The sequence below is a fragment of the Burkholderia sp. 10_S31 genome, from assembly GCF_056930375.1.
Map to the genome: position 1 here is coordinate 2,881,996 of NZ_JBXOWK010000003.1, position 56,893 is coordinate 2,938,888.

Here is a 56,893-nt window from a genome sequence, read left to right on the forward strand (position 1 = left end):
GGCGACGGCGAAGCCGCCTTGCCGGTCGATCGACGGAAGGCGCAGCGACCACCTAGTGGTCGCGTAGTTCGTCTGCGATTAACCCTGCACTCCGGTCGAACCGCATTGTTGGTAGAAAAACAGGAGAACCAACAATATGTCTACCGAAATGACTAGTCAAAATCAGACAGCTGCCGCGCGTGCGGTACTTGCCGAGCGATTGGCCGGCAAAAGTCCTCGCGCTCGTGGTCAGGAAAAAATGCATGCGGCACTCATCTGGGTTTATCGATGGGGCTGGTCAACGATCGCCATCGTCGACCAGCTCAGTGGCAATTTGTCAAATGGGCTCGCGTCACGCCTCGTCAAACGCGGGCTGCTGGCCCGCACCCGTACGGAATCGGCAGGAAACATAAAAGGCGTACCGCAATGGATGCTTACACTCACCCACCTAGGCCAACAGGAGGTCGAGCGCGTTGTCGATGAACTACTACCGTATGAGCTCGATCCTTACAGAATTAGGCAAGACCTTCTGCGCCACGACGCGATCGCACAAACAGCTACCGCACGCAATTTGAAGGCGGGGGTCATCACAGGCTATTTGACCGAACGTCAGATGGCACAGCAATCCCAAGCGGGAATCAAACAGCCGGACGTCCTCTGGCTGCTGTCCGGCGGCACGCGCATGGCGGTTGAAATTGAGTTAACCGGCAAATGGGACCGCCATCTCGACCAGTTCGTCTCATCATCTCTCCGGGGTCTCCACGAACGTACCCGATTCGATCAGTTGGCAATTGTTAGCGACAGCCCGGCCATTATTCGCCGGTACACTGCCGCATTCGCTCCCGGGGCGGAATTCGCTGTCTGGAAAAAGGACGAGCAGCGTCGGTGGCACCGGAGCGGCGTCAGCAACGTTCCTCAATGGATTGAGGGGAGACTCACATGTCAGCTCATCGACTAGCCGCCCCACTGCTGATCGTCATCGCGCTCGTCCTGTCCGGCTGTGACGATTCCGAACGGTTGATTGCTGAAAATAAACAACTCAAGGCCGAGCTAAATGCTCGACAAAGCGAACTTGCCGAACTCGAAGTCCGCCTTCAGACGGACATCGCGACGCGCCGGACAGACGCGGCCGTGGCCGCTGGCTGCGATTTTCTTGTCCCGATGTGCCCATCAGGCATCACAGCGGCAGGGCGAAATGCGCTCGCCCAGGGCTACTCGCCGGGTTCAAAGGGGCTCTTTTGGACCATCGTATTTGTGAAGACCTTGCTCGTCGGCTGCGCCTTTGGTGCGGCACTTGGTGCACTCAGGTGCACGCTCCACAAAAATCGCCTCAAGGTCATTCGCGCCGAGACCGAGCGGCTGCGCAACGAAATTACAACTGCTAGAGAGCAGGCCAAGGGTGCAACCAAGCCTCTGACTGACATTAACTCGGCCGTCAGCAAAGCAGAAGCCCGCTTGACGCGCTACGAAGAGCTACAATTTGAGGCGCAGGCTGATCTCAAAGACCTCTGCGAGGAAATCGAACAAGCGCGAGCCGAGCTGGGTCAAGTGCTTGCCGAGATCGAACGAATCAAGGCGGTCAAGGCTGCTCTGGGAGCGTTCTAAAACCTGCTGAATGGAGTTCCGGAAATTCCCTGATGTTCTGCCGTCGGCAGACGTAGGGGATCTTTTTGCCGGAGAAATCATCCATGAGCCTTTCAAACCGTACGCTGCAGAAGCTCCTCAGACGCCTGTGGAGAAGCGATGGGCGGTTTACCGCCTACCGACTCAAATTGAAGCGGCTAGATCGACGCCTCGCGGCTAAACAAGCCCGCTTTCCCAAGCGCCAACTGCGCCCATCCTTTCCTCGTCAGCCCCTTATGCTGAAAGTGCGGAACGGCACTCACCGCCCACATCTGCAATAACGAGCGTCGTCCGGACGAACTTCGTCCGGACCGATTGCCTCGTCACCAGCCCACCCTCGCTCCGACTTGCCTATTGCAATAGGCAATTTGCAATATGCCGTTTTCAAATTGAATGAAGCACCTTGAACATTACACGCTGGAAATTCACCAAATTCAACACATTCACGAGACAATCAGACGAAGTGCATTGGCATTCATGTCAGCATATTTATCTTTCATTGTGTATTGCTTGATGCAATTGCACAATTGACAACATCAAACGCACATATGCCAATTGACATATGCAATTGTCAAATTGTGCATTGCAGGAGGATTTGGACAGTCCGGGAGATGACCAACAACGTCTGGATGGATTCCGAATGATCTGTCACAGACCAAGCAAGACGATGTCTTTCGTATGGTAGACCGCGTCTCCGCGCCGTTACGGACGCTTATCCTGATTCCCAGCGTCCAGGGAGGGGGGCAGTCCGATCCGCCCTTTATTTGTTTCAGGACGAAGCGTTCAGAGTTCGCAAGGGGTTGCGGGACGGAGCGGCCGCCCCGCAACCCCTTGCTTGATTATTTGCCTCGATGGCCGTCAAGACCAAGCCCTGCGGGCGCGCGCTGCGCGGTCTTGACGGAATAACCATGGAAGCTCTGCATCCGCCATTTGAACGCGAGGAGGCAAACCTGTCGCGGGAGAGTCGCGACTATGTACTACCCTGTCGTCATTCAAACTTTGGCGAAACGCGACGTCGACGCACGTCCTTGTGCATGTTGACCGGTGTCGCGCCGAGAACTCGTATGGTCATTGCAGCAAGGAAGCAGCTAGGCGAGAGTTGCTCTGGAATCTGCTCTTTGAGGACCGTCATCAACCGCAAAGACAGGTGGCCACGCTGCGGTCGAAAATCAGCACGCCCATGCGTGCCGTGCCCGGACCGAAGCGCTCGGCAAACTCCGGTGCAAAGGGACGTTCGTCATTACGAAGCCACAGCCGCAGCAGATGGCGCTTTCGGTCATTCTCTTCGTAATCCTTGAAGTAAATGCGCGAATGGACGATGGTGTGATTATTCAGGAGTTGCGTATCGCGCGGCTCGAACTGCACTTCGAAGCTGAGTTCGGCGGAGTCGGCCAGTTGATCGAAAAGGTTCAGCGCCTCTTCCTGCTGTTCGGTCTTCGGCTCACTGGATCAGATATTGCGCGTCGTATCTGGCCAGGCTTGCGTGCCCGACCAGATATCAATAGCTTGGCAAATTAGAACTTGTGTCGAATGCCTGCCACAACCGCTGTTTGTGACGTGCCGCTGGCTATGCCGCCGGCGGCATCGATGTTGGCGCTGAGATTCTTCGACGTCTTCTGATAGAAGGCATTCAGATAAAGGTCAGTGCGTTTCGACAGGAAATAATCCACTCCACCACTGGTCTGCAGATAGTGGCCCGACACGCCTGATTGATGTACGTTCGTGTATGTCTCGCCCAGCGCCAACATCAACGCCGGCGTCAACTTATAGCGAATGCTGCCTTCGTAGTTCTGAAAGCGGATGGTACCGTTCGACGCAGTCAACGCGCTGGTCGAGTTGGTGTACAGCGAGCCGGTGTACAGCAGGCCCACCGTAACCGCCCCGATCGCGTATGTGCCGCCCGCGCCCCACTGATCCACTCGGGAGGCACCCAGCAACGGATTCGACGCTATGGTCGACGATGGATTTCCGACGATGGCGCCACCGATAGTGCCGGGGCTCTGCGAACGCGCGTAACCCGCACCGAGATTCAACGGTCCGTTGCTGTAAGCGGCACCGACGCTGTACGCGCGATTATTTGCAAAGTTGGTTGCGTTCGAAAATGCGTACATCGCTTCGCCCCGGATACCGGCAACGGTCGGTGTCACATATTTGACCGCATTGTCCGTCCGGTATGTATTGTTCAGGTTGTCGTTGTCGACCGGGTGGGTGGCAAGCTGGGCGAGAACCGATGCAACGTCGAGTGGCGCCAGGAAATCCTGCATCGCATTGTATTGACGTCCCATCGTGAGCGTCCCGTACGCGTCGCTGGCCAGGCCGACGTAGGCCTGTCGACCAAACTCCCGACCGCCCTGGCCTAACGTGCCGTTATTGATGTTGAAACCGTTTTCGAGGCGGAAGATGGCCTTCAGACCGCCCCCCAGATCCTCCGAACCCAGCAGGCCCCAACGTGAACCCGATTCGTTGCCACTCGCCATCTGCCAGGCCGCCTTGCCACCGCTTGCGGTCTTGACGTTGCTCGTATAGAGGATACCAACATCGGCAATACCATACAGCGTTACGCTGCTCTGCGCATGAGCCAGGCCAAAGAACGAGCTTGCAATGACGAATGCCGCAATCTTCATTTTCATCTTACTTAGATCTCCAAATAATATTGAGTGTTGCTCGACCAACCAGCATCGGCGAGTCAATGCCGCTGCTTTACCAGCTCCGACCGAAATTTAGAGACCGCACGGCCCAGCGCCGTCCGTGCGCTCCGGAAAAAAAATCAGCAAGGCCGCTACGCGCATGCAACTGACCCGCCATCATGGATCAATCGATGCTCGATGAGCCGGAGCGTGTCAACCCAATCGAAGCTTCGACGAGTTAGCCGTCCTTCGTTTACGCCTCATTGAGGCTCACCGATTTTCAGAATTTTTCGCGGGTTCCCCGATTCGGTAAACGCGTCGCGCGCTAGAATTGAAGAGCGCGTTCTTCTCTTCCCATGACCCCGACGCAGCGAGTCGTTTGAAAGCATTCCATAGCACCTTGTAGCTGAACATCCCTTTGTCGACAGGAAAATTGCTTTCAAACATGCAGCGATCTACGCCAAACAGCTCGACACAAGTATCGAAGTACGGACGCCATACGTCCGCAAGTTGAAGCGATGCCGGAGGCATCGCATGCTCCGCAAAGTGATAGCCGAAAACCGGCATGCCGGCACCGCCGAGCTTGACATGGACGTTCGGCAGTGCGGCAAGACGAGCCATGCTTCGACGCCAATCCCGGTATACTTCGGTCGTGCATCCCACGTACGGACCGACGCCTACTGGACCACCGAAGTGGTCGATCACGATCGACACACCCGGAACCGTGGCCGCGAGCTCGTATAGCTCATCGAGTTGCGAATGGTAGGCCCATACATCGAGCGACAAGCCATAACGTCCCAGCTCCGCTACGCCTCTCCGGAATGTCGGATCGCACATCAAGCCGGCCGGTGGCGTCGCAGGACTGGATCGAACCGCGTCGCTTTCATGCCAGGCGACCGGATTCCGGATCCCACGCAGTCGCCCGCCCGACACCTCGATCATGGCCTCGAGTATGGGCGCCACGTTCGCGCCCATCGATAGATCCGCTCCCCCGACAATCGCGTCGCAAAGCAGTGTTGCTCCGTATATGCCGCTTGCCGCCATCGCCGCCACGCCGTTGGCGAACTCGACCTCGCCAACGGTGCGCATCGCCTCCGGCCCCGACGAGCGCAACATGGAACGGCACTGTACATAGACGGTCGAGACGATACGGTGCCCCATCTTCGTGTCCTCGAGCATCTCGTGCGCGAGATACTGACTACCGTGCCGGTCCCACAAATGATGATGCGCATCGACTATCGAAATGTCGGGCTCGAGAACCGGCTCATCGTGCAGGGCGAGCCATTCGGGCCGAACCGGAAGATGGGGGGCGTGAACAACGTTCATCCGTATGGTCCTGGCATTACGCCTATTAGATGCTCTCTCCGTCAGCGAGCATGCCGACGGCGCGAAGCTCCTTCTCGAGCCACGGTGCCCGAACATCCCCGCCACGAATGGCGGCCACTCGCCGGGTTTCAGCGTCGACTTTCTGTTGCGCGAGCTCGAGGAGATTCGCAACATCCTCTCGCGGGATAACCACGACACCGTCTGCATCCCCCACCACGAGATCACCGGGGGTGATCGTTACACCACCGGCCGAGATCGGAAAATTGACGCGACCGGCGATGCTCTTCGTCGGCCCACAGGGATTCAATCCCGCCGAAAAAACCGGAAAGTCACCTCCGGCCAGTTCGTGAGAATCTCTCACCGCACCGTCGATGACGATGCCTGCGATGCCTGTCGCCTTCGCCTGCGTCGACATGATTTCACCGATCAGGGCGCACGAGAGATCCCCTTTTCCGTCGACGACGATGACGTCACCGGGCTTCGCAACCGCGAGCGCGGCATGGATCGCGAGATTGTCACCCGGACGGACCTCGACCGTCACCGCGGGACCTGCGACCTTCATCGTTCGCGACAGCCCTTTGATACGACCGTGCAAGGCACCGCGGCGCCCGGCGACGTCGGCGAGTACCGCGGCCTGGAACCCGGAGGCTTGCTGTACCAGATCCGCCGCGACTCGTTCAATGTCGCGTCTGATCGATGAAGTTGCCACTGAGGTTTGACTCATTTTCTGCTCCTTTACTGTTAAGCTGAACGCGCTTCATTGCGCGCTTGACCGTTTGCCGAATCTGCTTGGATCGCTCGAAGTGGGCATCGCGTCGCGCTACGTCGACCGAATGTCCGCGACGAATTTCTTTGCACGGGGATGCTGGGGACACGAGAAGAATTCAGTCGGATCGGCTTGCTCGAGCAGGCATCCGGCGTCCATGAACCACACCCGATCCGCAACCTCGCGGGCGAAACCCATTTCGTGCGTGACACAGATCATCGTCATGCCATCCTTCGCAAGCCCCTTCATGACCTGGAGAACCTCACCGACCATTTCAGGATCGAGCGCACTTGTCGGTTCGTCGAACAACATGACAGGCGGATCGAGCGCGAGTGCACGCGCGATGGCGACGCGTTGCTGCTGGCCGCCCGACAGCTGACTCGGATAGGCATCCGCCTTGTGTTCGAGCCCGACCCTGGCGAGCAGCTGACGTGCTTTCACGCGCGCGTCGGAACGATTTGCCTTGAGCACATGAACCGGCGCCAGCACGATGTTGTCGATCACCGACAAATGCGGAAACAGGTTGAACTGCTGGAATACAAAACCGATGCGGCTTCGCAGGCGATTCACGTCGATCGAACGCGCCGAAATATCTTGTCCGTTGACGCAGATAGCGCCGCCTTCGATCGGCTCCAGTCGGTTGACGGTACGGATCAGCGTCGACTTGCCGGAACCGGAAGGCCCGCAGATAACCACAACCTGCCCTTCGGCAACGTCGCCGCTGACAGAATCCAGCGCATGATATGCGCCATACCACTTGCTGACGTTCTCGAACTTGATCACGAGGAACTCCCGGTAACTGAACAATTCACCTGATCGGCCTTGCCGGTCGGTGCGATCGCCGGCCCGCCGGATCGGCGCTTCTTGATGGTCTTTTCGAGGATGGACGCGCCGTAAGACAGCGACGCGCAGAGAACGAAGTAGATCCCCGCGAGAATCACGTAGACTTGGAACGGTTCGGTCAGTAACTGCGCGTTGATCTGATTCGCGGAGAAGGTCACTTCCTGCGTTCCGATCAAATAGGCCAGCGCCGTGTTCTTCACGATCAGCACGAACTGGTTCACGATGCTCGGAATCGCATTGATCAGCGCCTGCGGCAGAATCACCAGGTATTGCGTCTTCCAGTATCCGAGGCCAAGCGCACGCGATGCCTCAGTCTGTCCTTTCGGCAAGGACGCGATCGCTCCGCGAATTGCCTCGGCCAGATACGCGCCTTCGTAAATCACCAGCGCGCACACCACCGTGACCGGACCAGAAACGCGAAACCCGGTAAGTAGCGGCAGGACGAAATACGCCCAGAAGATGATCAGCATCACCGGTATGCCGCGCACACAGAACACGTAGGCTGCAGCAAGACGACCGATGACGCGAATCGGCGATTGACGTCCGAGCGCAACGAGGATTGCAACGGGGAAGGAAATAACCAGTGCGGAAATCGCCATGATCAATGTCATGGCGATGCCGCCGATCGGTCCCGACGGATACTGCCCGATGAGCAGCATCACTCCATAGTCACGAAAAATTTCCAACATGATGGTTCACCGCTGTGCGGAACGTTGAAGGCTGCGTTGAAGCAGTCCGCCTGATGCGGCGATAAGACTGGTCCCCCCAAGATAGATCAGCGTCGCAATCAGGTAACAATCGAACGTCGCGTAGGTTTCCCCGTCGATCTGTCGCGCGATGTACATGAGTTCGGCGACACCAATCGCCATCGCAAGACTTGTCGACTTGAACAAGCTTAGCGTCTGGCCAACGAGGCTCGGCAACGCCGCCCGAATGGCTTGCGGAACAATGACGAGCCGCATCGATTGCAGATAAGTCAAACCCAACGCACGTGCGGCCTCCTGTTGCGTGTACGGGAGTGAGCGAAAGCCGCTGCGAAGATCCTCGGAGATATACGCGGCGGAATTCAGCGATAGCGCCAGCGCAGCGAACAGGAACTGCGCGTTGTGTGCATTGACGAATTCCTGCCACGACATCGGCAGCAGTTGCGGCACCCCGAAGTACCACACCATGATCTGCACGATGGTGGGTACCGAGCGGTGATAGGTCACGAATGCGGACACGATCCACGTTCCGATCGTGACGCTCGCCGCTCGGAGCACGGTCAATACGATGCCGAGCGCAATCGCGGCGATCCAGGCCGACACGAACAGTTCCACCGAGACCGCGAGACCAGCCAGGATCTGATGGAGATAGCTGCCCGTCAGCAGTTGATGGACGGTAGAAAACATGACAATGATCTCGTCGAGTCGGAAGGCAATGCGCAGTTACTGGAAGTCCGCGATCGGCGTCACTTTCCTCTCTCGGACCATCTTGTACTCGGTGCTCGGGCCATACCACTTGTCCCAGATCGCCTGCATCTGGCCCGAGCGCTCCATCGAATCGAGTGACTTGTTGACGGCTGCCAGCAGTCCGGCCTCCCCCTTCTTCACGCCGACGCAGTTGGGTTCGTAGTGCAACGATTCATCCAGGAACCGGGTCTTTCCGGCCGCGCGGTTGCGAAAGCGAACTGCGGCAGGCTCCGACATCGCCAGCCCCTGCACTTTGCTTTGCATCAGCGCCATGAACGCGGAGGGGGCATCGTCGAACGTGATCACGTTTGCGCCGGTGAGTTGCTGGCGCGCATAGAGCTCGGGCGTCGAACCTCTCAGCGCACTGACCTGCTTGCCCGCCAGTTGCGCGAACTTCGTAATGCCCGACGTGTTTTGCACCAGGATCTTGATCGGTGTCTGGTAATACGCGGAGGAGAAATCGATCTGCTTGGCACGCTCCTTCGTGTAGCCGAGCGCGGCGGCCACGATGTCGACGCGACCTGTCTGAAGTGACGCAATACGCGAGTCCACCGAAATCGGACGAACCTCGGCGGTCACGCCGATATCCTTCGCAATCTGGTTGCAGATATCGACGTCGAGACCGACCGTCTGGCGCGTCGCCGGATCCTGGAAGCCCAAAGGAACGCTGTCCCCGAGAACACCGCAGATCAACTTCTTCCGCGCCTGGATGTCGTGCAACTGATCAGCATGCGCAGCGGACGACAAACAGGTTCCCAGCAGACAGGCAACAAGAAATGCAGCGTATTTCATTGACGTGATCTCCGGCGACGTCAGTCGCATGGATGTTTAGTTGAGTGCTGCCAGCGCCGCCGCGATGCGGCGGCATCCCTCTTCAATTCGATCGATTGAAGTCGCGAACGACAGCCGCAGGTGCGGAGACAGGCCATATGCGCCGCCGTCCAGTACGGCCACCTTTGCCGTTTCGAGCAGATACAGCTGGATGTCCTTGTCGCTTTCCATCCGACGACCGTTGGGGGCCTTCTTGCCGATGAACGCGCCGCAATCCGGATACACGTAGAAGGCACCGTTCGGCGTGAGACAGCGCACGCCGTCAACACGATTGAGACGTTCAACGATCAGATTGCGCCGTGCTTCGAATGCGGTCCGCGACGACGCAACGAAATCCTGCGAACCTTCCAGCGCGGCCTTGGCCGCTGCCTGACTGATAGCACTTGCACCGCCGGTGCTCTGCGACATCAGCTTGTCCATCGCGGCGATCAGTGGCCGCGGGCCACCCGCGTATCCAATTCGCCATCCCGTCATGGCATAAGCTTTCGAGACTCCGTTGATAGTCAGCGTGCGATCGAGCAACGCCGGAACCGCGGCGGCGAAAGACACGTACTTGGCCCCGTCATAGACGAGGTGTTCGTAGATGTCATCGGTCATCACCCAGACGTGCGGATAACGCACGAGGACCTCGCCGAGCGCCACCAGCTCGGCATGCGAATACACCGCACCGGTCGGGTTGCTCGGGCTGTTCAGGATCACCCACTTGGTCCGATCAGTAATCGCGGCCTCGAGTGCGGCGGGCGTCAGCTTGAATCCGTGGTCCTGCGTACACGGGACCACGACGGGCGTGCCCCCGTTCAGCACCACGATGTCGGGATAGGAAACCCAGTACGGCGCCGGGACGATGACTTCGTCCCCATCCTCGACGGTTGCGGTCAGCGCGGAAAAGATCACATGTTTCGCGCCACTGCCGACGATGATCTGGTTGCGTTCGTACCGCAGACCGTTCTCGCGCTCGAACTTCTCGCGGATGGCATCACGAAGCGCGACCGTACCGCTCGTCGCCGTGTACCGGGTCTCGCCGCGTCGGGCTGCAGCATAGGCCGCCGCGCTGACATGCTCCGGCGTATCGAAATCCGGCTCACCTGCAGTGAAATCGACTATGTCGTGTCCGGCCGCCACCAGCTCGTTGGCAATGGCTTTCGCGGCAACGCTTGGCGATGGCTTGATTCGGGTGATCCGTGCTGCTTCGATGCTCAACTTCACTACTCCCTCCTATGGTGTACTATGTACACTACATGTGCGCTATGTGGATATGAGACTAAGTTAGTCAAAAACCCCGTGCAATAGAATCAGCAATTTCCCGAACTATACGTGTACAATGTACACATTCACCGGAGACAAAACATGAGTAACGAAGGGGTAGCAGCCGTTGAAAAAGCACTCTCGCTGTTGGACTGCTTCACGCTGGGAAACGAGAGCTGGACGCTCTCCGCGCTGACAAAGGCTTCAGGCATGCACCGCACAACGGTGTACCGGCTGATGAACTCGCTCGAGCGAATGAGCTACATCATCCGGTCCGACGACGGCGAGTATTCGCTCGGGCCTCGGGTGCTTTACCTCGGCAAGCTTTATGAGAGGTCCTTTCACCTGGCGAAGGTTGTGGAACCGATCCTGCGGTCACTATCTGCCGATACGGGGGAAAGCGCCTCCTACTATGTGCTCGAGGGCGGGCGCAGGCTGTGCTTGTTTCGTATCGAACCCGCCGTCGGCCTGCGGGAAACCCGTCTTCCCGGTACCTCACTTCCGCTCGACAACACCAGTGGAAGCAAGGTCATCCGTTTTTGGGGCATGTCGGAGCCGCTATTCGATTCGACGCCTCCGTTGCCTCTGTATACGACTCGAGAACGTGACGAATACACATCTGCGTTCTCTTTACCCGTGTTCGGCGAGAACGACAAATTCATGGCGGCGCTGACCTTGTCGGGCCCCGTTACGCGAATCGAAGCAGCACGCGCAGAGAATCGATTCGATTCCTTGCTGCTGCAAGCCGCCTCGACCTTGTCGCGAAACCTCGGCGCGTCGAGTAGCTTTTGCGAGCACCTCTACCGACAGAGAACCCTGCCCTGAGCACACCCGCATAGCGTCCCGCAGGGCAGCCTGCCAGCTGGCTGCCCTTGCCACACCTGCTGCCCACCACCCTGCGAGCCGCCGTCGTCAGACACTTGCCCCGACGAAAATCGGAACACCCATACGCGCAGTCCCCGGCCCGAAGCGCTCGGCAAACTCGTGCGCGAGCGGACGTGTATCGTTGCGAAGCCACAAACGCAGCAGATGTCGCTTACGGTCTTCCTCTTCGAAGTCGTCGAACTCGGTGCGGGAATGAACAATGACGTGGTTGTTCAGCAACTGCATGTCGCCCGGCTCGAATTGCATTTCAAAACACAGCTCCTTCGAATCGGCGAGACGGTCGAACAGATCGAGCGCTTCTTCCTGCAATTCCGTTTTTACTTCGCCGCTCTTGGCAAACGCCGGCTCAATCGCGTTACGCACGTAACGGCAGCTGAGATGGCCTTCGTGATCGCTGAAGACCGGAATCTTGTGGTCGCTCAACTCGCCGGCCCCCGGACGCTGCTCACCTTTCAGGTCGTAGTAGAAGCCGTCGAACAGCGGCTGCAGCAATTCCGGCCGCGTCTCGAGAATGTAGTTGAAAATCGTGGTCGAGCTGGCGAATCGACTCAGGCCACCCGACCTTGGGGTACGCAGGCACAGCAACCCGACGATGTCGCAGTTGTCGGTGTGGAAATTCAGCTTGGCCTTGGTGTTGTAGCCGCGCGTCTTCTGGCTGTACTTCACGCCCTCGTCCTTCACATGGCCGAGCAAATGCGCGCGTGAGTTCTGGGTAACCGGCGTGCCAAGATGCAAACCGACACCCCAGTAGATGCGCGACGCGTCGTCCTTCGAATACTTCTCGACCGGAAGCCCGCGCAGCACGACCAGACCGCGACCGTGATGAATTTCGTTGGAGGCCTCGTCCAGCGTCGCAAGCGTGCGCTCGAGCGGGAAGTCTTCCTTGGTGATCTTCGTGATGGGGATGTTCCGTACACGCTCCAGTGCGGCGTCGAGTTCATCCAGTTCAGCCGCAGTGAAGTGCCGGATCCATCGCATGTCGGCGCCCAGGGTGCTGACCGTCCACGCGCTCTGATCGGTCACCGGTACATTTCGCTTGCTCACCTCGTTCTCCTTACAAAACAATCGTTTACCGGGCCAATCTGCCCGCCTTGATGACGCCAACAGTGCCCCGTCGTCTCGCCCTCCAAAAAATCATAACGGCGTTATATTTTTCTTGCAACAATTTCATAACGCCGTTATAAAAACAACTGGCGCACCGACACCACTGCAAGAAAATAAGGGCCGGTACGCATCTACAAACACAGAGACTTTCATCTGGAGGAGTCATGGCAACCCCGGCAATTCCGTCCGACGTCATTCAGTCGGCCATTCGCAAGATGAGGTGGCACGTGATGCCTCTCCTGATGGCCGCGTACCTTGCGTGCTACGTCGATCGGGCAAACCTGTCGATCGCCGCGCTCAGCATGAATTCCGCGATCGGTATCAGCAAATCGACGTACGGCCTTGCCGCCGGCATCTTTTTTCTCGGGTATCTGTTGTTCGAGGTGCCGTCGAGCCTCGCCTGTCACCGGTACGGTGCGCGCCGCTGGATTGCACGCATCATGGTGTCGTGGGGGCTTCTGTCAGCGCTGACGGCATTCGTCTGGGACGGCACAAGCTTCGTGTCGTTGCGATTCTTGCTGGGGGTAGCACAGGCGGGATTTGTCCCCGCAGCCATCCTATATGTCGCCAAGGCATTTCCTGACGAATACCGTGGCCGGGTCACCGGCATGTTTCTGATGATGGTGCCCCTGTCGAGCGTGATCAGTTCTCCCGTTTCGTCGTGGCTTGTCGGCATGCACGAAGTTGCAGGGCTGCAGGGATGGCAGCTCATGTTCATCGTCGAGGCGGTGCCCTCGGTCGTGCTTGGGCTGATTGTCGCGAAACTCCTGCACGACACGCCCGCCAACGCCGCCTGGCTGACGCACGAAGAGCAGACTTACCTCGGCAACGTGATTGCCGCAGAAAATCGCCACATCCGCGAGCATCGCCTGCGAGAAGCGTTGTTCGACAAAAAGGTCCTGGCGCTGGGTATGGTCAACTTCGGCGTGCTCATCACGCATCAAACCGTCGGACTCTGGCTTCCGCAAATCATGTCGGAGTTCGGGTGGCCGAAATCGGAGATCGGATTCTCGATGGCCGGGATTTATGCGCTCTCGGCGGCGGCCATGGCTTTCTGGGGGCGACATTCCGACAAGAAACGCGAGCGCAAGCACCATCTGCTCGCCGCGTTGCTTTGCGCGTCGATTGCACTCGCCATTTCGACGATCGCGCCGAATGCCGTCGGCAAACTCATCGCGTTGACAGTCGCGCTCGTCGCAAGCTTTGCATCGATGGCCGTCATCCTCGCCATTCCCGCCCAGTTCCTGAAAGAGCGTGCTGCCGCAGGCGGGGTCGCGATGGTTGTGGCCATCGGCAGCTTGTCTGGCTTTCTCGGGAGCGCGCTCGTTGGCGCCCTTCGCGACCTGACCGGCAGTTTCATCGTGCCAATCCTCATGATCGCAGCGTTCGGTGGTCTAGCTTGCCTCATCCTGTCGCGACTCGACATCAGCCGCCCGGTTCCGGCGGACGCACAACCGAACGGTGATCCGCTTCCCACCGGAACCATGGTCGCGCATCCCAAGGACTGAGCGGCTTCATCCGAGACGCCAGGGAGCAACACGCACGCATTCAACGCGATGAGCAGCCCTCGCTGGGCTGCGCCACGACTTGAGTACAAGGAGGACACGTGATCATTGATGTACACGGGCACTATACGACTGCGCCAGAAGCGCTGCGTGACTATCGGTGCCGACAGTTGAGTGCGATACCGAGCCGACTCGCTCCGGATCTCAACATTAGCGATGACGAGATTCGCGAGTCGATCGAAACCAACCAATTGCGGATTCAGCGAGCACGCGGCATCGACGTTACCCTTTTTTCGCCGACCGCCGGGGGCATGGCGCATCATGAAGGTGACGCTCAGACGAGTCTTGATTGGGCACGTGCTTCCAACGACATGATCCACCGTGTGTGCACCCTGTTTCCCCGTCACTTCGCAGGTGTGTGTCAGCTTCCGCAATCTCCGGGCGTCAACCCAGCGAACTGCGTTTCGGAACTTCGTCGCTGTGTCGAAGAACTCGGATTCGTCGGCTGCAACATCAACCCCGATCCGTCCGATGGATATTGGAGCGGACCGGCATTCACCGATCGATTCTGGTACCCGCTCTTTGAAGCGATGGTCGAACTGAATGTTCCGGGCATGGTCCATGTCAGTCAATCCTGCAATCCTAACTTCCATCACACGGGCGCTCATTACCTGAACGCGGATACGTCCGTATTCATGCAGCTTGTTCTCAAGAACATCTTCGACGATTTTCCGGATCTCCGGCTAATAATTCCACACGGTGGAGGCGCCGTGCCTTACCACTGGGGACGTTATCGAGGTCTCGCACAGCAGAACTCGCGCCCGTTGCTCGCCGATCTCATGAAAAACGTCTATTTCGATACCTGCGTTTACCACCAACCCGGCCTCGAACTGTTGCTGAAGACTATCCAGGCTGACCGAATCCTTTTCGCGTCGGAGATTGTTGGCGCAGTTCGAGGAATCGATCCCGAATCCGGCTACGAATACGACGATACGAAGCGGCACATCGATGGAATCGAATGGCTCGATTCAGAAGCTCGGAGCAGGATTTTCTTTCGTAATGCGATGGATGCCTACCCGCGACTGCGACGACATATCGAACGACACCATCCTACCCAGACAGGGTGCAATGAGTGACGCTTGTCGCCCACACAATATCGCAGTACCAAACTGCTCTACCGCGAAACACATTCTCAGGTGCAACACGTGAACCACGACTCTCCGGCAACAGAACCCGCATCAACGCTCCAGATGGAAGATGGATTGCCCAATCCGATGCGGCTGTACGCCCTCGCCACAATTGCGATCAGCTTGACACTCGCACTCGTCGACGGCTCTGTTGCTAACGTCGCGCTTCCGACCATTGCGCGAGAGATGAACTCGCCTGCGTCCGCGTCGATCTGGATCGTCAACGGCTACCAGCTGGCGCTAGCCATCTGCCTGCTTCCCTTCGCCGCGCTCGGAGAAATTCACGGCTACAAGAAAATCTATACTCGCGGTCTCGTGCTGTTCACCATTGCATCGCTTGGATGTGCGCTGTCGAACTCCATGCTGTCGTTGACACTTGCTCGAATTTCGCAAGGGGTCGGCGCCGCCGGCCTTCTAAGCGTCAATACCGCGCTGATCAGGCATATCGTTCCGAGGCGAAAACTCGGCAGCGCGCTGGGATTCAACGCCATGGTGGCAGCGACTGCCGCCACCGTTGGTCCGTCACTCGCTGGAGCCGTCCTTTCGGTTACGTCGTGGCCCTTCCTGTTTGCGATCAATCTGCCTTTCGGTGCCTTGGCCGTCTTCCTCGCGGTACGGAATTTGCCCAACACCGAACGAATTGTTCGTCGCTTCGATTTTGTCAGCGCGATGCTCAGCATGCTCGCGATCGGCTTGCTGATCGGTAGCGTAGAAAGCCTTGGCCACGGACTTCCATGGATGGTCGTCGCTGCCCAGGTCGTCGCGTGCATCACTTCCGGAGCACTGCTCACGAGGCGCGAAAGCACGGCAAGCCACCCCCTCTTCCCGGTCGATCTGCTTCGTATACCTGTTCTCTCGTTATCGCTGGCTACATCAGTTTGCTCCTTTGCCGCGCAAATGATGGCCTATGTCGCCCTGCCATTCCTGTTTCAGAGCAGTTTCAAATACAGCCCTGCGTTGGTCGGCTTGCTGATGACGCCGTGGCCCCTGATGGTGGCCGTTTTCTCGCCGATTGCGGGCCGATATTCGGACCGCATCTCACCTGGCTGGTTGGGAGCTGCGGGCTTGGCAACACTCTCGGTGGGATTGGCTAGCCTGGCCTGGCTACCAGTTGCTCCAGCTCCGATGGATATCGTCTGGCGCATGATGATGTGCGGGGCCGGTTTCGGTCTGTTCCAATCGCCGAACAACCGCATTCTGGTAGGGGCTGCGCCAAAGAAACGAAGCGGGGCCGCCAGCGGCATGCTCGGCACCGCTCGATTAGTGGGTCAAGCGACAGGCACCGCGCTGGTCGCCCTCATGCTGTCTCGCTCTCCGTTACACGGCGCGAGAGGTGCATTGCTCACTGGTGCGGGTTTGGCAATTCTCGCGTGTGCCGTCAGCTTGACCCGGGTACGACATCGTGACTGGATGAATGTATCGGACGAAAACCCAACACGACACGAGAGCGCCACAGCAACCACCGACATCTAGCGTTGTCGGACAGTCGGGTCGTCTAGTTGGCGGTTAGCAGAAATAGCCGCGCGTCCACCCCACTCGCAAAACGCGTCCAGTCTGTGCTCCCTCGACACTTTTCACATATGCGAGGGCTGCTTCGGATGCCGGTACCGGCTGGATGCCTGGAAAATACGGCCCGAATTCTGGAACTGATTCCTCGATCAAGGTCGGACTTACTACATTTATTCGTATGCCGCGAGGCATCTCGATCGCGGCTCCCCGAACGTACCCTTCCAGCGCACCATTCACCAAAGCCGATGATGCCCCTTGTCGAATGGGATCTTCATTTGTCAGCCCACTTGTGAGGGTGAAGCTACCTCCGTCATTTATGAACCGAAGACCTTCAGTTACCAGGGCAACCTGCCCCATCAATTTACTTTGGATACCGATGGCATGATGGTCGATCGTTAGCTTCTCAAACACTTCGTAGTGGACATGTCCAGCAGCGCAAATGACCGCGTCGACGTTTCCGACGGCCTGGTAGAACTGCGTGATCGAATCTGGGTTCGCTATATCAACTCGGAGGTCTCCAGTAGTGCGATTTACACAAATCAGATCATGTCGCCCCTTCAATTGAGCTGCGATCGCCGTTCCGATCGTACCGTTCGCTCCGATTAATGCGATTTTCATAAATCCCCAATGCGTTGAGTGAAGAACGACCCGAAGCGGCTATACAAAATCCGACGCGACCGCCTTTTATCTGAAACGGTCGCGTTGCGACATAACGGACGGAAACTCGCAGCACGTCCTTGCTTGATGGCTATTTAGGCTGAGCGTAAAATTTTCCAGCGTGTGCCCAATTCGTAGCAGGAATTTCGTCGAATATCACGTCGATCGATTCGATCGAGCAGCTCAATACTTCTGCGGTCAATTTCGTGACCTCTTCGACGTACTTCGTTTTCTGATCGTGTGTGCGGCCCGGCGACAGTTCAACGCGAACGATTGGCATGAATAGACTCCTTGTGCAAATAACAGTTTAAAAACAATCACATCAATACAGCGTGCTTCATCGCCAGACGACATACCGTATTTCCGCAACACTGTGGGCTAGCATGAAGCATGCGTGCGTTACGTTTGGTCCCGCACCCGGGCGAGCAGCCGATCGAGCGCTATGCCGTAATGGCGATAAGCACCATACGATGAAAGCTCGGCGTGAACCTGCTGGTTCAACCCTCCTGGTGTCATAAGGTATTCGATCATCTCCTCAAACGACTGGTCCGTTTGGGTCGTCTCGTGAGCCAATCCAACGCAGTATCCGGAAAGGAACCGTCGCGCCGCATCATAAGGCAACCCTTGCTCCGTTAGCCAAGACGCCTGGTGTTCAAGCACTGCATAGAAACTGGCCATCGTCGACGTTACGGCGTGCAATGCGTCGAAGTGAAGTTCGCTTTCGACTTCTACTACGCTGCCCACAGCTTCGAACAATGCTTTCGCCGTTTCGTCGCGAGGATAGATAGCCGTACATCCCTTATGATCCGCAACAGCCGGCAGAGGTATGGCACGGGCGAGCCTTCTGGCGGGCCGAACGAGCGTCAACAAAACCTCGCTCGTGAACCCTGGCACGAACGTAATGACATGGTGCCGTTCGTCGAAATGCAGATCGCGCAGCACATCGGCCGTGATTTGCGGTATGACGGCGATGCCTATCACATCAGATGAGTCGAGAACCTCCTGATTGCTGGCACACACCCGAATACACGTATCCAGACGGGCGAGTTCTTGTGCCGTTTCTGCATTTCGTGGCGACAACGCGATCCGCTCGATGGGTAGGCCAGAGCGCATCAGGCCAATCACGATAGCCTTCGTGATCACACCCGTTCCGATAAAACCAAGCTTCATTTATTTCGACTCAAGAAGGTATGGCGACTTCGGGCCTTATGTGAGACCTGCCCCGAAGCCACACTCTTGTTGCTCTCATTGCATCCCGCGTAGCATGGAGCGATTCACGTCGGGAGGGCCTAAACTCAAATGCCGCTGGCTTTCAGACGCGCGTCATACCAAAGCGCAAACTTCTCAAGTTCTGCTTCCGTATATTTGGAATATGGACCCGGGATGTATGCCGGGTCCTGCGTGCCACTATGCGTGGCGGCGACGAGTGCCGCATCCTGTTGTGTTGTGGGAATCCACACTTCCGTAAGCTTTTTCACGTCATAGTCGACACCTTCCACCGCATCCTTGTTCACGAGCCATACAGTTCTCACCAATGTCCTGTCTGGCGCAAGCGGAATGGCATAAGCGACCACCGCGTGATCACTCATGATATGCGTCCACGCGTGATGTCCCCACATGTGCATGTCGCCGAGATCAGGACGGGATACGTGACCCAGCAGCTTCGTACATGCGACCTTGGTATCCATCGTTTGCGATTCGCCGGCACCGGAAAGCACGAGGCGCTGCGTGCGAAAATTCGTATCGACACTTCCATCCAGAGATTCGAATAGCTCGCAAAGGTAACCGTCTTTTTCCCAATCATTCTTGCGCGCGGCATTTCTCGCGAGGTGATCCTCGTAATCCCGGACCGACTCTTCACTCTGCCCGTCCGGGCAAAATCCGAAATCGTGCGCTAGGAACGATTGCACCAGCTCAGGGTGAGTGGCTCCGCAGTGGTAACACTCGCGATTGTTCTCCATCACGAGCTTCCAGTTCCCGTTTTCGATGATATCCACTTCGTGGGCGATCTTCGTACGATGCATTTCGTACGGCTCGAATCGCGGAGTCATCACGGTTTCGAGTTTCGCGATATCTTCAGGTACCTTGTCGGAAAGGCAAATGAATATGTGCGCGCCGATCACCTTGATCTGGACGGGCGTCAGGTTCTCGCCACTCGAGTCAAGCTCCGCCACATCGTCCGTTTGGCGCAAGACCCCGCGGAGGTCATAGGTGCGAGTACGAGAAGGGCAAGCCAGCACTCCGACACTGGCCTTTCCGGCATTCATCAGGCGCGCCCCGTCCTTCGGGCTGGCGTTTCGAAAGGCCCGAATTGTTTCATCCTCATCGCGCACGAGCAGCACCGAATCCCGGCCGATGTCGAGCGTGTAGACGTCCCCGAATTCCGGCACGTCAGCAGTTACTGCGACGAGAATCCAGCGTTTCCGGAAAAACACCTCCATGTCCGTTTCGAAAACGTCCTGTCGCCCATATAGCTCCCCGGGCATTCCGAACCCCGGCTTCCGGATATCGAGCAATTCGCGATGACTTCTGATTGCAGCAGTGATCATTATGCTCCTCCAATAATATGAATAATCGATTTATGCTTTCGATGAATTGAATTCATTGAGGCCGGCAAACCCGACTCTTTCAAGCGGTCCATTGCATGATCGACGAATCAGTCAAAGATCACGATGCCTTGGAGCGGCGAAGCAGTCCTGGACAACATGCGTTGGCGCCCGACCTCCAGCAACGCAATGCTTCCCACAACAAGCGCCACCGCCGCTAATTCAACAAGACCGACGCGTTCGCCAACGCACCAACCGATAAGTAGCGCAACGACGGGCGTTATATACACGGCCCCCGCGGCCGCAACGGCGCCTAACTCCTGCAGAAGAAAGTAGTAAAGAAGAAACGCCGCGCCGGTGCCGAGCAAGCCTAAACCGATCACAAGCCCTGCCAACGCTCGCCAGTCGTAAAAAATATGACCGATACCGGTTGTGTCGGTCAGCACCAGAAGCATCAGGAACGCGAAACCGATCTGCCATGTCACGACAGCCAAAGGCGCGACATCAAGAGGCGCAATGAATCGCCGAACGTAGATATATGACAGCCCGAATGCAATTGATCCGGCGAGCATCCAGGCGAGACCGACTGCGTTAATTGCGTTGTCGGCGCCAATGCTTGCCCAGGGACGAGCAATCAGCGCGATACCGGCTAATCCAAGCGCTATGCTGCATACCATCAGGCCATTCATCCTTTCCTGTCGAAGGAAGAACCCTGACGCTATGGCAGTGAACAGCGGTGGCGATCCTGCAAGCACGCCGGCAATGCTCGACGGTAGCAGAGCGGTGCCCTTCGCCATCGCAAAATAGGAAAAAGCTGTCGGCACTGCCGCCATGATTAAAAAGTGATGCAGAAAGCGAATCTGATCCGTTCTGATTACACGTCTGCGCCACGCAATAAACGTCAAAGGCAAGAGCCCAAAAAGGACTCGTAGAAGAGATATCTGGCCTGGACTGACAAGCTCCGCAGCCCATTTGATGTAAATGAAATTCGATCCCCAAAATACACCGAGAAGAGCGAACGCAATATAAGTCCGTATCAAAGCATGCCCCGAACAGTAGCCAGTTGTCAGCCATCAAAGGTGTCGGGCACGGCGGCTTTGTGCCTCAAACCATTACTGATTGTGTTCCGGACAAGGGTGCGCTACAAACGATGTTTTCTACGACTAGGTGCAGAAAAACTATAGTATGAGACACATACCGCCGCTTAAAGGCCTGATAGCGTTCGACGCCGCGATGCGCCTAGGCAGCTTCTCAGCTGCCGCCGAGGAGCTCAGCGTCACTCCGGGCGCGGTCGGGCAACAGATTCAGAAACTCGAAGAGTGGCTGGGCCTGCCGCTCTTTGCCAGACATGTTCGACAGGTGACGCCGACTGCCGAAGGTCGCGCGTATTTCTCGCATGTCCAGCCGGCACTGACTGACATCATTCACGCAAGTCGTCGCTTACGCGAGCGACAGCGGCGAGTCATCAATATATCGATGCCACCGAGTTTCGCAGCGAAGTGGTTTGCGCCAAGGATGGCGGACTTGCTGACACAGCATCCCGGGCTCTCGTTGAGTTTGAACACGTCGACTACGGTGCTCGACTTCGATCTCGATGCAATGGATCTTGCCGTCAGGCACTTTGACGGTGAAGACCCGCGTCTGTCCGTACAGTTGCTTTACAGGGATGAGATCAGACCGTACTGCAGCCCAGCCTACCGGGAACGCCTAGCTATCAGAAGTCCAGATGATATCCGGCGAGCGACAATTCTTCACGATTCGTTGCACCCCTATTGGAATGCCTGGTTAAGGCGCTTCAGCGATTTGTCTGATGTCGAGATCGACGCGCTCGCCGGGATCGAGTTCGATCAAGGCCTGATGGCAATCGAGACGGCAGCGCGAGGACAAGGTATCGTTCTGACGAGCCCGCTCCTGGTTGAGGCTGAACTGGCGATCGGCTCACTCGTGCAGCTCTTCGATATGGCACTTCCGCTGGCATCGTCTTATTATCTCGTTCATCCCGCCACGGATATCACGCACGCCGTGCAATCGCTCGAGCTTTGGTTCATGCGCCAAATGAGCTCATGACGCGTCGTGTTAGTGACGGCGCCTCCGCGTGTGTCGGTAGGCAATTGGCCGTCCGTGACTCATTGCAGCCTGTCGACTCGCCGGGAATGTAACGGCTGAATCTAGGGGTAACTTGCTCATTTGAGGGGGCGCGGGGGATGCGGTCGCTGCCGCTTCATCTTGCGCATGCAATCGACAGGCCCGGCAAACAGTTTCGCCGAAAATCGCTGCCCTTTCGGCCCGTGATACCAACGCCACCAAACGCCTGAGGGCGTTCCGGAGAACTCCGTCGCTTACCATCCTCTTGTCGACAGAGAGGTCGCTCCCAAACATGCAGCGTCTTGCTCCAAAGAGTTCGACGCACGAAATAAGGACGCTCCCATCCGCGAGTTGCCGTGAGACAGGGGGCGCGGCTTCGTCCACAGGCGATACCGGCAATTAGATGAGGGTGCCATACCCCTGGAGCCACTCACGTTCACTTTCGGTGGCCCACATCGTCTTGCGCATGATGGTATGCGAGGCCGGGTTCGGGCTCATCCATTCGCCCAGCATCCGGATACCGGTTGGCGCCGCACTGCTATACCGCTAGCCGCTGCGAGACCCGAGGAACACATTGCTCACGGGAGCAGTCGCAGCGACATTCGAATGCGTAATCAGTTTGTCCCGTGTACGGCATCGTGGCAGGACGAACGCGACGGAGGAACCGTCGGCGTAGCGTGAGGGTTCGACGACTCTCACAAACGCATACAGTCACTGCTGCTGAGCAGGCCAGCTGTCGAACGTTGCACCCAGTTGCCTGCTCGCCGACATCGCCTCGTCGAACAACAGACTCTTGAATCGGTCGCTGCCGATATCGAAATGCCCGCTGATGCCCGAGAGGGTCAATGCCCCCATAAACGCTTCGCCCGGCCCGAAAAGCGGGGTCGACATCGATGCAAGCAACGGATCCCCCTTTCCCGAGGTGCACACCACATCTGACGGCGACAGCGGCTGTAGATCGCTCGTCTGCTTGTTCATAAAGCGCGTTAGGACAATACTCGTCGCCGTTTCGTCAATGTGAACTCGTGTCCCGGCACGTGTCGCGATCCGTACGACGCGGTCGGGATCTGCGCGAAGAAGACAAATGCGCCAGTCCCCATCCCGAATATAGACCGACGAACTCTCCCCCGTGGCCTTGGTGATCCGGTCAAGGACCGGCTGCATCGTCAGCGACAGGTCGAAAGTCGCTTCGAACGCTTTACCGAGCTGGAAAGCTTTCGGACCGAGTCGATACTGCCCGTCCTCGTCTTTTCGCACAAATCCTCGTGCTTCAAAGGAAATCATGTAGCGCAGGATGACGCTCTTGAAGAGGCCCGACCGTTGTTCGAGGTCACCCAAGGATAGCGGCCCTGGAGCTGAAAGAAACGCCTCGAGAATCTGCAACGCTCGTTCCGCAGCTGCGACCGAACGATTCGTCGTGGATTTGTCGTCAGAGAAGTCGTCGCCCATATGCGTCGGAATCTATTCGCTGGGGGTGTCAAACAAAGAAGGTTAGCAAAAAGCGGCCCACTTTGGTTAGCGATTGACCCCGAAACGTGCATTGGATGGTTATATCTCGCCACATTGGCATCGCGCGTCCAGTGAGGCCAAAACCACCGATGAGACGATCGCTGACGCGGGCGGGGTTGATCGGTAGTCGTCGACATCGAGATAATGCGATGCTGAGCAACTAGCTAAGCAGCTTCCGCCCGAGAAGCAGGCGCGGATCGCATTCTTTCGGCAGATCTTCTCGTGGACCGGGGGCAGGTCAGGACCACCTTGCAAAGATCGCGATCAGTACAACGCGACCGGTCGGATCGACCCGCCTATCATCAGATAGAAACCGACGTTGATATTCTCGAGCCCCGACATGGGCGTAGTCGGTTCGTCAACGGTGATCTTGCATCCAAAGTAGCAGGAACAGCAGGTCGTGCTGACCGAGTACGGCTGCGAGTCGCTGACCGACTGCAGCTTCGAAGCCGACTGGCTGTAACGCTTCACGGAAGGCGTAGCCTTCCGTCCCCTTACCCATCACATCGGGAGACACTATTTGTTGTAGTTCCTAGATTCCGCTAAGGATGGTGTTCAAAACACGACTTGCGACGCCAAGCTAACGATGTGACCGCCGCGAAGTGAAATCAATGGGACAAAGCACTCGAACTCGCCGGCCTATTCGGCATGTATGTGGCCCTGTGGCCGGTGATTTGGCCCCTCCGAGCCGAATCGGGGCGCACTCATGCTATGGATGCCTGCAGAATTCGTCGGCGCATCATCCACAGATTGCTCAAGGCGAACAGCGTGTGCAGCTGTTGCGTGTTCTTCATCAACCCACGGTAACGCACTTTGACGTGGCTAAACTGGCGCTTGATGACGCGAAACGGGTGTTCGACCTTGGCCCGAATGCGGGCCTTGAGCTTTTCGCATTCATCGAGCAGCTGGCCCAGCACGGTGTCCTTGTTCAAGGCGCGACGTTTGCCAGGGCGCATCGCGATGTGCCATTTGGCCTTTACGTCCTGCGTTTCCTCGCGCTTGTCCACGCCCTGATAACCCGCATCACAGAATACCTCGGCCTCATCGCCTCGCACCAGCTCACGGGCTTGCGTCACGTCGTTCACGTTGGCCGCCGTTCCCACCACGGTGTGCACCAGGCCCGAGTCGGCATCCACGCCGACGTGCGCCTTCATGCCAAAGTGCCATGCATTGCCTTTCTTCGCCTGATGCATTTCCGGGTCGCGCTCGCCACCCTTGTTTTTGGTCGAGCTCGGCGCGGCAATCAGCGTCGCATCCACCACCGTGCCTTCCTTGAGCATGTAGCCCTTGGCGCTCAATTGTGCGTTCACGGTCTGCAGGAATTGCTCGGCCAACTTATGTTGCTCCAGCAAATGCCGAAAGCGCAGGATGCTGACTCGGTCCGGCAACCGGCTCATGCCGCCCAGTGCGGCAAATTCGCGATACAGCGGCACGTCGAACAGCGCCTCTTCCATCGCGACGTCGCTCAAGCCAAACCATTGCTGCAGGAAGTGAATGCGCAACATCGCTTCAATAGGAAACGGCCGGCGGCCAGTCGCCTTGGTCGGCGCGTGTGGCGCAATCAGCGCAACGAATTCCTTCCACGGCACCACGCGCTCCATCTCATCGAGAAACACGCGCTTGCGCGTGCGCCGGTTGCTCAGGTCAAGGTTCAGGTCGGTCTGTTTCATGCGTCTATTGTTCCCATCACGCGCCTACTTGAACATCCGGGCTCACACGAGTTTTGAACACCATCCCTAACGGCGTCCGTTATAGCGCTAATCGTGTACGCTTTTTCCGCGAATGCGGGCAGCAAAGAGCAAGTTGAGAAGCGGGGTGAATAAAAAGCGGCGCTGGACTTGGGGTCAGAGCACACGCGGCAATTCTCCCCCATTCGTCACTACGGTGTGAGCACCCTCGCCAGCGCCGCCGACGCAAGACTCGGATATTCCAGCCAGCCGTTCCGATATCCGAATGACTGGTTCTGACATGCTGCCGGGGCCCCACTGTCGAGCCTTTAGAGCCTAAAGACCGGCGTGCGCAACAGTCGCGAGCGACACTGCGGCGCCAACGCGTCGATCGGACAGCCTCATCCCGTACGCAGGAGAGAGGCATAGGTGCATGATTCCTCGATGTCCTCATATGAAGGGGAACATAGGCAAGCCGCTGATCGACTTCGTGCCGCTGTCTGTACAAGCGCGGGACAGCAGTTGGCAGGTGCCGGCTTGCAGCTGGCTGCCACCGAGACCGAAAAGAGCGGTGGCAATCGATAGAGAAGACAGAATGGCTTTGACGTTTTCCACATGTCCCTTCCTTCAAATCCGCTTCTTTCGAAGAAAATCTCTTCTCTAGTTAGGGTGTCTGGGGAACACCTATTCGTCGAAAATTGGTGTCCCACAGATACCGGTTCAGCCGGAATAGATGCCTGTCAGACACGTGTCCGCTATACATGTGAATAACTTCACGACCTCGTCGGAAACTTCGCGCGTAAAAAATCCAAAGCTGCGGCAGTGGCCTCAGTCCCAATGTTGTTGACGACAACGACATCGCCTTCAGATTGAGATACGTTGACCTGCAGATGCACGATCTGAACGATCTGCGCGCCATTTTTTCCATCCCCGACCAACAGCTGTCGCAAGTTTTCCGTTGCCGCTTGGGTGCGAGTGGGTACATATTCCCAAGTCGCAATGGCCGTAGACTGGCCTTTGTCATCGCAAATCGGGACCTTCTCTCTCAAGCGGTACACGTTTTGGCGCCCGCGCCTATTCCTTTCGAGATACCCCATCCCCTCGAGAGTCTCGAGGCAGCGAATCACTTTGCTTTTGCTTACTCCCGACTCGTCAACAATTGTGTCAATCCCCGGGAATGCCCACCCTGTCTTGAGGTCTGCATGGGTCTTAATTACTGAATAAACGGTGAATGCATGAGCCCCCATGCGAGCGACCTCGCCGCTCCGAACCATGGCTTTGAAGATATGCACCCAAACCGTATCCGCTTGGTAGGCGGAAGCGCCGCTCGGGACGACGCTCATACCGACTCCCGCCGCACGTTCACAAAAGACCCGTTCATCTCGGAGGTCTTTCTCGGACGTCCTGTACGGTTTTTGGATTGATCCACACCAGAGGTGTCGTCACGGGAACGACAATTCTCGGTAGCATCGGCTGAGACGCTTGCGTGCTCTCGAATCCACGCTCGGACTGTCCCGCGATGCCAGACAAGCCGCCGACCAAATACCTCCGCCCTCTTAGGCAGCTTGGAATCGAAATCCAGTCCCGCCTTTTGTGCCTGCTTTTCTCGCCAGCGAAGTTGGTACAACGCGGCTGGCGAAATGCGAAGCATATCGGCCAACTGAACTGCGTCTATCAGGACGTCATCATCGTGGAGAGGCTGGCCAGCGTGTAGAACATGATCGTGGGTCGGGCTCATGAGGATGTCTCCATCACAATGTGCCGACCATTTCACTGGGAATCACACAAAATTGGAAAAGCAGAAAACCTAGGCGATTTAGGATCAATTTTGTGTCGCCGGCGCCTCAGCCCTCAAGATCCTGGTGTAGGATCGACTCGGTTGCTTTCTCTCGGGACGTCACTGTGAATACTATGGATGCAGGTGATTTCGACTGGCAGAACGACTTAGACCTCGACGGGGGGGTGCCCGAGGTTGGACAAAAGCCGATCGATAAGCGGAAGGGGCGCCCGATAAAGGACATCCTGCTCGACGAGACTGATAGATTGGCAACACAAACGTTGTTTGAATGGCTTCTCGATCACCTGCAGCACCGAAGTCATGTCGATCAACAAAAGCAACATCTAGCGGACCTACTGCATCAGTGCGGCATCTCTAACGACGACGGACTAGGCAGAGCATCTGTGCAACTTGTGAACCGTCGGCTGAATGGCAAAAGGCCAATGACCGCGGAACTTCGTCACAGAACGATACGACAGATGCTCAGGATCGGCGCAATATCCCGAGAGGATGTGGACCTTCTTACGCTGCATGCGCCGGAGGCTGTGGGGTGTCCGCCCGAGACGATGACGGCGCACAAAAATCATCTCCGTGCACAACAAAGGCAACTGGATAGTATTTGTACGGATCTGCAAAAAACCATCGAGAATGTTCACCAATTTGTGTTCGGATTCCGACGACGCTTTGAGTCGGGACCGCCTGGCCGTTTGGTCATCGACATGGAAAATCGTCCGCCAAACCTCTCGACTGAAGAAATCATGAAGTGGGAGGATGGCCGGCTGGATCGATTGGAACCGGTGTTGACAGGGCTTGCGGCGATGGAAGCAACACTGGGAGCCCTTAGGTCGGCAGTATTGCGACACGACCCGGCAGCGGGCGTGCTTCCCGGAATCCGAAAGCCCCAAATGACGCGGCAGCTCCGTGATCGGTTGCGCGACGAATTGAACTATGTAGGCCTACCTGACGATGAAGATCTGCCATAGATCTGCCACAATCAGATCGAGAGATCGTGTTAGCCAAGGTTGACTCCAGAGATCAAAAGCGTAGTAAAATCAACTGACTGCAGGAGAGATGGCGCGAGAAATATAGCCCGTTTTTCGAATCATAATCCGCAGGTCCGGGGTTCGAGTCCCTGATTCGCCACCAAATGCGAAAGCCCGGTAGATCTTTGATCTACCGGGCTTTTTCATTGCCTCATCCGGTGCAAGCGGTATCGCGCGTCACCCGTCCTTCAGGTCACGCGCACGTGCGCTACGCCACCACCGATCCGCGCTCCTCTATAGAATCCGCCCGCACCTTCCCGCGCCAGTTCTCCCCGCCCTCCAGCGCCGGCGTCGACTCGAACAGCTCTGCGATCCAGTCCGCGAACACGCGCACCTTCTGCGACAGATGCCGGTTGTGCGGATACACGATCGAAATCGGCTTGGGCTTCGGATTGCAGTCGGGCAGCACCTCGACGAGCGAGCCGTCGCGCAGGTTCGGCAGCACCATGAACAGCGTCGGCTGGATCATCCCGAACCCTTCGAGCCCGCACGTCACATACGCATCCGAATCGTTCACGGTGACGCTGCCGTTCATCCGCACCTCGACCGGCTTGCCCTCGATCATGAACACCCACGGAATGGCACGCGCACCGTGGCTCGCGCGGAAATTGACCGCGTGATGAGCGGCCAGGTCGGCAATCTCCTGCGGCTCGCCGTGACGCGCCAGATAGTCGGGCGACGCGCAGGTCACGCGCTTGAGCATCCCGATCCGCCGCGCGACCATCGATGAATCCTCGAGCGGCCCGACCCGGATCATGCAGTCGATACCCTCCTCGACCGGATCCACGTAGCGGTCCGACAAGCCGAGGTCGAGCGTGATGTCCGGATAGCGCTGCCGGAAGATCGACAGCGACGGCAACACGATACGGCGCCCGAGCGAACTCGGCATGTGAACACGCAGCACGCCGCTCGGCTTGCGATTGCCGGTCTGGAAACTCGCGTCGGCTTCCGCGATCTCCGAGATGATCTTCATGCAATGCTCGTAGTACGCGGCGCCCTCCGGCGTCAGCGACAGCCGGCGCGTCGTCCGGTGCATCAGGCGCACGCCGAGCAGCGCCTCGAGATTCTGGATGATGGTCGTCACCGACGCGCGCGGCATCGCGAGCGTGTCGGCCGCGCGCGTAAAGCTGTTCGCGTCGACCACGCGGGTGAAAACTTCCATTGCCTGGATGCGGTCCATGCTGCGCCCCCTTCGAATCGCCAACGGAACAGAATAGAGCGCGCGGCGGGCGCGGCACAAGTCCCCGTCGATTGTTCTCCACTTCTGAATAGTCACCGCTTTTCGGACTCGAAAGTAATCTGCCGTCGAGCAGCTCCGAGCGACGTCGGCTCCGTCCCCGGTTACAGCGCATGGCCTCGCTGCCGCACACCGGTCGCGTTACCGCACGAACCGCTCGCGATATCCCTGCGGCGACACGCCAAGCACGCGCACGAAACTGCGCCGCAGCGTCTCTTCCGAACCGAAGCCGCACCGCGTGGCGATCCGCTTGACGGGCCACGCGGTTTCGCCGAGCAAACGCTGCGCGGCCTCGACGCGAATCTGTTCGACCGCGCGCGCGGGCGTGCGGCCGGTCCCCGCGCGGTAGTGGCGCACGAAGCTGCGCTCGCTCATGCTGACGCGCTCGGCGAGTGCGGGCACCGACAGGTCGGCGTCCAGATGCTCGGCGATCCATGCATGCAGTTCGCCGAAGCGGTCGTCGGTGCGCTGCATCGACAACATCGCGCTGAACTGAGCCTGCCCGCCCGGCCGCTTCAGGAACACGACGAGTTCGCGCGCGGCGTCGAGCGCGATCGCCCGCCCGAGATCCTCCTCGACGAGCGCCAGCGCGAGATCGATGCCGGCCGTCACGCCAGCCGACGTCCATAGCGCGCCTTCGCGGATGAAGATCGGATCGGGCTCGACGCGCACGTTCGGGTAGCGCGCCGCGAATTCGTCGCAGCGCGCCCAGTGCGTGACCGCACGCCGCCCGTCTAGCAGGCCGGCCTCGGCGAGCAGGAATGCGCCGGTGCACACGGACGCGACACGTCGTGCGCGCTGCGCCTGCTGCCGGACCCAACGCACCGTCCGCGCGTCCCGCGACGCGGCGTGCACGCCCTTGCCGCCGGCCACGATCACCGTATCCGGCCGCCCGGCCGAGCGCAGCGAATCGGCCATCACGACGAGGCCCGACGACGTCTCGATCGGCCCGGCCTCGGCGGCGACGACGCGCGGCGCATACGGTGCGGGCCGACCGCGCTCCTGCGCAAGTTCGTTGACGGAGGCGAACACCTGCAGCGGCCCGGTCACGTCGAGCAACTGCGCACGGGGGAACGCGAGGACCAGGATCGAGCGCGGAGCGGCAGGCATGGCGATTGGCTGAAAACGTGGGTGATCTGGCAATTTCGCCAAACACTACGCGCCTAGAATCGATCTGTCCATCGTGCGCCGGCCGCGGTGCATCCCCTTCCCTTCGGAGTGTTCGCATGACCCTGCATATCGGCCTTCTCGTGTTTCCGGGCGTCCAGCAACTCGATCTCACCGGCCCGCACGACGTGCTCGCGTCGCTGCCGGACGCGGCTGTCCACCTGGTCTGGAAATCGCGCGACACCGTCGCGTCGAGCAGCAGCCTCGCGCTCACGCCGACCTGCACGTTCGACGACTGCCCGCCGCTCGACGTGATCTGCGTGCCCGGCGGGATCGGGATCAACGACCTGCTGCTCGATGCCGAAACGATCGCGTTCGTGCAGCAGCGCGCGGCCGCCGCGCGCTACGTGACGTCGGTCTGTACGGGCGCGCTGCTGCTCGGCGTGGCCGGCCTGCTGCGCGGACGCCGCGCGACGACGCACTGGGCGTTTCATGGGCTGCTCGAGCCGCTCGGTGCCGTGCCCGTGCGCGAGCGCGTGGTGCGCGACGGCAACCTGATCACCGGCGGCGGCGTGACGGCCGGCATCGACTTCGCATTGACGATCGCCGCCGAACTCGTCGGCGACGAAGAGGCGCAGTCGATCCAGCTCGCGCTCGAATACGCGCCGGCGCCGCCGTTCGATGCGGGCTCCCCGGATACCGCACCGGCATCGGTCCTGAAGCGTGTGACCGAACGTTCGGCGGCTGGGCTGGAAAAGCGCAGGCAGACGATCGACGCGGCCTTGCGGGCGATGTCGCGCTGATCCGGAGCACATCGAATCAGGCTGGCGGGCAAGCGACGCGATCACGCCGCCGGCCCTGCGCAGCCTCCACACTCACGGACGGATCGATGAACATCATCCGCAGCACCGCGTTCACCGCGCAGCGCCCATGGGGCGCGCTGGACATCGCGAACCTGAACGGCATCACGGTCCGCCTGCACTGGACCGATCAGCCGTACCGGTGGCATGTGAACGACGGAGAGGAAGTATTCGCGGTGCTCGACGGCCGCGTCGAGATGCGCTACCGCGAAGCGGGCATCGAGCACGCGACGCTGCTCGAAACGGGAGACGTATTCCACGCGACGATCGGCACCGAACACGTCGCGCACCCGCTCGGCGAAGCGCGCATCCTCGTGATCGAGACCGAAAGCAGCGTCTGACGACGGGCAGCCCGCATCGTACGTTGCACGGATTCGACGGGCGTCAGCCAGAGAGGGTGCCCGTCCCCTGCGACGGGATCAGCTTCGGCTGCGGCGTGCACCGGCACTGGCACAGGTCGGGTTCGCGCGCGACGACCTTGCCCATCACGGTCATCGTCCGCTCGCCGCCGTCGGACACGATCACGCCCCGGGTCTTGCTCGCGGCGCAGAACACCGGCGCGCCGAGACAGGCGAACTCGCCGCCGTCGAACGACGAATTGGCGATCCCGTCGAGCATGGCGCCACCATGGTCGGTCGTGTCGCCCTTCAGAATGAATTTGCGGCTCACGAGTTCGGCTCTCCCTCGGAAACGCCGCGCAACACGGCGTCGGACCGCGTGCGGGCAGTCGGTATCCGCCCGTCGGTCGCGGGGGTTGCGCGACGATATCATCGCGCGACTTTTCATTGATCACCTCACCGAACATTTCGTCAGGTGAATGAAGGGTGCAATCGCGCACCATTTCCAGCGTCGACGGCAGGCTCGCCGCGACACCCGAGAACAGCCGGGAACGCACGCCAGGCGGGGCTCGGGCGGTTGCAACGCAGCCCACACACGGTGCGGGCACATCTGTTGCGTCGGTGCATCTCCGTAGAGAACCGCTCTTGGCAGCCCACGGTTGAGGACTACACTAATCCTTAATGAGGTGTGGCCGGAGCCCGCGCCTTCAGGGAGACGCCGCCATGAATCGGCCGCTGAATCGCATCCTGCCGCGCGTGACCGGGCGTGCATCGGTCTGGACGTGGATCAAGTGGTCTTTGCTGGCCGCGCTGGTGATCGCGATCGCGATCCTTGCACGGCTCGTGATGACCGAGATCGAGACGTCGCGCCTGCAGGCGCACTACCTGTCCGAACTCACCCGCGACGTTGGCTACACCGTCGAATCCGGAGCGAGCGACCACATCCGCTTTCCTGCCAACGGGCCGTACGACCAGCGCCTCGGCTATTCGATGATTCCTGCGTTCCAGCAGCGTCTGCTCGCGCGCGGCTTCGTCGTCGGCAAGCAGGCGCGCGATTCCGACCGGATGCTCTCGCTCGCCGATCGCGGCCTGTTCCTGCCTTACGAAGAGAAAGACCAGACCGGGCTGATGCTGTTCGATTCGACCGGCTCGCCGCTGTTCGCGACCGTGTTCCCGCAGCGCGTCTACGCAGACTTCGACGCGGTGCCGCGCATGGTCACCGATTCGTTGCTGTTCATCGAGGACCGCTACCTGCTCGACGCGAACCAGCCGAACCGCAATCCGGCGATCGACTGGGGGCGCTTCAGCCGCGCGCTCGCAGACCAGGCGATGCACGTCGTCAACCATCACCAGGCACGCCCGGGCGGCAGCACGCTCGCGACGCAGATCGAGAAGTTCCGCCATTCGCCCGACGGCCGCACCGCGACGCCACCGGAGAAGCTGCGGCAGATCGCGTCCGCGTCGGTCCTTGCGTACATGAACGGCCCGCAGACGATGCTCGCGCGCCGCTCGATCGTCGTGCGCTACCTGAACTCGGTACCGCTCGCCGCACGCCCGCACGTGGGCGAAATCACCGGCATCGGCGACGGTCTCGCGGCGTGGTACGGCCGCGACTTCAACGACGTGAACCGGATCCTCGCCGCGCCGACGACCGGCGACAACGTCGACGAACAGGGCAAGACGTTCCGCGAGGTGCTGTCGCTGGTCATCGCGCAGCGCGCGCCGTCGTATTTCCTGAATCGCGGCTATCCGGCGTTGCAGAAGCTGACCGACAGCTACCTGCGGCTGCTGTCGAGCGGCGGCGTGATCTCGCCCGCACTGCGCGACGCTGCGCTCGCCGCGCAGATCGAGCGCAGCGCGCCGCCGGCCGCCGCGCGCGTGCAGTCGTTCGTGTCGCGCAAGGCCGTGACGTCGGCACGCGCGTCGCTGCTGGCGGCGCTCGGCATCAACGACCTGTACCAGCTCGACCTGCTCGACCTGGAGGCCACCAGCACGCTCGACAACGGCGTGCAGCAGGCGGTCGCCGAACGGCTCGCGAAGGCGTCCACCCGTGACGGCGCGCAGGCCGCCGGCCTGTACGGCTTCGAGATGCTTGCGCCGAAGGACGACCCGTCGCACCTCACATACAGCTTCACGCTGTACGAGCATCGCAACGGCGCGAACCTGCTGCGCGTGCAGACCGACAGCGTGAACCAGCCGTTCGACGTGAACCGCGGCGGCCGCATCAACCTCGGCTCGACCGCGAAGCTGCGCACGCTGATCACCTACCTGCAGATCGTCTCCGACCTGCACGCGCGCTACGGCAACCTGTCGAACGCGCAGCTCGCGCAGGTGAAGCCCGACCCGCTCGACGGGCTGTCGCATTGGGCGCTCGACTACCTGTCGCATACGCGCGACCGCTCGCTGCAGGCAATGCTCGACGCCGCGGTCGAACGCAAGTACTCGGCGAGTCCCGACGTGTTCTACACGGGCGGCGGCGCGCAGGTGTTCTCGAACTTCGAGAAGTCGGACAACGGCCGCATCCTGACGCTGCACACGGCGTTCGAGCACTCGGTCAACCTGGTGTTCGTGCGGCTGATGCGCGACATCGTCCATTACGAAATGCTGAAGACGGCCGGCCCGTCGTCGTCGTGGCTCGGCGATCCCGAGCAGCGCAAGCATTACCTCGAGCAGTTCGTCGACGGCGAAAGCAAGGTCTACGTGAAGCGCTTCTACACGCGCTACGCGGGCAAGGCGCCCGACGACGCGCTCGCGCTGATGCTGCAGAACGTGCGCAAGTCGCCGCCGAAGATCGCGACGGTGCTGCGCAGCGTCGCGCCGCACGAATCGCTCGCGTGGTTCGATGCGCAGATGCGCGCGCAGCTGAAGGGTACGCCCGCCGCGACGCTGTCGGACGACGACCTCGCCGCGCTCTATGCGAAGTACGCGATCGACCGCTTCAACCTCAACGATCGCGGCTACATCGCAAGCGTCCACCCGCTCGCGCTGTGGACGCTCAATTACCTGCGCGCACATCCGAACGCGTCGCTCGGCGAAGTCCAGCGCGACAGCCGCGATGCGCGCTTCTACACGTATTCGTGGCTGTACAAGACGCGCTATCACGCGACCCAGGATCGGCGCATCCGCCGCATGGTCGAGCTGCGCGCGTACGGGGAAATCACGAAGGCGTGGCGCGCGCTCGGCTATCCGTTCGCGGAGGTCACGCCGTCGTACGCGGCCGCGATCGGCGCATCGGGCGACCAGCCCGACGCGCTCGCGAAACTGATCGGCCTGATCGCGAACGGCGGCCAGAAGGCGCCGACCGAGACGATCACCCGCCTCGATTTCGCGAAGGGCACGCCGTACGAAACGCGCTTCGTGCGCGCGGCCGCGCAACCGCAGCCGATGCTGTCACCGGAGATCGTCAACGTGACGCGCACGCTGCTGCGCGACGTCGTGCTGAACGGCACCGCGCGGCGCCTGGCGGGCGGCTTCACGCTGCCCGACGGCAAGACGCTCGAGGTGTACGGCAAGACCGGGACGGGCGACCAGCGCTTCAATATCTACGCGCGCGGCGCGCGGCTGATCGAGTCGCGCAAGGTCAACCGCAGCGGCACGTTCGTGTTCGTGCTCGGCGATCGCTTCTTCGGCGTGCTGACGGCGACCGCGCACGAGCCATACGCGGCACGCTACGACTTCACGAGCGCGATGGCCGTGCAGTTGCTGAAATCGATGGCGCCGGCGCTCGCACCGCTGATCGAGCGCCCGGTCGCAGCCGGCACGCGCACGACGGGCCCCGCGCCGCAGGCGGAAACGCCGACGCCACAGGCCGCGCCGGTCGAGCCGTCCTGACGGCGGCCCGTACACGCGACGACGGGCCGCTCAGCGCGAGCGGCCGTCGTAGTGCGTGACGGGCAGCGCATCGATATCGACATCCTCGAGGCATCGCACGTTGATCGCGGCCATCTCGGTGCCGTTCGGATGCGTACCCTCGCCGAACGTGTGAATCCCGCAGCGCTTGCAGAAGCGATGGCGGATCACGTGCTTGTTGAACATGTAGGTGGAAAGATTCTCTTCGGGCGTGACGAGCGTCAGGTGGTCGCGCGGCACGAACCACATCAGCGCGCCCTTGCGCCGGCAGATCGAGCAGTTGCAGGCCATCACGCCCTGCAGATCGCCTTCCGCCTCGAACTTCACGTCGCCGCAGTGACAGCTTCCGCGATAGAGCATGGTCGTCTCCCAGGGCGGCCCGTGCGCGTCGACGGCATCCCGGCGGGACACCGTTGGCCGGGCCGACTCAAGCGGGTACAGTAGCGCGCACGCGCGTCGCATGCAATGTGCGGCAGCGCCCGCCCCGATCCGCTCCGACTACGAGGAACACCGTCATGCTCGAACTGCGCCCCGGCTGCGAATGCTGCGACAAAGACCTGCCGCCCGACTCGGCGGACGCGCGCATCTGTACCTTCGAATGTACGTTCTGCGCGAGCTGCGCGGACGACGTGCTGAAGGGCCGTTGCCCGAACTGCGGCGGCGACCTGGTCGCGCGTCCGCGCCGGCCGGCGAGCCTGCTCGCGAAATATCCGGCGTCGACGCAGCGCGTGCTGAAGCCGGGCGGGTGCGCGAACGCCTGACGACCGGCGCCACCCCTGCCCGTCACGACATCTCGATCCGCGCGCGCGTCACCGCGAGCAGCGACGCCATCGCGCGGCGCGCGCCGTCCTCGTCGCGCACGCGGATCGCGTCGCTGACGGCCGTGTGCTCGGCGAGCGACGCGTTGAACACGTGCGCACGCCGGGCATTCAGGTGCAACTGCGCCTCGAGCGTGCGGGCGATCAGCGCACCGAGCGGCACCAGCAGCTCGTTGCCGCCGGCCTCCAGCACGCTCAGGTGAAAGCGCAGGTCCGCGCGCACCCATTCGTCGACGTTGCGCGCGGCGGCCATCGCGCGCACCGCATCCTCGATCGCGTCGAAGGCGCCCGGCCCATGCGTGCGCGCGGCCAGCGCGGCCGCGTGCGGCTCGATCATCTCGCGCATCTCCTGCAGTTTCAGCGCAAACGCGAGCGGCGGCGCAACCCGCGCGTACCAGTCGAGCAGGTCGGCGTCGAGCAGGTTCCACGCGCGGCGCGGCCGCACGCGCGTGCCGACCTTCGGCCGCGATTCGATCAGCCCCTTCGACGTCAGCGTGCGCAGCGCCTCGCGCAGCACCGTGCGGCTCACGCCGAACATCTCCATCAGCTCCGGTTCCCGCGGCAGCAGCGATTCGGGCGAATAGTCGCCTCGCAGGATCGCCGTCGCGAGCAGGAAAGCCGTCTGTCCATGCAGGTCGCGTTGAATGATCGTTCTCCGTTGGGCGGGCTCGCCACGGCTGCCCACTATCTGCGCAATAGTGCTATTAATACTATTTTTTAGCGGGCTGCGCTAGGATAACCGTCATGCACTGAATCGGCGCGGCATCCGCACGTCCGCGCCGGTCGCCCCTGGAGACTCCCCACATGAAAATCACCCGCCTCGAAACCTTCGTCGTCCCGCCGCGCTGGCTGTTCCTCAAGATCGAAACCGACGAAGGGATCGTCGGCTGGGGCGAGCCGGTCGTCGAGGGCCGCGCGCATACGGTCGAAGCCGCCGTGCACGAACTCGCCGACTATCTGGTCGGCAAGGATCCGCTGCTGATCGAGGATCACTGGCAGGTGATGTACCGCGCCGGCTTCTACCGCGGCGGCCCGATCACGATGAGCGCGATCGCGGGTGTCGACCAGGCGTTGTGGGACATCTTGGGCAAGCATCACGGCGTGCCCGTGCATGCGCTGCTCGGCGGCCAGGTGCGCGACCGCATCAAGGTGTACTCGTGGATCGGCGGCGACCGGCCGAGCGACGTCGCGAACAACGCGCGCGCGGTGGTCGAGCGCGGCTTCAAGGCCGTGAAGATGAACGGCTCCGAGGAGCTGCAGATCGTCGATACCTACGACAAGGTCGAGCAGGTGATCGCGAACGTCGCGGCGGTGCGCGACGCGGTCGGCCCGCATGTCGGGATCGGCGTCGACTTCCACGGCCGCGTGCACAAGCCGATGGCGAAGGTGCTCGCGAAGGAGCTCGATCCGTACAAGCTGATGTTCATCGAGGAGCCGGTACTGTCGGAGAACGCCGAGGCGCTGCGCGACATCGTCAACCAGACCAACACGCCGATCGCGCTCGGCGAGCGGCTCTATTCGCGCTGGGACTTCAAGCACATCCTCGCGGGCGGCTACGTCGACATCATCCAGCCCGACGCATCGCACGCGGGCGGCATCACCGAGTGCCGCAAGATCGCGACGCTCGCGGAAAGCTACGACGTCGCGCTCGCGCTGCACTGCCCGCTCGGCCCGATCGCGCTGGCCGCGTGCCTGCAGCTCGATGCGGTCAGCTACAACGCGTTCATCCAGGAACAGAGCCTCGGCATCCACTACAACCAGGGCAACGACCTGCTGGACTATCTGCGCAACCCCGAGGTGTTCCGCTACGAAGACGGCTTCGTCGCGATCCCGCAGGGCCCGGGGCTCGGCATCGACGTCAACGAGGAGAAGGTGCGTGAAATGGCGAAGACGGGCCACCGCTGGCGTAATCCGGTGTGGCGCCATGCGGACGGCAGCGTCGCCGAGTGGTGACGAAGCCGTGAGCTGACGTGCATTGCGCGCGGGCATGCCGCGCATCGGCTTCGATACGGCCGCCCGACAGGCGGCCGTTTTTGCATCTGCAGCACGCGGCGCGCGGGCGCCCCGCCCTGCGCGGCGCCGAACCGGCCGTCAGCCGAGCGCCGCGAACCCCGGCACGCTGAACGACAGCACGGCAGCCGCGACGAACACGCCGATCATCGTCAGCGCTTCGAGATGCAGGATGTTGCGGAACGTGTGCGCGTCTTCGGTCGACGCGGTGCGGCGCAGGCGCGGCAGCGCGGAGAAGCGGTTCAGCCCGCCGAGCACGAGCGCGAGCGCGACGAGCAGCAGCTTGAGCAGCAGCACGCGCCCCCACGTGCTGCCGTCGAGCGGTGCGAGCGAGCCGCCGAGCCCGCGCAGCGCATTGAGAACGCCCGTGCCGAGCACGAACACGACCGCGATCACCGACGTCCGCGACAATTGCTGGCCGATCCGGATCAGCGCACCGCGCGCGACCGACGAGCCGAGCACCGGCAGCACCGCAAGCCCGCCCGCGAGCACGAGGCCGCCCCACACCGCGGTGGCGAGCAAGTGCAGCGTCTGGACGCCGACCGCCGCGGACAACGGGCCCGTATCGGCCGCATGGCCGAGCGACGCCTTGCCGGCCGCGATCACGATCACCGCGAGCCACAGCACCGCGTGCGCGAGCGGGCCCTCCGGCTTCGCCAGCGCGACGATCGCGAGCACCACGGCACCGGCGAACGCGACGCTCCACGCGAAGCCCGTGTGCGTCTGCGCGAGCATGACGGGAATCGCGGCGAACGCGCCGCCGAGCCCCGCGCCGCTCATCGACGCGGCTTCGTACACCAGCCAGCCGAGATCGGCGAGCACGAGCGCCAGCGCCGCCGCGACCAGCGAATGTTGCGCGCGCAGCCATGCCGGGTGCGACGGTGCGATGACCGGCCGCCCGCCATCCTTGCCGAGCCACGCCTTGAGCAGCGCCGAGCCGACCGCCATCGCGAACGTCGCGTCCATCAATGCCGCGAGCGCGACCTGCCCGATCCACAAGCTGTCGATCCTCATCGCGCGCGCCCTCCCGGGAACGGCTGGCCGGCGGTGCGGCGGCACATGGAACGACAGCGGGAAGACGGCAACGGCACGGTAGGGAACGTCATCGATGAATCCGGAAACGGGAGAAATGACTGGATCTGCGGCGGAGGCGGCGCCGCGCGACCCGCGAGTGTACGGTCTTCGATGGTCAAAGCGCACGCCAGTTCACACTGCAGGTGCACACAGCGCGGCAAATTGTCGCAAGTCGCGAACAGACTGGAACCGATGTCCTTTTGCCAAATAGCCGTCATTACCCATCGATGATAGAATGCCGCGTCGCAGCAGCCCGGCTGTCCTGCCGTCCATGCGCCGAGCCGATCGTAGCCCGGACAGGTCCCCGACGAATAAACATGGAGTCTCGTGTGTCTTCAAGACGCCTCTTCCGTCCGTTGCTTGCCGTTCTGTTGATCGGTGGCGCGGGCCTTACGAGCGCTGCTCAAGCGCAGACCAAGCCCACGGAGCAAGCGCACGCCCAGCAGGCGCCGCTCAAGGCACCCGATACCATGGCCGAGCGCGTGCGCGGCTGTACCGCATGCCACGGCGTTCACGGCCAGGGCACGGACAACGACTATTTCCCGCGGCTTGCCGGCAAGCCGGCGGAGTACCTGTACAACCAGCTCGTCAACTTCCGTGACGGCCGGCGCAAGTACCCGCCGATGAACTACCTGCTGACGTACCTGAACGACGATTACCTGAAAGAGATCGCCGCGCACTTCTCGGCCGAGCGTCCGCCGTACCCGACGCCGGCCAAGCCGACGCTGCCGGCCGCCACGCTCGCGCGCGGCAAGCAGCTCGTCACGCAAGGCGACCCGTCCCGCAAGCTGCCGGCCTGCGTGGCCTGCCACGGCGCAGGGCTGACCGGCATGCAGCCGGCGATCCCGGGCCTCGTCGGCCTGCACGCCGATTACCTGAGCGCACAGCTCGGCGCATGGCGCTCGGGCAACCGCCACGCGAAGGCGCCTGATTGCATGCACGATATCGCGTCGAAGCTGTCGGACGAAGACGTGACGGCCGTGACCGCATGGCTCGCCGCGCAACCGGCGCCCGCCAACCCCGTGCCGGCCCCGGCGCGTTCGATGAAGACTCCGCTCGCCTGCGGCAGCGAACCGCAATAAGGCAAGGGAGACAGACACAATGAAACGCAAGTCCCTGTTTGCACTCTCGGCTGTCGCGATCGTCGCGGCCGCCGCCCTCGTGCCGGTCCTGTGGCCGGGCAACGACACACTGCACGGCGCTGCCGCCGTCGCGGCCACGCCGGCCGACCAGGCCGCGCTGATCAAGAAGGGCGAGTACCTCGCGCGCGTCGGCGACTGTATCGCGTGCCACACCGTGCGCGGCGGCAAGTCGTTCGCGGGCGGCCTGCCGATGGCGACACCGTTCGGCACGATGTACACGCCGAACATCACGCCGGACGACAAGGATGGTATCGGCAAGTGGACGTCGGACGACTTCTACCGCGCGATGCACACCGGCCGTTCGAAGGACGGCAGCCTGCTCTACCCGGGCTTCCCGTTCGCGAGCTACACGAAGGTCACGCGCGCCGATTCGGACGCGATCTACGCGTACCTGCGTTCGGTCCCGCCGGTTTCCGTGCCGAGCCGTCCGCACGAACTGAAGTTCCCGTTCAACAACCGCAACCTGCTGATCGGCTGGCGCACGCTGTTCTTCAAGGAAGGCGAGTACAAGCCGGATCCGACCAAGTCGGTCGAATGGAACCGCGGCGCGTACCTCGTCGAAGGCCTCGGCCACTGCTCGATGTGCCACACGTCGATCAACATGATGGGCGGCCCGGTGACCTCGTCGGCATTCGCAGGCGGCCTGATCCCGCTGCAGAACTGGTATGCGCCGTCTCTGACGAACGACAAGGAACTCGGCCTCGGCGACTGGCACGTGCAGGAGCTGTCCGACCTGCTGCAGGCCGGCGTATCGCAGAAGGGCGCGGTGTTCGGCCCGATGGCGGACGTGGTCCACAACAGCCTGCAGTACATGAGCGACGAAGATACGCGCGCCATGTCGACGTACCTGAAGTCGATCCCGCAGAAGGCTGAAGCGCCGAAGAACATGCAGTACGAGCCGTCGAAGCAGTTCGGCAACGCGCTGTTCGACCAGGGCAAGAAGATCTACGCGGACAACTGCGCGACCTGCCACGCCGAAACCGGCTCGGGCAAGCCGCCGGCCTATCCGCCGCTCGCGGGCAACCATTCGATCGTGATGGAATCGGCAGTCAACCCGATCCGCATGGTGCTGAATGGCGGCTACCCGCCGAGCACGTTCAAGAATCCGCGTCCGTACGGGATGCCGCCGTTCGCACAGTCGCTGTCGAACCAGGAAGTCGCGGCAGTCGTCACGTATATCCGGATGTCGTGGGGCAACAACGGTACGCCGATCTCGCCGCAACAGGTGAGCGACCTGCGTTCCGCGCCGCTTGACTAAATAACGCGCGACACAGACGGGGGCGCGGCTGCGGGAAACCGCAGCCGCGCCCCTTTGCTTTTTGCGACGCCGTTCCCCGCGCGGGCCGCGCGAGGCGTCGCCGATCATAAAACTGAAGAGTGGTATCTATGTCTTTCGAATCTCTCGGCCTGGCCGAACCGCTCGTCAAGGCGGTCAACGAGCTCGGCTACACATCGCCGACCCCCATCCAGCAGCAGGCCATCCCTGCCGTCCTCGGCGGCGGCGACCTGCTCGCCGGCGCACAGACCGGCACCGGCAAGACCGCCGGCTTCACGCTCCCGATCCTGCAGCGCCTGCACACGTTCTACGCCGAGCATCGCGGCGCGAAGCGCGCGGTGCGCGCGCTGATCCTCACGCCGACGCGCGAACTCGCCGCCCAGGTCGAGGAAAGCGTGCGCGCGTACAGCAAGTACCTGAAGCTGCGCTCGACCGTGATGTTCGGCGGCGTCAGCATCAATCCGCAGATCGATGCGCTCAAGCGCGGCGTCGACATCGTCGTCGCGACGCCGGGGCGCCTGCTCGACCACATGCAGCAAAAGACGATCGACCTGTCGGATCTCGACATCCTCGTGCTCGACGAAGCCGACCGGATGCTCGACATGGGCTTCATCCACGACATCAAGCGCGTGCTCGCGAAGCTGCCGCCGCAGCGCCAGAACCTGCTGTTCTCGGCCACCTTCTCCGACGAAATCAAGTCGCTGGCCGACAGTCTGCTCGACTCGCCGGCGCTGATCGAAGTCGCGCGCCGCAACACCACCGCGGAAAGCGTCGCGCAGAAGATCCACCCGGTCGACCGCGATCGCAAGCGCGAGCTGCTCACGCACCTGATCCGCGAACACAACTGGTTCCAGGTGCTCGTGTTCACGCGCACCAAGCACGGCGCGAACCGGCTTGCCGAACAGCTGACGAAGGACGGCATCAGCGCGATGGCGATCCACGGCAACAAGAGCCAGTCGGCCCGCACGCGCGCGCTCGCGGAGTTCAAGAACAGCACGCTGCAGGTGCTGGTCGCGACCGACATCGCCGCACGCGGGATCGATATCGATCAGTTGCCGCACGTCGTCAACTTCGACCTGCCGAACGTGCCGGAAGACTACGTGCACCGGATCGGCCGCACGGGCCGCGCGGGCGCGACCGGCGAAGCCGTGTCGCTCGTGTGCGTCGACGAGAAGCAGTTGCTGCGCGACATCGAGCGGCTGATCAAGCGCGAGATTCCGCAGGAAGTGATCGCGGGCTTCGAGCCCGATCCGAACGTGAAGCCGGAGCCGATCCAGCAGCGCCGCGGGCAGCAGCAACCGCGCGGCGGTGGCGGCGGCGGTGGCGGTGGCAATCGCCAGCCGCGTGCAGGCGGCTCAGGCCAGCCGGCCGCGAAGCGTGATGGCAATGCGCAGCCGAAGGCCGCGAAGGCGGCCAAGCCGCGCACGGCCGGCGGTGCGACCGGCAATGCCGGCGGTGGCGGTCGCCCGTCGAGCGGCAACGGCACGCGCCCCGCGAACGGCAATGCCGCGCACGCGAACCGCAACCGTTCGTCGCGCAGCGGCCAGCGCGGTCACTGAAGCCGCGCGGCCTCGCGCCGCAGGTGCTCGACCTGGCGCTGCCAGCGCGCGAGCACCTCGGCGCGTGCCTGCCCTTCCAGCGCAAACGTGACGCCTGTCGCGAGACGCGCATAGCCGACCCGCTGCGCATCGCCGTGCGCGATCGTCGCAGCGAATCCGGCCAGTCCGCCGAAGTCCCCTTCGAGCGGCTCGATCCTTAGTTGTGCCTGAAAGAATGTGCCGTCCGCGACGAGCGTCAGCGCGGCCGAACGCCGGTGCGCCAGCGCGCGCGCCGCGCGCGATTGCGGCCATAGCGCGAGCAGCAGCGTGTGCGCATCGCGCGCATGGATCTCGCCGACGCTGAGCAGCGTCGTGCGCAGCTGACCGTCGTCGGTCGCGACGATCAGCGACGCGGCGAAGTCGGCGTGGCGTTCGAGGGCGGTGCCGTCGAACAGCGCGACGACGGCCGGCGGCCACGCATCGAACGTCCATTGTTCGAGCGCGTGGCGATGGGAATCGGTCATGATGGCGGCCCCGGTGAAAAGCAGACGATACTGTCGCAGCATACGCGCTGGGCCGCGCGGTGACGATCAGCGCATGAACACGTGCCGCGTGATTTTCGTCAGCGGATAGTGGACGCTCGGCTGGATCTTCGCGGGCAGGTCGAGCGGCTTGAGCAGCATCTTCACGCACATGTCGGCCGACAGGTTGCGCCGCACGAGCGAGCTGATGCGGGCGGCACGCTCGCGGTTGTACTGATTGTCGCCGATGCGATCGGGATAGCGGATCGCGAACACGTGGCGCAGCGCGATCTCCGAATCCTCGTTCTTGATTTCCATCACGCGGCGCATCAGCGCGCCGAGCACCGCGAGCCGGCCGTTGCCTTCGAGCTTGTTGTACTTCTTGAAGAACTTGAAGAAGTGCTTGTAGTGACGCACTTCGTCCGAGCGGATGTTGTCGGTGATCTCCTTCAGCACCGGCTCGTCCGAACATTCGTTGATCGCGCGATAGAGCGTGGCCGTGCCCGTCTCGACGACGCAGCGTGCAACCATCTCGAGCGCGCGAGTCTTCTCGAACGCATCGACCGAGCAGGTCTTCGAATACTCGGCGAAGAAATTCGCGAACGCGGTATCCCAGTCGAACTCGGGCCACACGTGCGCGATGTACGCCTTCAGTGCACGCCCGTGCTGCAGCTCCTCGTGCTCCCATGCATTGTTGAGCCACGCGGAGACTTCCGGATCGTCGTTGAAGAACTCGCTCAGGTTGCTCGTGTAGAGATCCGAGCCGCTTTCGATGAACGACGACGCGCACAGCAGCAACAGCAGATCCTCGTTCGCGGCGGCGCGCTGACGATCGATCCGGTTCAGGTCGATGTCCTCGATACGCCACGGCATGACATGCGTCGTTTCAGTAGGCATGGTGGTGCACTCCCAGTCGTCGCGCGGTCGTGCGGCCGATGCCCTCGGCACAGGCGAGACGCCCGCAGGCGACGTTTTGCTTGCATTTATAGTGAATTGGTCCGGCCGAACCATTCTGGCATCTTAGCCGGACTTGAATGTTCGTGCTTCAAAGCACTGACCATGCCCGACCGGCGCAGTTCCATTGCCCGTATTGCGGTTCGTTAGATGAGTTCTTCGAACCGTTTGCGCGGCATCGACGAAACACGCCGCACCAAACGAAACGGGCGGCCATTCGGCCGCCCGTCGGGTACCACTCTGGAAGCGTTCCGTCAGAACCCGGCCGCGAGACCGTCGCGACGGCTGTCACTCGCGGCCACGTAGCCGCGCTCGGGATCGTCGCGATCGAGGCGCCACACGAACTGCCCCGAGCCGAAATCCATGTAGGGATCGTCGATCGACTTGATCGTATGGCCGCGCGCGGCGAGCCCATCGACCGTCTCGTGCTTCATCGTCGCCTCGACGTCGAGCGTGAAGTCGCGATTGACCTTCCAGCGCGGTGCGTCGCATGCGGCCTGCGGCTGCTGTCCGTAGCCGAGCATCCGCACGACGGTCTGCAGGTGGCCCTGCGGCTGCATGTCGCCGCCCATCACGCCGAAGCTCATCACGGCCTCGGTGCGGCCGTCGACTTCCTCGGTGACGAACGCGGGGATGATCGTATGGAACGGCCGCTTGCCGCCCGCGACGACGTTCGGCGAGCGCGGATCCATCGAGAAGCCGTGCCCGCGGTTCTGCAATGCGATGCCGGTACCGGGCACGACGAGCCCCGAACCGAAGCCCATGTAGTTCGACTGGATGAAGCTCACCATCATCCCGCGCTCGTCGGCTGCCGACAGGTAGATCGTGCCGCCCGAATGCGGCCGGCCCGCGGCGAAGTGCGTCGCGCGCGTGCGATCGATCAGCTTCGCGCGTTCCGCGAGATACGCGTCGTCGAGCATCTGTTCGGGCGTCAGTTCCATCGCGCGCGGATCGGCGACGTAGCGATAGACGTCCGCGAACGCGAGCTTCATCGCCTCGATCTGCAGGTGCTGCGAATCGACCGAATCGACAGGCCATTCGGTCACGCCCGCCTGCTCGGCGATCCCGAGCGCGATCAGCGCGGCGATGCCCTGCCCGTTCGGCGGGATCTCGTGAATCGTGTGGCGGCCGAAGCGCTTGCCGATCGGCTCGACCCATTCCGGCCGGTACGCGCGTAGGTCGGCTTCGGTCAGCGCGCCGCCGCCTTCGCGCGCGAACGCCGCGAGTTGCCCGGCAAGCGCGCCCTCGTAGAATGCGCGCGGGCCGTCCTTCGCGAGCGTGCGCAGCGTCTGCGCGTGGCCCGGCAGGCACATGCGCTCGCCGACGAGCGGCGCACGCCCGCGCGGCATGAAGGTCTCGGCGAAACCCGGCAGCCCCTGCAGCTCGGGCACCGCGGCCGCCCACTTGTGCGCGACGATCGGCGACACCGAATAGCCGCGCTCGGCGATCTCGATCGCCGGTTCGAGCAGGTCCGCAAACGGCAACGAACCGAACTTTGCATGCAGCGCTTCCCAGCCCGCGATCACGCCCGGCACCGTGACGGTATCCCAGCCACGCGTCGGCTTGTTCGCGATGCCGTGCGCGTCCTCGCCGTGACGCTTGCGGAAGTAGTCGGGGTTCCACGCGGCCGGCGCGACACCCGACGCATTCAGCCCGGACAGCCGCTCGCCGTCCCACACGAGCGCGAACGCATCGCCGCCGAGCCCGCACGACACGGGCTCGACCACCGTGATCGCGGCTGCGGCGGCCAGCGCCGCGTCGACGGCATTGCCGCCCTTCCACAGCATCCGCAGCCCGGCCTGCGCGGCGAGCGGGTGCGACGTCGATACGACGTTGCGCGCGAACACCGGAATGCGGGTCGTCGGATACGGGTTGTGCCAGTTGAAGCCAGTCATCGGTTTCCCCTCGTCGAAAGCTGAATGAACGCGCCGGACGCACGATCGGCGTGCGCGGACAGTCCGCCATTGCAGCGCGATCCGTGCGATCGCGCAAATTCATTTGTCACATGAATCCATGCGCTTTCCGCATGAATTCCGGGCAACCGCGCGCCGCACGCCGGCCGAACGGCCTTCCCACCCTTACAATACCCGCTCCGCTTCACGATCCGACCGCCGAGCCATGACCCGAGATCCCCGCCTCACCCTCAACGCGCGCCAGCAGGAATTGCTCGAATGGGTGCAGCGCGACGGCTTCGTGACCGTCGACGATCTCGCCGCGCACTTCGCGGTCACGCCGCAGACGATCCGCCGCGACGTGAACTGGCTCGCCGACCTGAACCTGCTGCGCCGCTACCACGGCGGCGCGAGCCTGCCGACCAGCTCGGAGAACGTGTCGTACACCGCGCGCCAGCGGATGTTCCACGACGAGAAGCGGCGCATCGCGGCGCTGGCAGCGTCACACATCCCCGACCAGGCGTCGCTGTTCATCAACCTCGGCACGACGACCGAGGAAGTCGCGCGCGCGCTGAACCGCCATCACGGGCTGCACGTGATCACGAACAACCTGAACGTCGCGTCGATGATGAGCGGCTATCCCGACTGCGAGGTGCTGATCACGGGCGGCATCGTGCGGCCGTGGGACAAGGGCATCGTCGGCGAGCTCGCGATCGACTTCATCCGGCAGTTCAAGGTCGACTACGCGATCATCGGCACGTCGGCGATTGAGGCCGACGGCACGCTGCGCGACTTCGACACGCGCGAGGTGCGCGTGGCCGAGGCGATCATGCAGCATGCGCGCACGGTCTACCTCGTCGCCGACCATTCGAAGGTCGGCCGCCCGGCGCTGGTGCGCCAGGGGCACCTGAGCCAGGTCCATGCGCTTTTCACCGACAAGCCGCTGCCACCGGAGATGGCGGACGCGGTAGCCGCCGCGGGCACCCAGGTGTACGTCGCGGAATGACGTTTGCGATGCTGCACCGCACCTGAAACTTCAAGTGAAATCAAGAAGTTGGCGCAACGACCGAACCGCTAGCGGCTGGCGTGCCTGTCAAACTGAAAATTAACGGGGCACGATTTGTCGTTGCCCGCGCGCTCGACTAGACTCCAGTTCCCCGGCCCGTTCGCCCGATCCGCCTGTGCCAAGGCGTGTGCGAATCCCAAGGCCGGCGAATACAGCTTTCCCCCCAAGCCATACCCTCCGGGGTATCGCGCACCGGCGTTTGCGCCGGCGGCGCGGGCAAACCGATTGCCATGGAGAGAACGATGCTGAGTCCGCATGAATTCGCCACGCTACTGCTTGTGAAGGATGCCCCCGATCACGGCGACATGGATCGGGACGAAATCGACGCACTGCTCGAACAGCAGCTCGTCCGACTGGAAGCGCTCGGCTCGGGACGCAAATACTGCGTGACCGAGACCGGCGACGCCGCACTGCGATCCATCAAGTACCGCTATTCCTGAAGTACCGCTGTTCCTGACCTGAGCGCGCCGGCCGGATTTCCGGCCGCGCCGCTTCTCCCGCTTTTCCCGCTTTTCCCGCCTCCCGCAGCTTCCCGCGTCAGCCGCCGCGCAGCGTCGGATCGACCGCGGCCCGCCAGCTGACGGCCTGCGCGCGTGCGCCGTTGAAATACGCGACCCATCCGGTGCGCCCCGCCGCGTCGGGCGCCGCATAGTGCGCTGAAAGTTCGTTTACGAACGCGCAATAGTTCGCTTCCGTCAGCCCGCGGTACCGTTTCGCCACGTACGCGTCGTACAGCGTCGAATAGACCGGCTGCGCGTCCGCGCCCCAGTCGCGCGTGGTGCCGCCGCACGACGTCTGCAGGTCGACGAACGACGGCGCGCGCCAGTTGCCGGCAAGCGGCGGCGTGCCGGTGCCGCACCCTGCCAGAACGACGGCGCACGCGCCGGCCCACATCCCAATACGCATGATTCACCTCGCGAAACGGTCGATTCCGCCAGTATCGTCCGGGATCGCGCCGTGCGCTACTGGCCCCGCTTTTTTCGAACTTTACTTTTTCGATTTCGTTCGTTAAATTTCGAATTAGAACATTTTATGTTCACCCATTTTCATCAGACGATAAGGACAGCAGGGTGACCCAACCGAATCGCTACGATCTGCTCGTCGTCGGCGGCGGCATCAACGGCGCGGGCATCGCGCGCGATGCGGCCGGCCGCGGCCTGTCGGTCCTGCTCTGCGAGCAGGACGACCTCGCGTCGCACACGTCGTCGTCCAGCACGAAGCTGATTCACGGCGGCCTGCGCTATCTCGAGTACAACGAATTCGGCCTCGTCCGCAAAGCGCTGCAGGAGCGCGAAACGCTGCTGCGCGCGGCGCCGCACATCATGTGGCCACTGCGCTTCGTGATGCCGCACATGCCCAACCTGCGGCCGGCCTGGCTGATCCGCATCGGCCTGTTCCTCTACGATCACCTCGCGAAACGCGAACTGCTGCCCGGCTCGCGCGGCATCGACATGCGCCGCCATGCGGCCGGCGCGCCGCTGATCGACTCGATCAAGCGCGGCTTCGTGTATTCGGACGGCTGGGTCGACGATGCGCGCCTCGTCGTGCTGAACGCGCTCGATGCGAAGGAGCGCGGCGCCGAGATCCTCACGCGCACGAAGCTCGTGTCGGCGGTGCGCCACGGCGACGAATGGGAAGCGCGGCTGCAGCATGCGGACGGCTCGATCCGCGTCGTCCGGGCGCGCGCCGTCGCGAACGCGGCCGGCCCGTGGGTCGGCGACGTGCTGCACGGCGCGCTCGGCCGCGGCGCGCAGCACAGCGTGCGGCTCGTGAAGGGCAGCCACATCATCACGCGACGCCTGTTCGATCACGATCATGCGTACATCTTCCAGAACCCGGACAAGCGGATCATCTTCGCGATTCCGTACGAGCACGACTTCACGCTGATCGGCACGACCGACGTCGAATACACGAACGATCCCGCGAAGGTCGCGATCGATCGCGACGAGACGCAGTATCTGTGCGATTCGATCAACCGCTACTTCAAGCGCAAGATCTCGCCGGCCGACGTGCACTGGACCTATTCGGGCGTGCGCCCGCTGCTCGAAGACGAAAACGCGGCGAATGCATCGGCCGTCACGCGCGACTACCGCCTCGAGATGGACGACGGCGCCGGCGCGCCGCTGCTGTCGGTGTTCGGCGGCAAGATCACGACCTTCCGCAAGCTCGCGGAAGAAGCCGGCGACCTGCTGTGCCGCGCCCTCGGCCGCGACGCGCAAACCTGGACGGCCGGCGTACCGCTGCCGGGCGGCGACATCGCCGATGCGAAGTTCGACGTGTTCGCCGACGCGTTCGCGAAACGCCATCCGTGGCTGCCCGCCGCGCTCGCGCGCCGCCATGCGCGTGCGTACGGCACGCGCGCGGAGCGCGTGGTCGACGGCGCGAAGTCGCTCGCCGATCTCGGCCCCGAGATCGCGCCGGGCATCCACGACGCCGAACTGCGCTACCTGCGCGACGTCGAATGGGCCACCTGCGCGCAGGACGTGCTGTGGCGCCGCTCGAAGCTCGGCCTGCACGTCGCGCCAGGCACGCTCGATGCCGTGACGGCCGCGCTCGACGCGTGGTTCGCCGCCGCGCATGCGCCGCACGCATGATCCGTTTGCAGTTGCAGTTGTCTTACCGATGTTGATTCACCGACGCGCCGCGCAACATGCGGCGCGCATCACAACTACGCCAATCCACGGATGGAGATGAGAGACATGCAGGACCAGTACATCCTCGCGCTTGACCAGGGCACGACGAGCTCCCGCGCAATGCTGTTCGATCGCCAGGGCAACATCGTGTCGATCGCCCAGAAGGAATTCGAACAGATCTACCCGCAACCCGGCTGGGTCGAGCACGACCCGCAGGAAATCTGGTCGACGCAGGCGGGCGTCGCCGCCGAAGCCGTAACGCGCACCGGCCTGAACGGCACGTCGATCGCCGCGATCGGCATCACCAACCAGCGCGAGACGACGATCGTCTGGGATCGCGAGACGGGCCAGCCCGTCTACAACGCGATCGTCTGGCAGGATCGCCGCACCGCCGACTTCTGCGATTCGCTGAAGAAGCAGGGCCTCGAGGCGAAGGTGCGCGCGAAGACCGGCCTGCCGATCGACTCGTACTTCTCCGCGACCAAGATCCGCTGGATCCTCGACAACGTGCCGGGCGCGCGCGACAAGGCACGCCAGGGCAAGCTCGCCTTCGGCACCGTCGACAGCTGGCTCGTGTGGAACTTCACGAAGCACGAGCTGCACGTGACCGACGTGACGAACGCATCGCGCACGATGCTGTTCAACATCCACACGCGCGAGTGGGACAGCGAGCTGCTCGAACTGCTCGACATCCCGCGCAGCATGCTGCCGGACGTGAAGGCGTCGTCGGAAATCTACGGCCACACGAAGACCACGGTGTTCGCATCCAAGATCCCGCTCGCGGGCATCGCCGGCGACCAGCACGCGGCGCTGTTCGGCCAGATGTGCACGACGTCGGGCATGGTGAAGAACACCTACGGCACCGGCTGCTTCCTGATGATGAACACCGGCGACAAGCCGATCGAGTCGAAGAACAACCTCGTCACGACGATCGCCTGGCAGATCGGCGACGACGTGCAGTACGCGCTCGAAGGCAGCATCTTCATCGCGGGCGCGGTCGTGCAATGGCTGCGCGACGGCGTCGGCATCATCAAGTCGGCCGCCGAAATCGAAGCGCTCGCCGCGAGCGTGCCGCACACCGACGGCGTCTATCTGGTGCCGGCCTTCGCCGGCCTCGGCGCGCCGCACTGGAACGCACGGGCGCGCGGCTCGGTGTTCGGCGTCACGCGCGGCACGACGTCCGCGCACCTCGCGCGCGCGGCGCTCGACGCAATCGCCTATCAGTCGCTCGACGTGCTCGCCGCGATGGAAGCCGACTCGGGCATCAGCATCGGCGAGCTGCGCGTCGACGGCGGCGCAAGTGCGAACGACCTGCTGATGCAGTTCCAGGCCGACCTGCTCGGTGTCGACGCGGTGCGTCCGCAGATCACCGAGACGACCGCGCTCGGCGCGGCCTACCTCGCGGGCCTCGCGATCGGCTACTGGAAGAACCTCGACGAATTGCGCAGCCAGTGGCAGCTCGATCGCCGCTTCTCGCCGTCGATGCCGAAGGAGCAGGTCGAGCGCTGCATGGCCGGCTGGCAGCGCGCGGTGCGCGCCGCCAAGGCGTGGGCCGACGACGCGCAGTAACCCCCGCATTCACCCCTAGCAATCCGAACGAAATAAAACAATACCGGCGGACCGCAACGCGAGTCCGCCGTCATCTACGAGAGACAACATGTCACCTTATATTGCGGAATTCATCGGCACGGCGATCCTCGTGCTGCTGGGCAACGGCGCGGTCGCAAACGTGCTGCTTGCGAAGACCAAGGGCAAAGGCGCGGACCTCATCGTGATCGTCATGGGCTGGGCGATGGCGGTGTTCGTCGCCGTCTACGTGACCGCATCGTTCAGCGGCGCGCACCTGAATCCGATCGTCACGATCAGCCTCGCGCTCGCGGGCAAGTTCGCATGGTCGAAGGTCGGCGGCTACATCCTCGCTCAGATGCTCGGCGGAATGGCCGGCGCGTTGCTCGTGTGGCTCGCGTACCGCCAGCACTTCGCGAAGGAAGTCGATGCGGACCTGAAGCTCGCGGTGTTCTGCACGGCGCCCGCGATCCGCAGCGTCACGCACAACGTGCTGACCGAAGCGATCTGCACGTTCGTGCTGATCCTCGGCGTGCTGTACCTCGCGTCGCCGCAGGTCGGCCTCGGCGCGCTCGACGCGCTGCCCGTCGGCCTGCTCGTGCTCGGCATCGGCATCTCGCTCGGCGGCCCGACCGGCTATGCGATGAGCCCGGCGCGCGACCTGTCGCCGCGCATCATGCATGCGCTGCTGCCGATTCCCGGCAAGCGCGACAGCGACTGGCGCTACGCGTGGGTGCCGGTAATCGGCCCGCTGCTCGGCGGCGCTGCGGCTGCCGGCCTGTATCTGCATCTGCATACGATGGCCTGATCGCGGTTTCATTCGAGCGCGGACTCATGCTCGGACTCGAGCGCGCGGCGGCAGTTGCCGCGCGCTTTCGATCCTTCCGCCCTCTCACGCTTCGCACGATCGCCGCCACACCTGTAGCGCACCGCCGCTAGCGATCGCCCGCCGACGACACCAGCGACTTCAGCTTCACCCCAGCATCCGCGACCGCGGCCGGACTCACGCCGATCCCGCGCTCGACCAGCATGCGCGCGACGCGCATCTCCTTCACGAATCCCGACGCACGGCCGAAGCCGCTCGCCGCGACGAGCCGCTCGCCGGCATCGAAGTGGAAATGGATCTCCGCGTCGTCGCCGAGCACGCGCGCGACCGTCCGCTCGCCCAGCGCCGGTTCGCCGGCCACCTGCAACTGCGCGTCGTATTGATCGGACCAGAACCACGGCATCTCGCGATACGGTTCGTCGGCACCGAGCATGTTGCGGGCGGCGACGCGCGCCTGCGTTTCGGCGCCATGCCAGGTTTCCTGACGCACGAGCCGCCCCGACGCCCTGCTCGGAAACACCGCGACATCGCCGGCCGCATAGATGCCGCGCGCCGACGTCTCGAGCCGCGCGTTCACGACGATCCCGCGCTCGACGGCAAGACCCGCGTCGCGCGCCAGTTCGTCGGCCGGTTCGATCCCGATGCCGGCGACCACCGTATCGGCGATCAGCGTGTCGCCGTCGTCGAGCACGACGGCCAGCGCACCGTCCGGCGTGCGCTCGATCGCGACGGGCCGGCGGTTCAGGCCGATTGCGACGCCGCGCTGCACATGCAGCGCATGCACGCGTGCCGCGATCGCCGCCGGCACCGCACGCCCGAGCAGGCGCGGCGCCGCATCGAGCACGGTCACGCGGCAGCCGCGCGAGCGCGCCGACGCCGCGACTTCGAGACCGATGAAGCCGCCACCGATCAGCACGACCCGCGCATCGGGCACGAGCCGCGCGCCAAGCGCCGCCGCATCGTCGAGCGTGCGCAATGCGAATACGCCGTCGAGTTCCGCGCCCGGAATCGCGAGGCGGCGCGCGCGGCCGCCGGTCGCGAGCAGCAGCGCGTCGTAGTCGAATCCGCGGCCGCCCGATACATGCACCGCGCGCGCAACCGGATCGATCCGCTCGACCGTCCCGACGATCGGCTCGATGCCGTCGGCGTGCCACGCATCCGGATCGCGCAGCCCGCATTGCGCGGCGCTGCGTTCGCCGGTCAGCACGCCCTTCGACAGCGGCGGCCGCTCGTACGGCAGGTGCGCCTCCGCGCCGATCAGCACGATCCGCCCGCGCCAGCCGCCCTCGCGCAGCACCTGCGCCGCGCGCCCGCCCGCATGGCCCGCGCCGACGATCGCCATCACCCGGTCGTTCGCCATCGCGTCACACCTCGATCAGGATGCGGCCGTCCTCGACCTTCGCGCGGTAGGTGCGCAGCTTCTCGCAGGCGGGTGCCGACAGCGCCCGGCCGTCGCGCACGTCGAAGCGCCCGTTGTGCTTCGGGCATTCGATCACGTGGTCGATCACGAGCCCGTCCGCGAGATGCACGTGCTCGTGCGTGCACAGTCCGTCGCTCGCATACACATTCCCGTCGATCCGGTAGATCGCGTACGTGCGGCCGTCGTGGTCGAAGCGGGCGACGTCCTCGTCGTCGATGTCGTCGAGGGCGCCGGTGTCGATCCATTGCGTCATGATGCGTGTCTCCTTGGTTGGAAGGTTCGATGCCGGTCAAGCACGCGCCGTGTCCGGCACCGGCCGCACAACGTAATGGGACGGATCGCGCGTCTGCCGGACGAGCGCCGGCACGATCTCCGCATACGCGGCCAGCGTGCTGCTGTACGGCGGCGGCATGTCGGCCTTCACGGCGTCATGCAGCTTCGGCAGCGCGTGGAACGGCACCATCGGGAACATGTGGTGTTCGACGTGGTAGTTCATGTTCCAGTACAGGAAGCGGAACACCGGATTCATCATCACGGTCCGGCAGTTGCGCCGGTGATCGAGCACGTTCTCCGGCATGCCCGCATGCTGCGTGAGGCCGAAGTACAGGTACAGCCACGCGCCGTAGAGGCTCGGCAGCCCGATGTACAGCAGCGGCAGGATCGTGCGCGAGTACAGCGCCGCGCCGATCGCGAGTGCATAAACGGTCAGATGAATGCGCGCCTCGCGCACGGCCTTCGGCCACGCCGATTCGGGCACGTAGGTGCGCTCCTCGTCGTCGAGCCGGCCAGCGAACGCGAGCATGACCATCTTGCGCAGTTCGCCCGCCACATGCTTGAGCGCGATCACGTTCAGCACGAGCCCGAGCCAGTCGGTCGGCTTCGGCGCGGCGATCTCCGGATCGCGCCCGACGACAAGCGTGTCGGTGTGATGGCGCGCGTGGCTCCAGCGCCATACCGTCGCGCGGCGGAACACCTGGAACGACGCGACCTGATACAGCACGTCGTTCATCCAGCGCGTGCGGAACGCGGTGCCGTGCCCGCATTCGTGCCAGCGCGAGTCGGCCGGGCTGCAGTACAGCGTGCCGTACACGAAGAACGCGAGAATCGCCCACGCGGAATGCGCACGCCATGCGAGCCACGCGAGCACGCCGCTCGCGACGATCGCCGCGTACCAGATCAGCGTGTCGCGGATCGCGCGCGCATCGTCGCGCTGCATCAGTTGCTTCATCAGCGGTCGCGACACCGGGCACCGGTACCACTCGGCGTTGACTAGCCCCGCGGCCTGCGCGCGCTCGCCGGCGCCGCCGATCATTCGGTATTCCTGACGGCGCGCCGCCGCGGTGCGATCGTGCGCCTGGTCGTCCGGATGGGCCACGCGTGTCTCCTGGTTTTTCGTTTGCGGGAAGCGCGTCGAGCGCTGCGTCATGCATTGAAAATTAGGCGACGGCCATGGCCCGCTCAATCGAAACGTTGACGAAATTTCGCCATCGCTTTAGCGTTCCGGACAGCGCCACGCACCGATGGCGACGACCAACATGGAGACGACCATGACCGACCCGTCCGGGCCGCGCTGGCGCAAGCGCACGGCGCGCTTCGACGAGATCGCAGCGCTCGCCGGGGTCAGCACGACCACCGTCGACCGCGTGCTGAACGAGCGCGGCAGCGTGTCCGCGCAGGCGCGCGAGCGCGTGGTCGCGGCCGCACGCCAGCTCGGCGTGCCGCGCCAGCTGCCCGACACGCGGCACGGGCTGCTCCACGTCGACGTGCTGCTGCCGGACACCGACGCGCCGTTCTTCCGGCGGCTGCAGCAGGCGCTGCAGCGCTCGCTGCAGATGCTCGACCGGCGCGTGGTCGTGCACCGGACCATCCTGCCCGCCGCGGACGACGAGCGCGCCGCCGCACTGATTGAACGGCCCGCCTACCGGCGCGCGGCGCTGATCGTCACCGCGCGCGACACGCCGCGCGTGCGCGACGCGCTGGCCGGCGCGATCGCGCGCGGCGAGACCGTCGTCACGATGGTCACCGACATCGGCGGCGTCGACCGCGTGCACTACGCGGGCATCGACAACTACCGCGCCGGGCGCACGGCCGGCTACTACATCGGCCGCCTCGCGACACGCCCCGGCCGCGTGCTGCTGCTGGGCGGACGCATGGGCTACCGTGCGCATGCCGACCGGATGGCCGGCTGCGTCGATCAACTGAAGGAGGCATTCGCCGGCCTCGGCTGCGACGATGCACCGGTCGAAACGCTCGACCAGGACGACCGCTGCTACCGCGCGGTCACGAACGCGCTGCACCGGTACGACGATATCGTCGGGATCTACAACAGCGGCGCGGGCTCCGCCGGTATCGAGGCGGCGCTGCGCAAGGCGGGCGCGGCCGGACGCGTCGTCTGGATCGGGCACGAGATGATCGACCTGCATCGCACCTATATCGAAGCCGGCTCGATGGACATCGCGATCGACCAGGATCCGGACGGCCAGGCGATTTCCGCGCTGCAGCACGTGCTGCATGCGTGCGGCATCGTCGAACGACTGCCGCCGGGCGACCCGGTCGAATTCCGCGTGTTCTGCTCGGCCAACGTACGCACCAGCGCGTACC

Annotated in this window: 53 protein-coding genes and 1 pseudogene (1 of these 54 cut by a window edge); 22 read left to right on the plus strand and 32 right to left on the minus strand. The window is 62.6% G+C overall.

Annotated elements, in window-relative coordinates:
• Positions 1-136: 136 nt before the first annotated feature.
• Positions 137-937: a hypothetical protein gene (locus tag AC1Z3W_RS33585; protein WP_483509349.1), complete on the plus strand. Its 801-nt coding sequence runs from the start codon at positions 137-139 to the stop codon at positions 935-937.
• Positions 919-1,584 (plus strand): hypothetical protein, encoded by a 666-nt coding sequence (locus tag AC1Z3W_RS33590; protein WP_483509350.1) that lies wholly within the window; start codon positions 919-921, stop codon positions 1,582-1,584. Before AC1Z3W_RS33585 ends, AC1Z3W_RS33590 begins: the two co-directional genes overlap by 19 nt.
• Before the next feature lie 1,149 nt (positions 1,585-2,733).
• Here AC1Z3W_RS33590 and AC1Z3W_RS33595 read toward each other — a convergent pair.
• From AC1Z3W_RS33595 to AC1Z3W_RS33635, 9 genes and pseudogenes are all read right to left on the minus strand, one after another.
• A pseudogene (locus tag AC1Z3W_RS33595) lies at positions 2,734-3,027 on the minus strand (TauD/TfdA family dioxygenase); the annotation flags it as partial.
• A gap of 89 nt (positions 3,028-3,116) precedes the next feature.
• Positions 3,117-4,232, minus strand: a complete 1,116-nt coding sequence (locus AC1Z3W_RS33600; protein ID WP_483509351.1) for a porin — start codon at positions 4,230-4,232, stop codon at positions 3,117-3,119.
• Between the two features lie 267 nt (positions 4,233-4,499).
• Positions 4,500-5,555, minus strand: a complete 1,056-nt coding sequence (locus AC1Z3W_RS33605) for an amidohydrolase family protein (RefSeq protein WP_483509352.1) — start codon at positions 5,553-5,555, stop codon at positions 4,500-4,502.
• Positions 5,556-5,580: 25 nt separating this feature from the next.
• Entirely contained in the window at positions 5,581-6,279 is a 699-nt protein-coding gene (locus AC1Z3W_RS33610) for an RraA family protein (RefSeq protein WP_483509353.1), read from the minus strand.
• Positions 6,280-6,375: 96 nt separating this feature from the next.
• A complete protein-coding gene (locus AC1Z3W_RS33615; protein ID WP_483509354.1) occupies positions 6,376-7,104 on the minus strand; it encodes an amino acid ABC transporter ATP-binding protein in 729 nt (242 codons plus the stop codon).
• Positions 7,101-7,853 carry an amino acid ABC transporter permease gene (locus AC1Z3W_RS33620; protein ID WP_483509355.1) on the minus strand — a complete coding sequence of 251 codons (753 nt, stop codon included), beginning with the start codon at positions 7,851-7,853 and terminating at the stop codon, positions 7,101-7,103. The genes AC1Z3W_RS33615 and AC1Z3W_RS33620 overlap by 4 nt, the downstream gene beginning before the upstream one ends.
• 6 nt (positions 7,854-7,859) lie before the next feature.
• On the minus strand, positions 7,860-8,555 hold the full coding sequence (locus AC1Z3W_RS33625) for an amino acid ABC transporter permease (RefSeq protein WP_483509356.1): 696 nt from the start codon (positions 8,553-8,555) through the stop codon (positions 7,860-7,862).
• Between the two features lie 36 nt (positions 8,556-8,591).
• Positions 8,592-9,407 carry a transporter substrate-binding domain-containing protein gene (locus AC1Z3W_RS33630; RefSeq protein WP_483509357.1) on the minus strand — a complete coding sequence of 272 codons (816 nt, stop codon included), beginning with the start codon at positions 9,405-9,407 and terminating at the stop codon, positions 8,592-8,594.
• A gap of 36 nt (positions 9,408-9,443) precedes the next feature.
• Positions 9,444-10,652, minus strand: a complete 1,209-nt coding sequence (locus AC1Z3W_RS33635; RefSeq protein WP_483509358.1) for an aminotransferase class I/II-fold pyridoxal phosphate-dependent enzyme — start codon at positions 10,650-10,652, stop codon at positions 9,444-9,446.
• Between the two features lie 141 nt (positions 10,653-10,793).
• On the opposite strand from AC1Z3W_RS33635, the gene AC1Z3W_RS33640 reads away from it, so the two are divergent.
• On the plus strand, positions 10,794-11,516 hold the full coding sequence (locus tag AC1Z3W_RS33640; protein WP_483509359.1) for an IclR family transcriptional regulator: 723 nt from the start codon (positions 10,794-10,796) through the stop codon (positions 11,514-11,516).
• A gap of 87 nt (positions 11,517-11,603) precedes the next feature.
• Here AC1Z3W_RS33640 and AC1Z3W_RS33645 read toward each other — a convergent pair whose 3' ends face one another.
• The gene (locus AC1Z3W_RS33645) at positions 11,604-12,620 is read right to left on the minus strand and encodes a TauD/TfdA family dioxygenase (protein WP_483509360.1); all 1,017 of its coding nucleotides are present in this window, start codon (positions 12,618-12,620) and stop codon (positions 11,604-11,606) included.
• A 224-nt stretch (positions 12,621-12,844) separates the two neighbouring features.
• Between AC1Z3W_RS33645 and AC1Z3W_RS33650 the strand changes: the two genes are divergently transcribed.
• From AC1Z3W_RS33650 to AC1Z3W_RS33660, 3 genes are all read left to right on the plus strand, one after another.
• Entirely contained in the window at positions 12,845-14,188 is a 1,344-nt protein-coding gene (locus AC1Z3W_RS33650) for an MFS transporter (protein ID WP_483509361.1), read from the plus strand.
• 98 nt (positions 14,189-14,286) lie between these two features.
• Positions 14,287-15,321, plus strand: a complete 1,035-nt coding sequence (locus tag AC1Z3W_RS33655) for an amidohydrolase family protein (protein WP_483509362.1) — start codon at positions 14,287-14,289, stop codon at positions 15,319-15,321.
• A 69-nt stretch (positions 15,322-15,390) separates the two neighbouring features.
• On the plus strand, positions 15,391-16,845 hold the full coding sequence (locus tag AC1Z3W_RS33660) for an MFS transporter (RefSeq protein WP_483509363.1): 1,455 nt from the start codon (positions 15,391-15,393) through the stop codon (positions 16,843-16,845).
• Between the two features lie 33 nt (positions 16,846-16,878).
• Here the strand turns inward: AC1Z3W_RS33660 and AC1Z3W_RS33665 are convergent, their stop codons facing one another.
• The 5 genes from AC1Z3W_RS33665 to AC1Z3W_RS33685 form a co-directional block, all read right to left on the minus strand.
• Positions 16,879-17,499, minus strand: a complete 621-nt coding sequence (locus tag AC1Z3W_RS33665) for a short chain dehydrogenase (protein WP_483509364.1) — start codon at positions 17,497-17,499, stop codon at positions 16,879-16,881.
• A gap of 130 nt (positions 17,500-17,629) precedes the next feature.
• Entirely contained in the window at positions 17,630-17,818 is a 189-nt protein-coding gene (locus AC1Z3W_RS33670) for a 4-oxalocrotonate tautomerase (protein ID WP_483509365.1), read from the minus strand.
• 119 nt (positions 17,819-17,937) lie between these two features.
• Entirely contained in the window at positions 17,938-18,708 is a 771-nt protein-coding gene (locus tag AC1Z3W_RS33675; RefSeq protein ID WP_483509366.1) for a pyrroline-5-carboxylate reductase, read from the minus strand.
• A gap of 125 nt (positions 18,709-18,833) precedes the next feature.
• Positions 18,834-20,087: an aromatic ring-hydroxylating oxygenase subunit alpha gene (locus tag AC1Z3W_RS33680; protein ID WP_483509367.1), complete on the minus strand. Its 1,254-nt coding sequence runs from the start codon at positions 20,085-20,087 to the stop codon at positions 18,834-18,836.
• 107 nt (positions 20,088-20,194) lie between these two features.
• Entirely contained in the window at positions 20,195-21,124 is a 930-nt protein-coding gene (locus AC1Z3W_RS33685; protein ID WP_483509368.1) for a DMT family transporter, read from the minus strand.
• A 145-nt stretch (positions 21,125-21,269) separates the two neighbouring features.
• On the opposite strand from AC1Z3W_RS33685, the gene AC1Z3W_RS33690 reads away from it, so the two are divergent.
• A complete protein-coding gene (locus AC1Z3W_RS33690; protein ID WP_483509369.1) occupies positions 21,270-22,151 on the plus strand; it encodes a LysR substrate-binding domain-containing protein in 882 nt (293 codons plus the stop codon).
• A gap of 729 nt (positions 22,152-22,880) precedes the next feature.
• Here the strand turns inward: AC1Z3W_RS33690 and AC1Z3W_RS33695 are convergent.
• The 4 genes from AC1Z3W_RS33695 to AC1Z3W_RS33710 form a co-directional block, all read right to left on the minus strand.
• The gene (locus AC1Z3W_RS33695) at positions 22,881-23,618 is read right to left on the minus strand and encodes an IclR family transcriptional regulator (protein ID WP_483509370.1); all 738 of its coding nucleotides are present in this window, start codon (positions 23,616-23,618) and stop codon (positions 22,881-22,883) included.
• A gap of 764 nt (positions 23,619-24,382) precedes the next feature.
• Entirely contained in the window at positions 24,383-25,348 is a 966-nt protein-coding gene (locus AC1Z3W_RS33700; RefSeq protein ID WP_483509371.1) for an IS5 family transposase, read from the minus strand.
• Positions 25,349-25,795: 447 nt separating this feature from the next.
• Positions 25,796-25,960, minus strand: a complete 165-nt coding sequence (locus AC1Z3W_RS33705) for a hypothetical protein (RefSeq protein ID WP_483509372.1) — start codon at positions 25,958-25,960, stop codon at positions 25,796-25,798.
• A gap of 158 nt (positions 25,961-26,118) precedes the next feature.
• A complete protein-coding gene (locus AC1Z3W_RS33710; RefSeq protein WP_483509373.1) occupies positions 26,119-26,688 on the minus strand; it encodes a helix-turn-helix domain-containing protein in 570 nt (189 codons plus the stop codon).
• Positions 26,689-27,256: 568 nt separating this feature from the next.
• On the opposite strand from AC1Z3W_RS33710, the gene AC1Z3W_RS33715 reads away from it, so the two are divergent.
• The gene (locus tag AC1Z3W_RS33715; protein ID WP_483509374.1) at positions 27,257-28,105 is read left to right on the plus strand and encodes a hypothetical protein; all 849 of its coding nucleotides are present in this window, start codon (positions 27,257-27,259) and stop codon (positions 28,103-28,105) included.
• 268 nt (positions 28,106-28,373) lie between these two features.
• Here AC1Z3W_RS33715 and AC1Z3W_RS33720 read toward each other — a convergent pair whose 3' ends face one another.
• The gene (locus AC1Z3W_RS33720; RefSeq protein ID WP_124833652.1) at positions 28,374-29,345 is read right to left on the minus strand and encodes a LysR family transcriptional regulator; all 972 of its coding nucleotides are present in this window, start codon (positions 29,343-29,345) and stop codon (positions 28,374-28,376) included.
• A gap of 198 nt (positions 29,346-29,543) precedes the next feature.
• Complete coding sequence (locus AC1Z3W_RS33725; protein ID WP_124833651.1) at positions 29,544-30,512, minus strand: GlxA family transcriptional regulator; 969 nt, start codon at positions 30,510-30,512, stop codon at positions 29,544-29,546.
• Positions 30,513-30,628: 116 nt separating this feature from the next.
• Here AC1Z3W_RS33725 and AC1Z3W_RS33730 point away from each other — a divergent pair, with 116 nt between their 5' ends.
• Together AC1Z3W_RS33730 and AC1Z3W_RS33735 are read left to right on the plus strand one after the other, a co-directional pair.
• Complete coding sequence (locus AC1Z3W_RS33730) at positions 30,629-31,312, plus strand: DJ-1/PfpI family protein (RefSeq protein ID WP_483509375.1); 684 nt, start codon at positions 30,629-30,631, stop codon at positions 31,310-31,312.
• Positions 31,313-31,398: 86 nt separating this feature from the next.
• On the plus strand, positions 31,399-31,710 hold the full coding sequence (locus AC1Z3W_RS33735; RefSeq protein WP_483509376.1) for a cupin domain-containing protein: 312 nt from the start codon (positions 31,399-31,401) through the stop codon (positions 31,708-31,710).
• Positions 31,711-31,753: 43 nt separating this feature from the next.
• Here AC1Z3W_RS33735 and AC1Z3W_RS33740 read toward each other — a convergent pair whose 3' ends face one another.
• On the minus strand, positions 31,754-32,038 hold the full coding sequence (locus AC1Z3W_RS33740) for a PAAR domain-containing protein (RefSeq protein ID WP_483509377.1): 285 nt from the start codon (positions 32,036-32,038) through the stop codon (positions 31,754-31,756).
• 392 nt (positions 32,039-32,430) lie between these two features.
• Between AC1Z3W_RS33740 and AC1Z3W_RS33745 the strand changes: the two genes are divergently transcribed.
• A complete protein-coding gene (locus AC1Z3W_RS33745; protein ID WP_483509378.1) occupies positions 32,431-35,538 on the plus strand; it encodes a transglycosylase domain-containing protein in 3,108 nt (1,035 codons plus the stop codon).
• Between the two features lie 30 nt (positions 35,539-35,568).
• On the opposite strand, the gene AC1Z3W_RS33750 is transcribed toward AC1Z3W_RS33745, so the two are convergent.
• Positions 35,569-35,916 (minus strand): GFA family protein, encoded by a 348-nt coding sequence (locus AC1Z3W_RS33750; RefSeq protein ID WP_057926639.1) that lies wholly within the window; start codon positions 35,914-35,916, stop codon positions 35,569-35,571.
• Positions 35,917-36,071: 155 nt separating this feature from the next.
• Between AC1Z3W_RS33750 and AC1Z3W_RS33755 the strand changes: the two genes are divergently transcribed.
• Positions 36,072-36,317: a DUF1272 domain-containing protein gene (locus AC1Z3W_RS33755; RefSeq protein WP_057926638.1), complete on the plus strand. Its 246-nt coding sequence runs from the start codon at positions 36,072-36,074 to the stop codon at positions 36,315-36,317.
• Positions 36,318-36,339: 22 nt separating this feature from the next.
• Here the strand turns inward: AC1Z3W_RS33755 and AC1Z3W_RS33760 are convergent, their stop codons facing one another.
• Positions 36,340-37,059: a FadR/GntR family transcriptional regulator gene (locus AC1Z3W_RS33760; RefSeq protein ID WP_242431816.1), complete on the minus strand. Its 720-nt coding sequence runs from the start codon at positions 37,057-37,059 to the stop codon at positions 36,340-36,342.
• Between the two features lie 119 nt (positions 37,060-37,178).
• Here AC1Z3W_RS33760 and dgoD point away from each other — a divergent pair, with 119 nt between their 5' ends.
• Entirely contained in the window at positions 37,179-38,327 is a 1,149-nt protein-coding gene (gene dgoD, locus AC1Z3W_RS33765; RefSeq protein WP_057926637.1) for a galactonate dehydratase, read from the plus strand.
• A gap of 138 nt (positions 38,328-38,465) precedes the next feature.
• On the opposite strand, the gene AC1Z3W_RS33770 is transcribed toward dgoD, so the two are convergent.
• On the minus strand, positions 38,466-39,398 hold the full coding sequence (locus AC1Z3W_RS33770) for a CopD family protein (protein ID WP_124833649.1): 933 nt from the start codon (positions 39,396-39,398) through the stop codon (positions 38,466-38,468).
• Positions 39,399-39,775: 377 nt separating this feature from the next.
• Between AC1Z3W_RS33770 and AC1Z3W_RS33775 the strand changes: the two genes are divergently transcribed.
• From AC1Z3W_RS33775 to AC1Z3W_RS33785, 3 genes are all read left to right on the plus strand, one after another.
• Positions 39,776-40,540, plus strand: coding sequence for a c-type cytochrome (locus AC1Z3W_RS33775; RefSeq protein WP_057926635.1), 765 nt, complete (start codon positions 39,776-39,778; stop codon positions 40,538-40,540).
• A gap of 19 nt (positions 40,541-40,559) precedes the next feature.
• Positions 40,560-41,858: a c-type cytochrome gene (locus AC1Z3W_RS33780; protein WP_057926634.1), complete on the plus strand. Its 1,299-nt coding sequence runs from the start codon at positions 40,560-40,562 to the stop codon at positions 41,856-41,858.
• A 128-nt stretch (positions 41,859-41,986) separates the two neighbouring features.
• Entirely contained in the window at positions 41,987-43,435 is a 1,449-nt protein-coding gene (locus AC1Z3W_RS33785; RefSeq protein WP_483509379.1) for a DEAD/DEAH box helicase, read from the plus strand.
• Here the strand turns inward: AC1Z3W_RS33785 and AC1Z3W_RS33790 are convergent.
• From AC1Z3W_RS33790 to AC1Z3W_RS33800, 3 genes are all read right to left on the minus strand, one after another.
• Positions 43,429-43,938, minus strand: coding sequence for a hypothetical protein (locus AC1Z3W_RS33790; RefSeq protein ID WP_124833647.1), 510 nt, complete (start codon positions 43,936-43,938; stop codon positions 43,429-43,431). The genes AC1Z3W_RS33785 and AC1Z3W_RS33790 overlap by 7 nt on opposite strands.
• Before the next feature lie 66 nt (positions 43,939-44,004).
• Positions 44,005-44,832 carry a ferritin-like domain-containing protein gene (locus AC1Z3W_RS33795; RefSeq protein WP_057926632.1) on the minus strand — a complete coding sequence of 276 codons (828 nt, stop codon included), beginning with the start codon at positions 44,830-44,832 and terminating at the stop codon, positions 44,005-44,007.
• 311 nt (positions 44,833-45,143) lie between these two features.
• Positions 45,144-46,784, minus strand: coding sequence for a gamma-glutamyltransferase family protein (locus tag AC1Z3W_RS33800; protein ID WP_483509380.1), 1,641 nt, complete (start codon positions 46,782-46,784; stop codon positions 45,144-45,146).
• A 223-nt stretch (positions 46,785-47,007) separates the two neighbouring features.
• Here AC1Z3W_RS33800 and AC1Z3W_RS33805 point away from each other — a divergent pair, with 223 nt between their 5' ends.
• Positions 47,008-47,787: a DeoR/GlpR family DNA-binding transcription regulator gene (locus AC1Z3W_RS33805; RefSeq protein ID WP_048025981.1), complete on the plus strand. Its 780-nt coding sequence runs from the start codon at positions 47,008-47,010 to the stop codon at positions 47,785-47,787.
• Positions 47,788-48,089: 302 nt separating this feature from the next.
• On the plus strand, positions 48,090-48,287 hold the full coding sequence (locus AC1Z3W_RS33810) for a hypothetical protein (RefSeq protein WP_057926630.1): 198 nt from the start codon (positions 48,090-48,092) through the stop codon (positions 48,285-48,287).
• Between the two features lie 97 nt (positions 48,288-48,384).
• Here the strand turns inward: AC1Z3W_RS33810 and AC1Z3W_RS33815 are convergent, their stop codons facing one another.
• Positions 48,385-48,753, minus strand: a complete 369-nt coding sequence (locus AC1Z3W_RS33815; protein WP_185734464.1) for a hypothetical protein — start codon at positions 48,751-48,753, stop codon at positions 48,385-48,387.
• 164 nt (positions 48,754-48,917) lie between these two features.
• Here AC1Z3W_RS33815 and glpD point away from each other — a divergent pair, with 164 nt between their 5' ends.
• The 3 genes from glpD (at position 48,918) to AC1Z3W_RS33830 (ending at position 52,854) form a co-directional block, all read left to right on the plus strand.
• Complete coding sequence (gene glpD, locus AC1Z3W_RS33820; RefSeq protein WP_124833644.1) at positions 48,918-50,441, plus strand: glycerol-3-phosphate dehydrogenase; 1,524 nt, start codon at positions 48,918-48,920, stop codon at positions 50,439-50,441.
• 105 nt (positions 50,442-50,546) lie between these two features.
• The gene (glpK, locus tag AC1Z3W_RS33825) at positions 50,547-52,049 is read left to right on the plus strand and encodes a glycerol kinase GlpK (protein ID WP_057926627.1); all 1,503 of its coding nucleotides are present in this window, start codon (positions 50,547-50,549) and stop codon (positions 52,047-52,049) included.
• 88 nt (positions 52,050-52,137) lie between these two features.
• Complete coding sequence (locus AC1Z3W_RS33830; protein ID WP_057926626.1) at positions 52,138-52,854, plus strand: MIP/aquaporin family protein; 717 nt, start codon at positions 52,138-52,140, stop codon at positions 52,852-52,854.
• Positions 52,855-52,981: 127 nt separating this feature from the next.
• Here the strand turns inward: AC1Z3W_RS33830 and AC1Z3W_RS33835 are convergent, their stop codons facing one another.
• Genes AC1Z3W_RS33835 through AC1Z3W_RS33845 form a run of 3 tightly spaced genes read right to left on the minus strand, consistent with a single transcriptional unit; the run spans position 52,982 to position 55,667 of the window.
• A complete protein-coding gene (locus AC1Z3W_RS33835) occupies positions 52,982-54,232 on the minus strand; it encodes an NAD(P)/FAD-dependent oxidoreductase (RefSeq protein WP_483509381.1) in 1,251 nt (416 codons plus the stop codon).
• Between the two features lie 4 nt (positions 54,233-54,236).
• The gene (locus AC1Z3W_RS33840) at positions 54,237-54,545 is read right to left on the minus strand and encodes a non-heme iron oxygenase ferredoxin subunit (protein WP_011657860.1); all 309 of its coding nucleotides are present in this window, start codon (positions 54,543-54,545) and stop codon (positions 54,237-54,239) included.
• A 36-nt stretch (positions 54,546-54,581) separates the two neighbouring features.
• Positions 54,582-55,667, minus strand: coding sequence for a fatty acid desaturase family protein (locus AC1Z3W_RS33845; RefSeq protein ID WP_173938495.1), 1,086 nt, complete (start codon positions 55,665-55,667; stop codon positions 54,582-54,584).
• 172 nt (positions 55,668-55,839) lie between these two features.
• On the opposite strand from AC1Z3W_RS33845, the gene AC1Z3W_RS33850 reads away from it, so the two are divergent.
• Positions 55,840-56,893, plus strand: the 5' portion of a protein-coding gene (locus AC1Z3W_RS33850; RefSeq protein ID WP_483509382.1) for a LacI family DNA-binding transcriptional regulator. Its footprint extends 11 nt past the window's final position; 1,054 of the gene's 1,065 nt are visible here — the first part of the coding sequence; the start codon lies at positions 55,840-55,842; its stop codon lies off the right edge, out of view.

Excerpts from the sequence above, each read along its gene's own strand:
- AC1Z3W_RS33585 (WP_483509349.1), top strand. The coding sequence starts at position 137 with ATGTCTACCGAAATGACTAGTCAAAATCAGACAGCTGCCGCGCGTGCG.
- AC1Z3W_RS33590 (WP_483509350.1), top strand. The coding sequence starts at position 919 with ATGTCAGCTCATCGACTAGCCGCCCCACTGCTGATCGTCATCGCGCTC.
- AC1Z3W_RS33600 (WP_483509351.1), bottom strand. The coding sequence starts at position 4,232 with ATGAAAATGAAGATTGCGGCATTCGTCATTGCAAGCTCGTTCTTTGGC.
- AC1Z3W_RS33605 (WP_483509352.1), bottom strand. The coding sequence starts at position 5,555 with ATGAACGTTGTTCACGCCCCCCATCTTCCGGTTCGGCCCGAATGGCTC.
- AC1Z3W_RS33610 (WP_483509353.1), bottom strand. The coding sequence starts at position 6,279 with ATGAGTCAAACCTCAGTGGCAACTTCATCGATCAGACGCGACATTGAA.
- AC1Z3W_RS33620 (WP_483509355.1), bottom strand. The coding sequence starts at position 7,853 with ATGTTGGAAATTTTTCGTGACTATGGAGTGATGCTGCTCATCGGGCAG.
- AC1Z3W_RS33625 (WP_483509356.1), bottom strand. The coding sequence starts at position 8,555 with ATGTTTTCTACCGTCCATCAACTGCTGACGGGCAGCTATCTCCATCAG.
- AC1Z3W_RS33630 (WP_483509357.1), bottom strand. The coding sequence starts at position 9,407 with ATGAAATACGCTGCATTTCTTGTTGCCTGTCTGCTGGGAACCTGTTTG.
- AC1Z3W_RS33640 (WP_483509359.1), top strand. The coding sequence starts at position 10,794 with ATGAGTAACGAAGGGGTAGCAGCCGTTGAAAAAGCACTCTCGCTGTTG.
- AC1Z3W_RS33650 (WP_483509361.1), top strand. The coding sequence starts at position 12,845 with ATGGCAACCCCGGCAATTCCGTCCGACGTCATTCAGTCGGCCATTCGC.
- AC1Z3W_RS33665 (WP_483509364.1), bottom strand. The coding sequence starts at position 17,499 with ATGAAAATCGCATTAATCGGAGCGAACGGTACGATCGGAACGGCGATC.
- AC1Z3W_RS33670 (WP_483509365.1), bottom strand. The coding sequence starts at position 17,818 with ATGCCAATCGTTCGCGTTGAACTGTCGCCGGGCCGCACACACGATCAG.
- AC1Z3W_RS33675 (WP_483509366.1), bottom strand. The coding sequence starts at position 18,708 with ATGAAGCTTGGTTTTATCGGAACGGGTGTGATCACGAAGGCTATCGTG.
- AC1Z3W_RS33680 (WP_483509367.1), bottom strand. The coding sequence starts at position 20,087 with ATGATCACTGCTGCAATCAGAAGTCATCGCGAATTGCTCGATATCCGG.
- AC1Z3W_RS33690 (WP_483509369.1), top strand. The coding sequence starts at position 21,270 with ATGAGACACATACCGCCGCTTAAAGGCCTGATAGCGTTCGACGCCGCG.
- AC1Z3W_RS33695 (WP_483509370.1), bottom strand. The coding sequence starts at position 23,618 with ATGGGCGACGACTTCTCTGACGACAAATCCACGACGAATCGTTCGGTC.
- AC1Z3W_RS33700 (WP_483509371.1), bottom strand. The coding sequence starts at position 25,348 with ATGAAACAGACCGACCTGAACCTTGACCTGAGCAACCGGCGCACGCGC.
- AC1Z3W_RS33710 (WP_483509373.1), bottom strand. The coding sequence starts at position 26,688 with ATGAGCGTCGTCCCGAGCGGCGCTTCCGCCTACCAAGCGGATACGGTT.
- AC1Z3W_RS33715 (WP_483509374.1), top strand. The coding sequence starts at position 27,257 with ATGGATGCAGGTGATTTCGACTGGCAGAACGACTTAGACCTCGACGGG.
- AC1Z3W_RS33720 (WP_124833652.1), bottom strand. The coding sequence starts at position 29,345 with ATGGACCGCATCCAGGCAATGGAAGTTTTCACCCGCGTGGTCGACGCG.
- AC1Z3W_RS33725 (WP_124833651.1), bottom strand. The coding sequence starts at position 30,512 with ATGCCTGCCGCTCCGCGCTCGATCCTGGTCCTCGCGTTCCCCCGTGCG.
- AC1Z3W_RS33730 (WP_483509375.1), top strand. The coding sequence starts at position 30,629 with ATGACCCTGCATATCGGCCTTCTCGTGTTTCCGGGCGTCCAGCAACTC.
- AC1Z3W_RS33735 (WP_483509376.1), top strand. The coding sequence starts at position 31,399 with ATGAACATCATCCGCAGCACCGCGTTCACCGCGCAGCGCCCATGGGGC.
- AC1Z3W_RS33745 (WP_483509378.1), top strand. The coding sequence starts at position 32,431 with ATGAATCGGCCGCTGAATCGCATCCTGCCGCGCGTGACCGGGCGTGCA.
- AC1Z3W_RS33750 (WP_057926639.1), bottom strand. The coding sequence starts at position 35,916 with ATGCTCTATCGCGGAAGCTGTCACTGCGGCGACGTGAAGTTCGAGGCG.
- AC1Z3W_RS33755 (WP_057926638.1), top strand. The coding sequence starts at position 36,072 with ATGCTCGAACTGCGCCCCGGCTGCGAATGCTGCGACAAAGACCTGCCG.
- dgoD (WP_057926637.1), top strand. The coding sequence starts at position 37,179 with ATGAAAATCACCCGCCTCGAAACCTTCGTCGTCCCGCCGCGCTGGCTG.
- AC1Z3W_RS33770 (WP_124833649.1), bottom strand. The coding sequence starts at position 39,398 with ATGAGGATCGACAGCTTGTGGATCGGGCAGGTCGCGCTCGCGGCATTG.
- AC1Z3W_RS33775 (WP_057926635.1), top strand. The coding sequence starts at position 39,776 with ATGGAGTCTCGTGTGTCTTCAAGACGCCTCTTCCGTCCGTTGCTTGCC.
- AC1Z3W_RS33780 (WP_057926634.1), top strand. The coding sequence starts at position 40,560 with ATGAAACGCAAGTCCCTGTTTGCACTCTCGGCTGTCGCGATCGTCGCG.
- AC1Z3W_RS33785 (WP_483509379.1), top strand. The coding sequence starts at position 41,987 with ATGTCTTTCGAATCTCTCGGCCTGGCCGAACCGCTCGTCAAGGCGGTC.
- AC1Z3W_RS33790 (WP_124833647.1), bottom strand. The coding sequence starts at position 43,938 with ATGACCGATTCCCATCGCCACGCGCTCGAACAATGGACGTTCGATGCG.
- AC1Z3W_RS33795 (WP_057926632.1), bottom strand. The coding sequence starts at position 44,832 with ATGCCTACTGAAACGACGCATGTCATGCCGTGGCGTATCGAGGACATC.
- AC1Z3W_RS33800 (WP_483509380.1), bottom strand. The coding sequence starts at position 46,784 with ATGACTGGCTTCAACTGGCACAACCCGTATCCGACGACCCGCATTCCG.
- AC1Z3W_RS33805 (WP_048025981.1), top strand. The coding sequence starts at position 47,008 with ATGACCCGAGATCCCCGCCTCACCCTCAACGCGCGCCAGCAGGAATTG.
- AC1Z3W_RS33810 (WP_057926630.1), top strand. The coding sequence starts at position 48,090 with ATGCTGAGTCCGCATGAATTCGCCACGCTACTGCTTGTGAAGGATGCC.
- AC1Z3W_RS33815 (WP_185734464.1), bottom strand. The coding sequence starts at position 48,753 with ATGCGTATTGGGATGTGGGCCGGCGCGTGCGCCGTCGTTCTGGCAGGG.
- glpK (WP_057926627.1), top strand. The coding sequence starts at position 50,547 with ATGCAGGACCAGTACATCCTCGCGCTTGACCAGGGCACGACGAGCTCC.
- AC1Z3W_RS33830 (WP_057926626.1), top strand. The coding sequence starts at position 52,138 with ATGTCACCTTATATTGCGGAATTCATCGGCACGGCGATCCTCGTGCTG.
- AC1Z3W_RS33835 (WP_483509381.1), bottom strand. The coding sequence starts at position 54,232 with ATGGCGAACGACCGGGTGATGGCGATCGTCGGCGCGGGCCATGCGGGC.
- AC1Z3W_RS33840 (WP_011657860.1), bottom strand. The coding sequence starts at position 54,545 with ATGACGCAATGGATCGACACCGGCGCCCTCGACGACATCGACGACGAG.